Here is a 56,532-nt window from a genome sequence, read left to right as displayed (position 1 = left end):
GGTTCCTGGTCGCGGTCCCCCTGGGCGGCCTGTACGCCGACCGCCACTCGCGCCGGGCCGTGGTCCTGTGGTCCGGGCTGGCGGCGGCCGTCGCCAGCCCGGTCCTCGCCGCCGGGCTGGGCGGCGGCTCGGTCGCCCTGATGACCGCTGCCGCCGCCGTCGTGGGTGTCGGCCAGGGCGCCTGCCGCCCCGCCTTCCAGGCGCTCACCGCCGAGGTGGTGCCCGCCGAGGACCGCCAACAGGCCAACGCGGCGCTGACCTTCTCGGTGCGTGGGGTGACCTTCCTGGCCCCCGGCCTGACCGCCCTGCTGGCCACGGTGACCGGCCCCCAGGTGCTCCTGCTGGTCACGGCGGCCCTCTGGCTGGCCGCGGCCCTGCTGCCCCGAGGCGGAGACGCCACCCCCGTCGAGCGCCCCGCGCGGGCGCCCTTCCACGTGGAGTTCGCCGAGGGGCTCACCGAGGCGCGCCGCCACACCTGGTTCCTCGCCGGGCTGGGCGCCCTGACCGTGGTGATCGCCCTGGGCTACTCCGCGACCAACGTCCTGCTCCCCCTGGCCAGCCGCGACCACTACGGGACCGAGGCCGTGCTGGCCGGCGCGCTGACGGCGTACACGGCCGGGGCCCTGGTCGGAGCGGTGCTGGTCTCCCGCTGGAAGCCGCGCGCCCAGGGCTGGTGGGCCCTGTTCGGGCTGGGTCTGTACGCCCTCGCGCCGCTGAGCCTGGTGTTCCCCGTCGGCGGACTCTGGGTGTTCGCCGCCTACGCCGTCGTGGGCCTCGGCGTGGAGCTGTTCAACGTCCCGTGGTTCACCGCCGCCCAGCGCGAAGTGGCCCCGGACAAGCTGGCCCGGGTGTCGTCGCTGGACTTCCTGTTCGCCTACGGGTTCGCCCCGGTCGGGCTGGCGCTGATCGCCCCCGCCGCCCAGGTCTTCGGTGCGCAGACCGTGCTGCTCGGCTGCGCCGCCCTGTGCGTCCTGGCCCCGGCCCTGGCGGCCCTGGCCCCGGGCTCCCGCGACTTCCGCACCCGCCGCCCCTGACCCCGCGCCCGAGACGGGGTGGGTCCCCGGGGCCCCGGGGCACCGGGGCCACTTCGGGGCCGTCCTCACCGTGACCGGGGGCGCCGGTCACGGTGGGGGTCAGACGGTGGGGTCCAGACGCGCCACCTCGTCGGAGACGCTCTGGGGGCTCACGATCTCCAGGCTGACACCGACCTCCTGTATGGCCCGCGCGGACGACTCGGCCAGACGGTCGTCGGTGATCACCGTCGAGAAGCTCTCCAACGCGGCGACCTTGAAGGTGCCGAACGCGCCGTACTTGTCGGCCCCGGCGACCAGCACCGACGACGACGCGGCCGCCATCGCGGCGCGCTTGACGGCGACCTTGGACCGCGAGGGCGTGGTCGAACCGCGCCCGATGTCCCACGAACTGGTCGACATGAAGGCGACGTCGATGTTGAACTCCGCCACGGTCGCGGCGGCCATGTCGCCCACCGCCGAGCGGTTCTCACGGTCGATCTGCCCACCGACGAAGTACAGGGACAGGTCGGGGTGGTCGGACAGCGAGGCCGCCGTGGTGAGGTCGTTGGTGATGACCGTGAGTCCGGTGACTCCCCACAGCGACGGCACCAGGTGACCCAGGGTCGTCCCGGCGTCCAGGTAGACGGTGTGACCGTCCTCGACCAGGGCGGCCGCCGCCTGGGCCATGGCGCGCTTCTCGTCCAGGTCCAGACGGGACTTGTCCAGGTAGGAGGGCTCGGTGCGGACCTGGGAGGCGAGTTCCACGCCGCCGGGGACCGATCGGACCCGCCCCTCCTCCTCCAGGTTCATGATGTCGCGGCGGACCGTCATGTGCGAGACACCGAGGATGTCGCAGAGCTCCTTCACGCTCAGCACACCCGTGCCGCGCAGTTCTCTCAGGAGCAGTTCGCGCCGTTGCGCCGGGATCATCGTCCTCCTTCGAGTGCGTTCACAGGACCATGGTAGCGAGTGTTACCAGATGATACGAGGCGTGATAATTGTTGACTCGCATGTTCCTCTCCTGTTAAACAGGGCGTGTTGCCGTTACGGATGAGGACAGCGTGTCCACCGTGACGTGAGAGAAGGAGAACCATGCAAGCCACCAGCACCACGGGTCCGCCCCCGCCGACCGTGCGCTACGCGATCACCGGAGCACGGGGCGGCTTCGCCCGCACACTGCTCGCCCAGACGCCGCGCATGGAACGCCTGCGTCCCTCGGTCCTGTGCGACCTGGACACCGAGGGGACCGTCGCCCTGTGCGTCGAACTCGGGTACCCGGCCGCCGCGTTGAGGGCGTGTTCCACCCCCGGCGACCTGGCCGCGCTGTCCGGTGACGAGATCGCCGTGATCGACGACGCCGCCCTGCTCGAACACGCCGACTACGACGTGCTCGTCGAGGCCACCGGCAGCCCCGCGGCGGGCACCGACGCCGCGCGGCTGGCCATCGGGACCGGTCGCCACGTGGTGATGGTCTCCAAGGAGGTCGACTCCGTCTCCGGCGTCGCCCTGGCCGCCCTGGCCGCCGAGCGGGGCGTGGTCTACACGCCCGGCATCGGGGACCAGCCCGCCAACCTCATCGAGTGGTACGAGCGCACGCGCCTGCTCGGGCTCGACGTCGTCGCCATCGGCAAGTCCGGTGAGTACGACCTCGTCTTCGACCCCGCCACCGGCCGCGTGCGCCAGCTCGACCAGGAGGTCCACGCTCCCGAGATGGCCTCCCTGCTCACCCTGGGCGAGGACGTGCCCGCCACGCTCGCCTCCCGGGCCCTGGCCGTCTCCGACATCACGCGTTCGGCCGCCGCCGACTACTGCGAGATGGGCGTGGTCGCCAACTTCACCGGCCTGGTACCCGACGTGGAGTCCCTGCACTACCCCGTCGCGCGCACGGCCGAGCTGGCCGACGTCTACGCACTCGCGGAGGACGGCGGCATCCTGACCCGTTCGGGCGTCGTGGACGTCTTCAGCGTGCTGCGCCTGCCGGACGAGGCCTCCTTCGCCGGCGGCGTCTTCGCCGTCGTCCGCACCGGTGACGACGTCTCCTGGTCACTCCTCGCGCAGAAGGGCCACGTGGTCTCGCGTTCGGGACGCTACGCCTGCCTGTACCTGCCGTACCACCTCATGGGTGTGGAGACACCGCTGAGCGTGCTGGCCGCCGCCGACCACCACCGGGCCGCGGGCTCGCGTCCGCCCGCCCCGCACGCAGTCCTGGCCGGACGGGCCCGCACCGCGCTTCCCGCCGGGACCAGGCTCGACATGGGCGGCCACCACCACGACGTGACCGGTGTGGCGCCCGTCCTGCTGGACTCCGCCGACGCCCCCGCCGACGTCGCGCCCCTCTACCTGGCGGCGCACACCACCCTGGCCCGCGACGTGGCCGCCGGGGAGCTGCTGCTCCTGGGCGACCTGGCCGAACCCGAGGACACGCTCCTCGACACCTGGAACCAGGCGCGCACACGCTCGCCCCTGAACACCGGAGAGCAGTGACATGTCGGACGTCCTCACACTGTTGGCGTTCCTTGGCGCCATCGCCGTGCTCGTGCTCTTCATCGCACGGTTCAAGGTCCACCCCGTGGCCACGCTGTTCATCGTCGTCGTGGCACTCGGGCTCGTCCTGGGCATGGGCGGCACCGGAACCGTCGAGCTGGTCAAGGAGGGTTTCGGGAGCACACTGGCCAACGTCGGCCTCCTGATCATCTTCGGCTGCGTCCTGGGCAAGATGCTCGAACTGAGCGGCGCGGCCATGAAGATCACCGAGACGGCCCTGCGGCTGTTCTCCGAGAACAAGGTGCCCTGGGCGATCGCCCTGGCCTCCACCGTCCTCGGCATCCCGCTCATCGCGGACACCGCCGTCGTCATGCTCATCCCCATCGTCTCCGCCCTGGCCTACCGCACGGGCATCTCGATGATGAAGCTCGGCCCGATCCTCTACATCGGCGCCTACGTCATGACCTCGGTCATCCCGCCCGGTCCGGGCCCGCTCGCGTCCGCCTCGCTCCTGGACGTCAGCATGGGCGAGGCCATCATCTACGGACTGGCCGTGGGCGTCCCCGGCATCCTGGCCGCCACGATCTACCTGTCGCGGACCAAGACGCACGTGCCGCCCAAGCCCGAGTTCGTCGAGCACCTGGCCAACGCCGGGGGTGGTTCCTCCGGGGCCTCCGGGTCGGCCGGCGCCTCCTCAGACGCCGTCACCGGCGGGGACGAGGCGCCCCGGGTCGGGCTCTTCGGCTCCCTGCTCCCGATCCTGGCGCCCATCGTCTTCATCGTGGTCGCGTCCCTGACCGCCCCGATCCTGCCCGAGGGTTCGTGGTTCACCGCGACCGTGCTGTTCGTCGGTGAGCCGACGATGGCGCTGTTCCTCGCCTGCCTCCTCGCCCTGCCCCTCTTCCGGGGGCGCTGGCGGGACAAGGCCACCCTCAACGACCTGTTCGAGTCCGGACTGCGCATCGCGGCCATGCCCCTCGCGCTGACCGGTGTCGGCGGCGCGCTGGCCACCATCATCCGGGAGACCGGAGTGGCCGAGAACGTCGCGGGAACGATCGAGAGCACCGGGCTGTCCCCGGTCATCATCCCGTTCCTCATCGCCGCCGCCGTGTGCACCATCACCGGCTCCAACATCCTGGGCGTCATGACCTCGGCCGCGATCATGCAGCCGCTCCTGCCCGCCCTCGACCTCTCGCCGCTGGTGGTGTACCTGGCCTGCGCGACCGGCGCGCAGATCATGAAGCACGCGAACTCCTCCGGCTTCTGGGTCACCACGACGCTGTCGAACATGACCGTCGGGCAGGGCATCCGCTCCATCGGGGTGGCCTCGGTCATCTCCGGTATCACCGGGTTCGCCGTCCTGAACGTCATGATCGCGACCGGTCTCGTCTAGGGGGTGTTCCGTGGGGTCCCCCTCCACGGAACACCCCTCCACGCCGTCGCCCCTCCCCCCGTCCGTCCACCACCATCGATCCACAGGAGAACCCATGGCGACCCTCGGCGCGATCGCCGACGATCTCACCGGAGCCACCGACCTCGCCATCACGCTCACGTCCGCGGGCTTCCGCACCACCGTCGTCCTGGGAGCGGACGCGGACGGCGAGCGGCACACGCTCGACGCCGCGAACGGTGCCGACGCCGTGGTCGTGGCCCTGAAGTCGCGCACGATGCCCGTCGACGAGGCGGTCGCGGTGTCGCTGGACGCGCTGGCGTGGCTGCGCCGGGCCGGGTGTGAACGGTTCTACGTCAAGTACTGCTCCACCTTCGACTCCACTCCGGAGGGCAACATCGGCCCGGTCTCCGAGGCGGTCCTGGAGGCCCTGGACGAGGAGGTCACGGTGATCGCCCCGGCCTTCCCCGCGAACGGGCGCACCGTCTACCGGGGCCACCTGTTCGTCGGCGACGAGCCGCTGGACGAGTCGCCCATGCGCCACCACCCGCTCACCCCCATGACCGACTCGAACCTGCTCCGGCTGCTCGAACCACAGGTCAGCCGGGGCGCGGACGACACGGCCCTGGTGCCGTGGCCGGTGGTGTCCCAGGGCGCCGACGCGGTGCGCGACGCCATCGGCGCCGCCCGGGAGGCCGGAGCTCGGTTCGTGGTCGTGGACGCCCTGCGTGACGCCGACCTCCGGACCCTGGCCGCCGCGACGGACGACCTGCGTCTGCTGACCGGCGGCAGCGCGCTCGCCCAGGGGCTCTGCGGCCCCCGGTCCGACGAGCGCTCGGAGTTCACCCTGCCCGGCGGTCCGCGCGTGGTGCTGTCGGGCAGCGCCTCCCGGGCCACTCAGGGACAGGTGCGGCACGCTCTCTCGTCGGGCTCCGGTCTCCGGATCCGCGCCGCAGCGCTCCGGGAGGACTTCGAGGCCGTGGTGTCGAGCGCCGTCACGGAGGCGCGGGCCAGCGAGGCGGCCCCGTTCGTCGTCTACGCGACCGCGTCGCCGGAGGACGTCGTGGACACGGCGGACGCGCCGGTGATCGAGCGGGCCCTGGCCGAGATCGCGGAACGTCTGATTGCCGCGGGGACACGTGCGCTCCTGGTGGCGGGTGGTGAGACCAGCGGAGCGGTGGTGCGTCGGCTCGGTGTCGGCTCGCTCACCCTGGGCCCGGAGGTCGATCCCGGAGTGGCCTGGATGCTCGGTCACCGCGACGGTGAGGACATCCACCTGATGCTCAAATCCGGGAACTTCGGCGCCGAGGACCTGTTCGTGCGGGCGTGGGAGGAGGGCGCGTGAACGAGCAGACACGACGCGCCGCCGAGGAGCTGTGCGCGACGGGACGCCGCGCCGTGGACCTGGGACTGAGCCCGGGATCCTCGGGCAACGTCTCGGTCAGGGTCGGGGGCACCGTCCTGATGAGCCCGACCGGGGTCTCCCTGGGGGATCTCGAACCCGAGGGCCTGTCGGTGCTGGACGACGCGGGGACGCACACCGGCGGTCCCGCCCCGTCGAAGGAGTTCCCGCTCCACCTGGAGATGTACCGCAGGTCCGGGTCGGCGCGCGCCGTCGTCCACCTGCACTCGCCGCACTCCACGGCGGCCTCCTGCCTGCCCGCGTGGTCGGCCACGTCGGCGCTGCCGCCCGTCACGCCCTACCTCGTCATGCGTGTGGGCCAGGCTCCCCTGGTCCCCTACGCGGCGCCCGGCAGCCACCGGCTGGCCGAGAACCTCGCGAAGCTGCCGGGGAGGTTCGACGCGGCGCTGCTCGCCAACCACGGCTCCCTGGTGGCGGGCGCGGACCCGGGGACCGCCCTGGCCGGAGCGATCGAGCTGGAGGAGGCCGCGCGCGTCGTCGTCGCCCTCCGGGGGAGCACCTTCTCGGTGCTCTCCCCCGAGGAGGTCCGGGAGCTCACCGACCGGTACGGGACCACCTGGGACGTGTGACCTCCCTGCCCGGTCCGCGTCCTCCGGACGGGAACGACAGCGGTCGGCGGGGAGCGGGCGTCCCGCTCCCCGCCGCCGGGACCGGCCGCGCGACTCAGCCCGTCGCGTCGGCATGGCGCCGCCCGGTCGCCAGGAGATCCAGGTAGCCCTCGATCTCCCAGGCCGAGCGGCCGACGAAGAGTCCGCCCACGCCGGGGACCCGCAGCAGGTCGGCCGCGTTGCCGGTGGTGACCGATCCGCCGTACAGGACGGCCCTGACGCGGTCGCCCCACTCCGCGGCGAGGGCCCCGTGCACGGCGGCGACCTCCTCCGGACGCGGCTCCCGGCCGTGCTCCCCGATCGCCCAGATCGGCTCGTAGGCGACCAGCACTTCCTCGAGGCCGCCGGGACCGGAGGGGAGGCCACCGAGGGCGGACTCCACCTGCCCGAGCACGTGGTCCACGGAGCCGCCCCGCGCGAGGACCTCCGCGCTCTCGCCACAGCACACCAGCGGGGTCAGCCCGTGGCGTAGGGCGGCGCGGACCTTGCGGCGCACGGTCGCGTCCGTCTCGCCGAAGTGCGCGCGCCGCTCCGAGTGGCCGATCTCCACGATCCGGGCCCCGGCGTCGGCCGCCTGCGGCACCGACAGCTCTCCGGTCCAGGCGCCCTCGTCCTCCCAGTGGGCGTTCTGGACACCGGTCAGGACGGGACCCGCCCCGAGGACGGCCGACACCTCGGCCAGGGCCGTCGCCGGGGGAATGACGAAGGCGGTGACCCCCGGCACGCCCGCGCCGACCTCCGCGAGCAGGCGTCGCGCGTAGGCGACGGCCTGCACCCGGGTCTTGGTCATCTTGAAACTGGTGCCGATCCAGAGCTCGGGCCGACTCACCGGCCCGAGGCTCCGCTCCCGGACGGCCCCGCGCCCGGCTCGTAGGAGGACAGCGCCGCCACCTTCCCGGCGGAGGGCGAGGACGTGTCGAAGCTGTAGGTCAGCCACTCGCGCACCAGTCTGCGACCCAGTTCGATCCCGACCACCCGCTGGCCGAGGCAGAGCACCTGGGCGTCGTTGGACAGGACCGACCGTTCGACCGAGAACGAGTCGTGGGCGGTGACGGCGCGCACCCCGGGCACCTTGTTGGCGGCGATGGCCACGCCGAGGCCGGTGCCGCACACGAGCACGGCCCGGTCGACCCGGCCCTCGGCGACCAGGCGTGCCGCCTCGACCGCCACGTGCGGGTAGTCGGTGTCCTGGTCGGAGGCGACCCCGACGTCGATCACCTCCGCCACTCCGGTGTGGGATGTGAGGTCCGCCTTGAAGACCTCCTTGTAGTCGAAGCCCGCGATGTCGGAGCCGACGGCGACGCGCATCAGCATCAGTGGTTCTCCTCTTGGAGGTCGGGTGTGTGTCGGGGGTGTGTGTCCCGCTGGAAGAGGGGGGTCAGCGCGGTGACGATCAGCGAGAAGGAGACCGCCCCGGCGTCGGGGGTGCCGAGGCTGTTGTCTCCGTGTGCCCGGGCCCGTCCCAGCCGGGCCGGGATCGAGGCCGTGGCGTCGGCCGCGCGGCGCGCGGCGGCGGCTCCCTCGGCCCAGGCCGCGTCCGGGCCCGCGTCACCGAGGGCCGAAGCCCACCGGTCCACGAAGGGCAGGGCCGCGTCGACGAGCGTCTTGTCGCCGGGGCTGGCCCCGCCGAGGCGCACCACGGCGTCGACCGCGGCCCTGGCACCCGTCACGGCGCGTTCGGGTCCGACCCTCCCGTTGTCTCCGAGCGCCGAGCCCAACGCGGTCAGTGCCGCTCCCCAGAGAGCGCCCGACGTGCCGCCCGCGCTCTCCGACCACGCGGCACCCGCGCGCGTCAGGACGGTGCGCGCTCCGGCACCGAGCACGACGGCCCGCTCCGCGGCCCCGACCGCGGCCTCCGCCCCGCGCCGCATACCGATGCCGTGGTCACCGTCCCCGGCGACGGCGTCGATAGCGCCGAGTTCGCGCTCGTGGGTCGCGACGGTGTCACGCACGGTTCCCAGCGCCTGGGCGATCAGCGCCCCGAGCGCCCGTGAGGGTGCGTCCCCTGGGGTGACCGGCGGGGTCCGCCGGGCCGCGGCGAGGTCGTCGGTGCGTGCAGGGCGGGGCGGGAGGTGGCCGCGCCGGAAGGCGGGTGTCACGGCGGGGGCCCTCCAGAGCCGCTCCAGTTCGGGGTCGAGGAAGGTGAGGGTCAGGGAGAGCCCCGCCATGCCCAGACTGGTGATCTGTTCGTCCACGACCGGGGCGACGACGGTGAGGCCCTCGGCGGCGAGCCGTTCGCTCACCCTGCGGTGGACGACGTACAGCTCCTCGTACTTGGTGGCGCCGAGTCCGTTGAGGATCAGGGCCACACGCTCGGAGCCGCCCACGGCCCCGGCGGCCGCGCCGCGTTCGGCCAGCACACCGTCCACCAACAGGTCGGCGACCTCGTCCGCGGTCGGCAGGGGGCGCTGCTCGATGCCGGGCTCACCGTGGATGCCCAGTCCCACCCCCATCCGGCCGGCGTCCACCGTGAACAGGGGCCGGTCCGCGCCCGGGAGCGTGCAGCCGTCGAAGGCCAGACCCAGGGACCGGGTGGCGGCGTTGGCCCTGGCCCCGGCGCGGTGGACCTCCGCGATACCGAGCCCCGCCTCCGCCGCCGCGCCCAGGATCTTCAGGACCGTGAGGTCACCGGCGATGCCTCTGCGCAGGGCGGTCTCGTCCGCGGGCCCGGAGGCGACGTCGTCGGTGACCGCGAGGACGCGGACGTCCATCCCCTCGGCCCTCAACTGCTCGGCCGCCTGCCCGAAGTGAAGCACGTCGCCCGCGTAGTTCCCGAAGCCGAGGACCACGCCGCCGCCGTTCTCCGCCGCGCGCGCGACGGAACAGATCTGGGAGGCGGAGGGCGAGGAGAAGATGTTGCCGCAGGCGGCCCCGTGCGCGAACCCGGGGCCGACCCAGCCCGCGAACGCCGGGTAGTGGCCGGTGCCGCCGCCGAGGACCGTGGCGACCTGCCCGTGCGGGGTGGCGGAGGCCCGCACCGCTCCCCCGTGGATGACGCGGACCTCGTCCGGGTGCGCCGCGCCGAATCCCGCGAGCGCCTCGGCCGCGAAGTCCGCCGGGTCGTTGACCAGGAGCGTCATGCCCGAGCCTCCTCTCCGGCCTGGGCCGCCACGGGGAGTTTGACGGCGAGGAGGCGGCGCACGTACTCACGGTTGCGCGCCGAGACCCCCAGCCCGTCGCCCCCGTAGTGCTCGGTGCAGACCGGACCGTCGAACCCGGCTCCCAACACGAGCTCGAACGCCCTCCGGTAGTCGATGACACCGCCCTCCAGCGGGGCGGGCACGGTGAAGTAGGCACCGGTCGCGGGGTCGAAGTCGCGGTGGTAGTTCTTCACGTGCCAGTAGTTGACGTACGGCAGGACCGGGACCAGCAGTTCCTCCCAGTGCGGCATGGGACGGTGCAGACGGACCAGGTTGCCGATGTCGGGGTTGATCCCCACGTTGGGGAGTCCGATGTCGCGGACCATGCGGACCGCGCTCTCCGGGGTGCCGAGGTAGGTGTCCTCGTACATCTCCAAGGACAGGCGCAGCCCGTGTCGGGCCGCGCGTTCACCGGCGATGCGCAGGCGCTCGACCGCCAGCGACCAGGTGCGCTCGTCGTCCACCGGGTCCGCGCCGCCGGGCTCGTGCCAGAACCAGAGGGCCCGCCGCTGTGCCAGGGTCAGGGGCCGGTGCAGTCCGGCGCACACGACGGTGGTGCCCAACTCGGCGGCGGCGTCGACGGTGCGCAGCAGGTAGTCGAGGTTGTCCTGGGCGACGGCCGGGTCGGGGTCGATCACGCTGCGGCGTGTCACGGAGATCGCGGAGACGCCGAGGTCGTGGGCCCCGAGGGTGCGGGCCAGTTCGCTCAGGCGCTCATGGGAGAGGTCCCCCGGACGCAGCCAGCGGTCGGTGAGGTCCACGTGGGCGAACCCCTCGGCGGCCACCTCGTTCAGTACGGCGGACCACGTCGCCGCCGGTGCGTCCTGCACCGGCGTGCCGTCCGGTGCGGTGTCGGGGAACTGGAGGAGCGCGGCACCGATCGGCCAGTCCTGCGCGGTATGGGGCATCGTCGTCTCCGGGGGTCGGTCCTGGGGGCCGTGCGAGCCCGGCGCGGGTCGAGTGGGATGACCCGACGGGCTTGGAATCATAGACCCTATAGGATCTTTCCGATGCCGAACAGAGTTGACCGACGAGTCACGCAGCCGTCGGGCTAGGATCTGGTGGAGATGAACAAAAGAGAGACCACCTCCACCGGGGGTTCAACCACGAAGGGCGCCGTGGTCGCCCGCCGCGCCCTTCGGGACGGCGTGTACGACGCGATCCTGGAGAAGCTGCTCGACGGCTCCGCACCCCCGGGGAGCTCCCTCGGCATCGACTCCCTCGCCCGCGAGATGGCCGTCTCCCCCACACCAGTGCGCGAGGCCCTGGTCCAGCTGGAGCACACCGGCCTGGTGTCGCGCGTGGCGCTCAAGGGCTACCGGGTCGCCCCGCCCATGACGCCCGAACAGCTGGAGGAGCTCTTCGACATGCGCACGATCCTCGAGGTCGCGGCGGTCGAGCGCGCCGCCGGGCACTCCGACGACCTGCTGCCGGAGCTGCGTGTGGCCCACGCCCAACACGTCCTCGCGGCCCACAGGGTGCGTGAGGTGCGCGGAGCGGGCGAGACCCCTCCCGACTTCGCCGACCTGCGCGACTACTTCGCCGCCGACTGGGAGTTCCACCTGACGATCATCAGGGCGGCGGGGAACCGTTTCCTGACACAGTCGGCCGAATCCCTGAGCGCGCACGTCCACCGGCTCCGACAGACCGTCCAGCACGGGACGATGGACATGGACCAGGCGATCGCGGAGCACACCGCGATCCTCGCCGCCTTCGAGACCGGCGACCCCGAGGCCCTTCGCGCCTCCATGCGCTCCCATCTGGAGGCGGTGGCGCGCCGGGCCTCGGCGGAGGGCTGACTCCGCACAGCTCAGCGCGGCGGTGGGCCCCCTCCGACTCCGGAGGGGGCCCACCGCCGTCCCGTGTTCGTTCGATTTTGTTTCGCCCCCTTGTCATTCCTGTGTCAGACACCTAGCTTGGTCCGATATCCAATAGGATCTTTGATGTCGTGCTGGTTGCGCGTCAGAGAGCTCCTCCACCCCCCGGACGCAAGAGGGCCTGACATGAAGCCATCACCGCGCATGGCACTGGCAGCGCCAAGCGCCTGCATCCTGCTCGCGGGATGCACGGTGTTGAACGCCAGCCCCGCTCCCCCCGACGACTGGACCCCCCGGGGTTCGGTCTCCGCACTCGTCGCCTTCGCCCCCGGCGGCGGCAGTGACCGCTCCGCCCGCGTCGTGGCCGAGGCACTCAACGACCTCGACGCCGGGTTCAACGTCAACGTGGAGAACAGGGAGGGGGGCTCCGGCGCGGTCGGCTGGGCCACCTTCATGTCCGAGCAGGGCAACGGCAACGCGCTGCTCGTGGCCGAGAGCGCCCTCAACACCCTGCCCCTCGTCTACGACGTGCCCTTCACCTACCGCGACTTCACCCCTCTGGTCATGTTCGCCCAGGACTCACGGATGGTCGTCGCCTCCAGTGACGCCCCCTACGAGACCTGCGCCGAACTGATCGAGGCCAGCCAGGACCAGACGGTCAAGACCGGGTCGAGCGGCCGAACCGGCGCCGACTCCCTGGTCACGGCGGAGTTTGCGCGCAGCGGCGGACAGTTCTCCGTCGTGCCCTACGGATCCACCGGCGAAGTCCTCACCGGACTGCTCGGCGGCCAGATCGAGGTGGCTCCGGCCAGCGCCGCCTCCGCCAAGCCCTACGTGGAGAGCGGCGACTTCAAGGCGCTGTGCACGCTCAGCGAGGAGCGGTACGACGACCCCGTGCTGGGCGACGTGCCCACCGCCGTCGAACAGGGCCTGGACGCCGAGGTCACCATCTGGCGCGGTGTCCTGGCCCCCGACGGGATCGCCCCGGTCCAGCGGGACTACTGGATCGACTCGATCCTCGAGGCCATGGAGTCCGACACCTACCACGACTACATCAGGGACGACCTCCTCATCCCGGCCGTCCTCGCCGGTGAGGAGTTCGAGGAGTACCTGGCGGAACACGACGAGCAGATGGCGGAGGTGTTCCAGTGAGCGGCGACGCCACACCCCTCCCCGCGAGTGCGGGGACCGGCGGCGCGACCAGGGCCCGGCCCTCGGTCCTCGCCGCGCACGCCGCGCTGTCGGTCCTCGGCGCGCTCTTCCTCCTCGGCTCGTTCGCCTACCCCTTCACCGCTGAGGACGGGACCGTCGGTCCGGGGGCGCTGCCCCGCGTGGCCGGTCTGGCCCTGGCCGTCATCGGGGTCGTGCTCCTGTACCGGGAGGCGCGCACCGGGACGGTCCTGCGGGGCGACGGCCACGTGGAGGAGGACTCCGGGCACTCCGCCGAGGAACTGCGGGCGATCCGCCGCAAGCTGGCCGTCGTCTCGGCGGCCCTGGTCTGCACCGGTGCGCTCATCCCCTTCCTGGGCATCCTGCCCGCACTGGCCGTCCTGACCCTGTTCCTGACCATCGGCGTCGAACGCCTGCGCTGGCCCGTCGCGCTCACCGCGTCCGTCGGCGTCCTGGTCGTGTGCTATCTGCTGTTCGTCGTACTCCTGAGGGTCCCCCTTCCCCTCGGCGTCTTCGATCCGACCCTGTGGAGCGCCCCGTGATCGACAACCTCGTCGTCGGTTTCAGCGCCGCGCTCACTCCGGAGAACCTCTTCTGGTGCTTCGTGGGCGTCCTTCTCGGCACGGTCATCGGCATCCTGCCCGGCCTCGGGTCAGCCACGGGCGTGGCCATCCTGATCCCGGTCACCCTCACCTTCGACCCGCTCACCGCGCTCATCATGCTCGCGGGCATCTACCACGGCTCGCAGTTCGGAGCCACGACCACCGCCATCCTGGTCGCCACACCCGGCGAGGCGTCCTCAGTGGTCTCGACCTTCGACGGCTACCGCATGGCGCGCGCCGGACGGGCGGGACCCGCCCTGGCCATCTCCGCGATCGGTTCGTTCACGGCGGCGTTCGTCGCGCTGATCGCCCTGACCACGCTGGCACCGATCTTCGCCGACATCGCCCTCGGCTTCGGCCCGCCCGAGATCCTCGCCGTGATGGCCCTCGGTCTCTGCACGATCGTGGTCTTCTCCGGGGGCAACCTCCTGATGGGCGCCGCCCTGGGCCTGGTCGGGGTCCTGATCTCCAGCGTGGGGGTCGACGTCGGCTCGGGGACACCCCGGTACACCTTCGACCAGGTGGGCCTGTTCGGCGGTCTGCCCTACGTCGAGGTGATGATCGGGCTCTTCGCCATCGGGGAGCTCCTCAACCAGCTCCACCGGGGCATGGCCACCCCCATCCGCGCGCGTTTCCGCGACCTGCTCCTCACCCGGGAGGACCTCCGCCGCTCGGCCCCGGCGACGGCACGCGGCACCCTCGTCGGGTTCGTCCTCGGCTGCCTGCCCGGAGCGGGGACCACCCTCGCCTCCTTCATGGCCTACGGAGTCGAGAAGCGGTTCTCCCGGAACCGCGCCCAGCTCGGAACGGGAGCGATCGAGGGTGTGGTCGCCCCCGACGCGGCCACCAGCTCGGGGTCCAACGCCAACTTCATCCCGACGCTGGTCCTGGGGGTCCCCGGTGGCGCCACCACCGCCGTCCTCCTCGGCGCCTTCCTGGTGTACGGCATCCAACCCGGGCCGCTGCTCTTCGAGAACCAGCCCACGCTCGTCTGGGGCCTGCTGGCCTCGTTCTTCATCGGCAACGCCATCCTGCTCCTGCTGAACCTGCCGCTGGCACCGGTCTTCGCCCAGCTCCTGCGGATCAGGTACTCGATCCTCTACCCGCTGATCATCGTCACGAGCCTGGTCGGCGCCTACTCGATCAAGAACAGCATGCTGAGCGTGTGGATCGTCATCGTGTTCGGCTTCGTGGGCTACGCGATGAAGCGGCTCAACCTCCCCGTGGCGCCCCTCGTGCTCGGCCTGGTCATCGGCCCTCTCTTCGAGACCGCGCTGGTGCAGACCTCGGCGCTGGGCGAGGGCTCGGTCCTGCCCCTGCTCGCCTCCAGCGGCACCGCGCTCGCCATCCTCGGGGTGGCCCTGCTGCTGATCGTCGGCCCGGCGGCCGTGAGGGCGCTCCGGTCCGCGCGCCGGGGAGACGGCGGTGCCAACGGCCACGACGACACCGACACCACCGGGATCACCGAGGCGGAGACCTCGGGCTCCACCGACGGCCACGCCGCGAACGACGGCGCCGACACCGCTCACCAGCCCCCACCGCCAGAAAGGCAGTCATGACCACTTCTTCGCAGCCCCGCCCCCGCGTCGCGATCACCCTGGGGGACCCGGCGGGGGTCGGACCCGAACTGATCGCGAAGCTGCTCTCCCGCCCCGAGAACACCGGGGCCGCCGACATCGTGCTCGTCTCCGACCCTGAGGAGCTGCGGTCGGCGGGCGAGGACGCCGGGGTCGCGATCGAGTACGGCGACGCCGGAAGCGGGCTTCCGGTCCTGTACGACAACGGGGCCGCCCGCCCCGCCGGGAGCGAGGGCGGCTTCGAGCGCCGCGCGGCGACCGAGGCGGGTGGCAGATGGGCACTGGCCAACCTCGCCGTCGCCCTCGACATGGCCAAGGACGGCCGGGTGGACGCCATCCTCTTCGCGCCGCTCAACAAGTCGTCCCTGCACCTGGCCGGGATGACGGAGAACGACGAGCTGCGCTGGTTCGAGGAGGTGCTGGGAGTCGAATCCTTCACCTCCGAGCTCAACGTCCTGCCCGGCCTGTGGACCGCGCGCGTGACCTCACACGTGTCCATCGCGGACGTGCACTCGGGCATCACACGCGACAACGTGGTGGAGGCCGGTCTCCTGCTCGACCAGGTACTGCGCGGCTCCGGGCTGGACTCCCCGAGGATCGGCGTGTGCGCGCTCAACCCGCACGCCGGGGAGAGCGGCAGGTTCGGCCGCCACGAGATCGACGTCATCGGTCCCGCCGTCGCCGATCTCGCGGGTCAGGGGCTGGACGTCAAGGGTCCGTTCCCCTCGGACACCATCTTCCTGCGCGCCAGGAGCGGTGAGTTCGACGGTGTCCTGACCATGTACCACGACCAGGGCCAGATCGCCATGAAGCTGATGGGCTTCGACGGAGGGGTCACCATCGCGGGCGGGCTCCCGGTCCCGATCTGCACGCCCGCCCACGGCACCGCCTTCGACGTGGTCGGGCGGGGCGTGGCCAACACCGGGTCGGTGCAGAACGCGTTCGACCTGGCCGTGAGCATCGGCGGTCGGCGGTCCGTCGACGCCTGACCCCGGCTGCCGGTGCCCCGGAGGTGAACCTCCCCGGGGCACCGGCCCGAGGGGACTCGGCGCGCCCCCTCGGGTCCCGTCGTGTCAGGGCTGGACGAGGACCTTGAGGACCTCGCGCTGGTCCATCAGCCGGTAGGCCTCCGAGACGCCGTCGAGGTCGGAGGCGTGGTCGAAGACCAGGCCCGGGTGGACGTTCCCCTCCAGGACGTCGGGGAGCAGTTCCTCGATGTAGGCGCGCGCGGGGGCGGGGCCGCCGGTGAGGGTGACGTTCGCGGCGAACATCGCCGAGATCCCGATCGGTCCCCGCTCGTACTGGGGCAGGCCCACGCGGCTGACGGTGCCGCCGACGCGGGCCACGCCCAGAGCCGTCTCGTAGGCGTCCAGCTGGCCGACGGCCTCGATCACCGTGTGGGTGCCCTCGCCCCGGGTCAGTTCCCGGACCCGCTCCACGCCCTCCTCACCGCGCTCCGCGACCACCTCGACGGCCCCGAACTCCCGGCCCAGGTCGGTGCGGTCCTTGTGGCGGCCCATGAGGATGATCTCCTCGGCGCCCCTCCTCCTGGCGGCGAGCACGGACAGCAGGCCCACAGCACCGTCCCCGACGACGGTGACCGAGGTGCCGGGTCCGACCCCGGCGGTCACGGCGGCGTGGTGACCGGTGGGGTAGACGTCGGCCAGGGTCAGGAGCGAGGGCAGCAGAGCGGACTCCTCCCGCACGGGCAGCCGGACCAGCGTGCCCTGGGCCTGGGGGACGCGGACCACCTCGGCCTGGGCGCCGCTGAGCAGCCCCCCGTTCGCGCAGGAGGTGTGGAGTCCCTCCCGGCACAGTCCGCAGGTGTGGTCGGCGTAGGAGAACGGGGACACCACGAGGTCTCCGGGCCGGACCCAGGTGACCTCGGGTCCGGTCTCCTCCACGACGCCGACGAACTCGTGCCCGGCACGGACCCCCTCCTCGGAGGCGGGCATGCCCCGGTAGGCGTGCAGGTCGCTGCCGCACACGCACGTGCGCACCACGCGCACCAGGGCGTCAGCGGGATCGACGAGCTCCGGATCGGGCACGTTCTCCACCCGTACGTCACCGGCGCCGTACATCAGGGCCGCTCGCATCGGTTGCCTCCTTCGGGGTCCGGCCCGGCTGCCCGTGACCGAAAGTGATCCATTGGTTACGACTGGCAAGATAGCGTGTCGGGCCACGCCCCGTGGCGGGTTCCACGGGGTCCGGAAGCCCCCTCCGTCGGGTCGTCTGGAGTCCGTCGTCACCCCGTGGCACGATGAGTCCCGTGACCAGTGGATCCGCCTCCGACAGGCACCTGAGTGACCTCACGCGTCTGCGGCGCGTCCGCGACCGGATCGACCGGGAGTACGCGCTGCCCCTGAACGTCGAACAGCTCGCCAGGGACGCCCACATGTCGGCGGGGCACCTCAGTCGCGAGTTCAGGCGGGCCTACGGCGAATCGCCGTACTCGTACCTCATGACCCGGCGCATCGAGCGCGCCATGGCGCTGCTGCGCCGTGGCGACCTCAGCGTCACCGACGTGTGCTTCGAGGTCGGCTGCTCCTCCCTGGGCACCTTCAGCACCCGTTTCACCGAGCTGGTCGGGGTGCCGCCCAGCACCTACCGCCGACAGGCCGTGGGCGAGGCGGAGGGCATGCCCTCGTGCGTGGTCCGACAGGTCACCAGACCGATCAGGAATCAAGAAGCGCGGCGTCCCGGCCAGTCGTAGTGTGACCAGCATGGACATCAAGATCAACGCCAGTTTCCTGCCGCACACCGACCCGGAGGCCTCGCTGGCCTTCTACCGGGACGTCCTCGGGTTCGAGGTCCGCCTCGACGTCGGGTACGAGGGGATGCGCTGGATCACGGTGGGGCCGGTGGGGCAGCCCGACACCTCCGTGGTCCTGGAGCCCCCGGTGGCCGATCCCGGGGTCACCGACGAGGAGCGCCGGGTCATCACCGAGATGATGGCCAAGGGGACCTACGCCTTCCTGAACCTGGCCACCCCGGACCTGGACTCCACCTTCGAGGAGATGGTGGCGAAGGGCGCCGAGGTCGTCCAGGAACCCACCGAACAGCCCTACGGCGTCCGTGACTGCGCCTTCCGCGACCCGGCCGGCAACCTGGTCCGGATCAAGGAGGACCGTTGACCGTCGGGGAGCCGACCGCGCCACATCCGGCGGACGTCCACGAACTGATCCGGGTGCACGGGGCCCGGGAGAACAACCTCCGGGACGTCGGCATCGAGATCCCCAAACGCCGTCTGACGGTGTTCACCGGAGTCTCCGGGTCGGGCAAGAGCTCGCTCGTGTTCAGCACGATCGCCGCCGAGTCGCAGCGGATGATCAACGAGACCTACAGCAGCTTCGCGCAGGGGTTCATGCCGTCCATGCCCCGCCCTGACGTGGACGTGCTCGACGGGCTGACCACCGCGATCATCGTCGACCAGGAGCGTCTGGGCGCCGACCCGCGCTCCACGGTGGGCACCGCCACCGACGCCAACGCGATGCTGCGCATCCTCTTCAGCCGCCTGGGACAGCCGCACGTCGGCTCCCCGCAGGCGTTCTCCTTCAACGTCGCCTCGGTCCGGGCCAGTGGCGCCATCACGGTGGAGCGCGGCGACCAGAAGACGGTGCGGCAGACCTTCACCCGTACCGGCGGCATGTGCGTCAACTGCGAGGGCCGGGGCAAGGTCACCGACTTCGACCTGCGTGAGCTCTACGACGACTCCAAGTCGCTGTCGGAGGGGGCGTTCACCATCCCCGGCTGGAAGTCGGACGACTGGTGGACCGTGCGGACCTACAAGGCGTCGGGCTTCTTCGATCCCGACAAGCCGATCCGCGAGTACACCGAGCAGGAGATGCGGGACTTCCTCCACCACGAGCCGGTCAAGGTGAAGGTCGAGAAGTCGAACCTGACCTTCGAGGGTCTGATCCCCAAACTCCGCAAGTCGTTCCTGTCCAAGGACAAGGAGGCGATGCAGCCGCACATCCGGGCGTTCGTGGAGCGCGCGGTGACCTTCACCGACTGTCCCGTCTGCGGCGGGACGCGGCTCAGCGAGGCGGCCCGGTCGTCGCGGATCGGCGGGGTGAACATCGCCGAGGTGTGCGCGATGCAGATCAGCGACCTCGCCGCGTGGGTGCGGGACCTGGACGAGCCGTCCGCCGCTCCCCTGCTGGAGGCGCTGCGCCGCACCCTGGACTCGTTCGTGGAGATCGGGCTGGGCTACCTCTCGCTCGACCGGGCGGCCGGGACGCTGTCGGGCGGTGAGGCCCAGCGTACGAAGATGATCCGCCACCTGGGGTCCTCGCTCACCGACACCACGTACGTCTTCGACGAGCCCACCGCCGGGCTGCACCCGCACGACGTGGAGCGGATGAACCGGCTGCTGCTGCGGCTGCGCGACAAGGGCAACACGGTGCTGGTGGTGGAACACGAACCGGACACCATCGCGATCGCGGACCACGTCGTGGACCTGGGTCCGGGCGCCGGTGCGGAGGGCGGCACCGTGTGCTTCGAGGGCACGGTCGAGGGGTTGCGGAGCAGCGGCACCACCACCGGGCGCCACCTCGACGACCGGGCCGCCCTCAAGGAGGAGGTGCGCGTCCCCACCGGCCGCTTCGAGGTCCGCGGCGCGGACACGCACAACCTGCGCGACGTGGACGTGGACATCCCGCTGGGGGTGCTCACGGTGGTCACCGGGGTAGCCGGGTCGGGCAAGAGCTCCCTCGTGCGGGGGTCGCTGGTCGAGGGGGCCTCGGCCGCGGAGGCGGGGGTGGTGGCAGTCGACCAGAGCCCCATCCGTGGCTCGCGGCGCAGCAACCCGGCGACCTACACCGGGCTGCTCGAACCGGTCCGCAAGGCGTTCGCCAAGGCCAACGGGGTCAAGCCCGCGCTGTTCAGCGCGAACTCCGAGGGTGCCTGCCCGGTCTGCAAGGGTGTCGGCGTCGTCTACACCGACCTCGGGTTTATGGCCAGCATCGCCTCCACCTGCGAGGAGTGCGACGGCAGGCGGTTCGACCCCTCGGTGCTGGAGTACCGCCTGGGCGGACGCGACATCAGCGAGGTACTCGCGATGTCGGTGACCGAGGCGGCCGGGTTCTTCGGGGAGGGCGAGGCACGGACCCCCGCCGCGCGGAGGGTCCTGGACCGGCTGGCCGACGTGGGACTGGGCTACCTGCGCCTGGGGCAGCCGCTCACCACGCTGTCCGGCGGTGAGCGGCAGCGGCTCAAGCTGGCCGTCCACATGGCCGAGGAGGGCGGCGTGTACGTCCTGGACGAGCCGACCACCGGCCTGCACCTGGCCGACGTCGACCACCTGCTGCGCCTGCTGGACCGGCTGGTGGACTCCGGGAAGTCGGTGATCGTGATCGAGCACCACCAGTCGGTGATGGCGCACGCCGACTGGATCATCGACCTCGGCCCGGGGGCGGGACAGGACGGTGGCCGGGTGGTCTTCGAGGGCACCCCGGCGCAGATCGTCGCGGACCGCTCCACGCTCACCGGTCAGCACCTGGCGGACTTCGTCGGGGGATGACGGCGGGGTCAGGGACCGGCGGCGCGCCGGTCCCCGACCTCACCCGGTGACCTCCAGGACGCCCATCATGCCCAGGTCCTCGTGGTTGAGGATGTGGCAGTGGTAGACGGTCCGGCCCGCGCCGTGCCGGAAGGGCACGAGCAGGCGCACGGTCGACCCGGCCGGGACGTTCACGGTGTCCCGCCAGGCGTCGTGGTTGTCAGCACCAGGGTGGAGACGAGGGCCGTCCCCGTGGTGGGTCCGGTCCCGCCGGGTGCGTCGGCGCGGGTCTCGGGGGTCGTTGTCATGGCGTCGCCTCTCAGGGTCGGGGGTCGTTCGCGGGGTTGCGGACCGCTGCGGGGCGAGGCGACGGTGTCGAAAACAGCCATTGTGTGAGCACTCACTCACAGGCGTGGGTCGAATAAGTGCCCGCCTCTCAGCGGGCACGAACGAGGAGGGGGCGACTCGGGCGGACGTCAGGGGACGGACCGCTCCCGCCGCGTCACCCCGTGGATCGGGGGTGGTGGGTCATGCCGTTGGCCAGGGTGCGCGCCCACGGGGCGTCCACCTCGTCCAGGTCGAGGGCGGTGATCAGGTGGCACATCAGGCCCATGGCGAAGAAGTACTGGACCTGGTCGCGGGTACCCCCCGAGAGCGAGTGCGCCAGAGTGACCGCCGAGGCGTAGCCCTTCCTGAACGCCTCGCGGATCTCGGGGACGTCGGTGGCGCTCTGGGCGTGCACCTGGAGCATGAGCAGGTCCCGGTCGGCGATCAGCGCCGCGTAGGCGTCGCCCATCCCCTCCAGGACCTGGGCGGCCGAACCCCCGAGGGAGCCCTCCGCCCCTTCCTGCAGGGCCTGTTCCACGCGCTCGAAGCACAGTTCCAGCGTCGCCGTGAACAGCCCCAGCTTGCTCCCGAACAGTCGGAAGACGTAGGCCTGGGAGATCCCGGCGGCGTCAGCGATGTCGGTCACCGGGGTCGCGTGGTACCCGCTCTTCGCGAAGGCGGACACCGCGTGCCTCAGAATCAGGGCACGGCGCGCCTCCGCCGTCGAACGCCCTCCGTCTTTCGGACTCATGAGTGTGAGTACACACTCACAATCCAGTTCTGTCAACCCCACAGTCGGCCGCCGCCCTCCGACGGTGCGGGGCCGCTCAGTCCACCGACACGGCCCGGTGGTGTCGGCCGATGGGGAGCATCAACGGCTTCCCCGACGTGGGGTCGGTGATGATCTGGCTCTCCATGCCGAACACCACCCGCACCGTCTCCGGGGTGAGCACCCGCTCCGGTGGACCCGCCGCGTGCAGCCCGCCCCCGGCGAGCGCGATCAGGTGGTCGGCGTAGCGCGCAGCCAGGTTGAGGTCGTGCAGGACCAGCACGACCGTGGTCCCGCGCGACGCGTTGAGGTCGGTGAGCAGGTCCAGGACCTCCACCTGGTGACTGACGTCCAGGAACGTGGTCGGTTCGTCCAACAGGAGCAGGTCCGTGCGCTGGGCCAGCGCCATGGCGATCCACACCCTCTGGCGCTGCCCGCCGGAGAGCTCGTCCACGGGCCGGTCCGCGAGCTCCACCGTCCCGGTCGCCTCCAGGGCCTCCGCGACCGCTTCGTCGTCCTCGTTGCTCCAGCGGGTGAACAACCGCTGGTGGGGGTGGCGTCCACGACCCACGAGGTCGCTCACCGTGATGCCCTCCGGGGCCACCGGTGACTGCGGGAGCAGGCCCAGGGTCCGCGCGACCTCCTTCGGCTGCGTGCGGTGGACCTCCCGGCCGTCCAGCAGGACCCGGCCGGAGCGCGGCGCCAGCAGCCGCGACATCGAGCGCAGCAGGGTGGACTTGCCGCAGGCGTTGGCGCCGACGATCGCGGTGATCCGTCCCGGCGGCACGGCCAGGTCCAGGGAGTCGATGACGTCGCGGTCCTTGTACCCGAGCGTCAGGTCCTCGACGAGGAGCGAGTGGTCCGTGGTCACAGGGAGCCTCCCACGCGGTTGCTGCGGATGATGAGGTAGACGAGGTAGGGGGCGCCGAGCACCCCGGTGACGACCCCGACGGGGAACCGGGTCCCGAAGGCGAACTGACCGCAGAAGTCGGCGACCAGGACGAGGAGGGCGCCCACCAGGGCGGAGGGCACCAGCAGGGAGCCGTCCGAGCCCACCAGGCGGGCGGCGATCGGCCCGGACAGGAAGGCCACGAAGGCGATCGGCCCGGACGCGGCGGTGGCGAAGGCGATGAGCCCGACCGCCCCGACCACCGCCAGGAGCCGGGTGCGGTCCACCCGGACGCCCAGCGCCGAGGCGGTGTCGTCGCCCAGTTGGAGGGCCGAGAGGTTTCCGGACTGGCCCAGGAGCAGCGGCGTGATGAGCGCCAGCGCGACGACGACCGGCACGGTCGCTCCCCACCCGGCGCCGTTGAGGCTCCCGGTGAGCCAGCGCATCGCCTCCTGGTGGTCCCAGGTGGCCGCGCGGTCCAGGATGTGGGAGGTGATGCTGTGGAGCATGGCCGCGACGCCGATGCCGATGAGGATGAGCCGGGTGCCCGAGACCCCGTCCTTGTACGACAGCAGGTAGATCACCAGCGCCACCCCGAGCCCGGCGACGATCGCGAAGACCGACACCCCGGCCCCGTCCAGGGAGAGCACCACGATCGCGAAGGTCGCCGCCGCGCTCGCCCCGGCACTGATACCGATGATGTCCGGGCTGGCCAGGGGGTTGCGCAGCATGGTCTGGAAGGTCACTCCGGCCAGCCCGAAGCAGGCCCCGGCGGCGATCGCGAGCACGGCGCGGGGCAGGCGGAGCCGTCCGACCGTGAAGGAGGCTCCGGGGACGTCCTGGCCGAGGATCACCCGGGCGACGTCACCGGGCGGGTAGAAGGTCTGTCCCACCATGAGGGTGACGGAGAAGCCGACCACGAGCAGGAGGGCGAGGACGACGATCACGGTGTGCCGTCGCCGCGCCCGGCGCGCGCGACCGCGCGTGACGGTCTCGACGGTGGAGATGCTCACAGGGAACGAACCTTCTGACGTCGGACGATGTAGATGAAGAAGGGGGCGCCCACCAGCGCGGTCACGATCCCCACATCGATCTGTCCGGGGCGGGCCACCACGCGGCCGACCACGTCGGCGGCGGTCAGCAGCGCGGCGCCGGTCAGGGCCGAGAACGGCAGCAGCCAGCGGTGGTCGACGCCCACGAGCAGGCGGCACACGTGCGGGATCACGAGGCCGACGAACCCGATCGGGCCGGTGACGGCGGTGCTGGCGCCGCACAGCACGACGGAGCCGACCGAGGCGGTGACCCGCGAGATCGCGACGCGCTCGCCCAGTCCGGCGGCGAGGTCGTCGCCCAGCGCCAGGAGGTTGAGGCCCCGGGCGGAGAGCAGGCACACGACGAACCCGACCACCAGGAAGGGCAGTACGTGGGAGATGGACGCGAACGTGCCGCCGCCCACACCGCCGATCTGCCAGGAGCGGACCCCGTCGGCGATGTCGTTGCGGGGCAGCACGACGGCGCTGATGAACGAGGACAGCGCGGCGGAGGTGGCCGCACCGGCCAGCGCCAGCTTCAGCGGGCTCGCGCCTCCCCGACCCAGGGATCCGATGACGTGCACGAACAGGGCCGTGACGGCCGCGCCGACGATACCGGCCCAGATGAAGCCGGTGGCCGTGGCCAGGCCGAGGTGGGCCATGCCGATGACGACAGCCAGCGAGGCACCCATGTTCACGCCCAGGATGCCGGGGTCGGCCAGCGGGTTGCGGGTCACGCCCTGCATGACCGCGCCCGAGACCCCGAGCGCCGCGCCCACGAGCACGGCGAGCAGGGTCCGTGGGATGCGCTTGGCCACGGCCGCCTCGTCGAAGCCCTCGGCCGATCCGCCGAAGGCCGCCACGATGTCGGCCCACTGGACGTCGCGGGATCCGACCGAGACGGAGAGGAACATCAGGACCAGCAGGACGGCGAGGACCAGGAGCAGCCAGAGGGGCCTGCCCCGGCGCGGGGACCGCACGGCGGCGGCCCCCGCCTCAGGGGATGCAGTTCGGGTGGTCACTGCGCTCCGTCAGCGGCCTCGGCCAGGAGCGACAGGTAGTCGTCGAGGATCCACGAGATCGACAGCGGGGTCGGGTTCGCGGCGGTGCCGAGCGGGCTGTCACCGGGCAGGTTCACCACGGCCGCGTTCTCGACGGCGGGCATCTGCGACAGCAGCGGGTCGCCCTCCAGCGCCTCGACCAGCTCCTCGCCGCCGTAGGTGACGATGATCTCGACGTCGTCGAAGGCGTCGGCCTGCTCGGCGCTGTGGGTGAGGGAGAACTGGTCGGTCTCGGCGGAGGCGGTGGCGACGCTCTCGGGGGTGACCATGCCGATGTCCTCGAAGAACAGCGCCCGGGTGTCGTGGGTCGTGTAGAAGCTGACCTCGCTGAGGTCGGTGGTGTCCACGTGCGTCATGAACATCGCCGCCGCGCCCTCGATCTGCGGGTACTCGGCGACCGCGGCGTCGATCTCGGCTTCCAGGTCGGCGATGAGCTCGGCGCCCTCGTCGGCCCTGCCGATGGCGGCGCTGTTGAGCTCGATGGTGTCGCGCCAGGAGGTGCCCCAGGCCGTCTCCGGGTAGGCGACGACGGGGGCGATCTCGCTGAGGGTGTCGTAGTCCTCCTGCGTGAGGCCGGAGTACGCGGCGAGGATGACGTCGGGCCGGGTGTCGGCGACGGCCTCGAAGTCGATGCCGTCGGTCTCGTCGAAGAGGACGGGCGTCTCGGCGTCCAGCTCCTCGAGCTTCTCCTCGACCCACGGGAGCACGCCGTTGTCGTCGTCGTCACCGAAGGTGGCGGCGGCCATGCCGACCGGGACGACGCCCAGGGCGAGCGGGACCTCGTGGTTGGCCCAGTTGACCGTGGCGACCCGTTCCGGCTCGGAGTCGATGGTGGTCGTTCCGAGGGCGTGCTCGACGGTGACGGGGGTCCAGTCGCCGGAGGCGCCGTCGCCCTCCCCGGAGGGTGAGGAGGAGCACGCGGCGAGGGTGAGGGGGATGAGTGCGGCGGTGGCGATCGCGGCCAGCCGTGGGGCGCGGGTCATGGTGTCCTTCCGGTGGTGACCAACCCCGGAAACCGGGAGTTAGGTTTGCCTAACCGAATTTAGGGTGCACTCAGTTGGTTCGCAATCGCTCGAAAGGGACACCGAACCTCGCGGAACGGACATTCCGCCGTCACTGGACCCGGAACCGCCCGGGGCTCATGCCCGTCACCCTCCGGAAGACCGCGCCGAACGCGCTCGCGGAGTGGTAGCCGACCCGCTCGGCCACCTCCTCGATCTCCTCCCCCACCGACAGCAGCGTGATCGCGTGCTGCACCCGCGCGGCCGTCGACCACTGACTGAACCCGAGCCCGGTCTGCGCGCGGAAGGCCCGCGTGATGGTGCGGGTGCTGACACCGAGCCGCGCGGCCCACGCGGCCAGGGTCGTGTCGTCCGCCGGGTCCGCGCGCACGGCGGCGACGATCGGCTCCAGCAGCGCGGACTCGGGGATCCTCAGCAGCAACTCGACCGGCGCCGGGGCCAGCAGGTCGAGCACCACGGCCTCGGTCCTGGCACGCGACTCCCGGTCCAGGCCGTCGGTGTTGAGCCGTTCGAGCAACAGGCGCAGGAGCGGGGTGACCTCCACCGCGACGGTGGTGTCCGCGATGGCCGGGACCGCGTGCACACTGAACTGGGCCGCGTGGTGCCAGGTCCCCGCCGGGGTCCATCCGGAGTGGGGCGTCCCGGCCGGAATCCACAGGCCGACCGACGGGGTGATGGTCCACACCCGTGCGCCGGTCGTGGCGGTGGAGGCGCCGCGCAGGTTCCAGAGCAGCTCGTGCGTGGGGTGCGAGTGCTCCTCCCAGTAGGTGTCGCGCGCGATCACCTCGTCGGTGCCGTGAACCACGTAGGGGACGTCGATCTCGCCCGCGCCGTACGAGGGAAGCCTGCGGTTCTCCACCGCCCCCGATCGCTCGCGCACCGCCCTGCCTTGTCTGACCACGTCACACAGGCTATGCCGGGCGACCCCGAGAAGGCCAAACCAAGGGGAGCCTGCCCTTACCCGCGAGTGACGAGCACCACGGGATCCGCGCCCGGGCGGTCCCGTCTCCAGATCCCCTGGTCCACTCCTCCACCGTTCCCCGACCCGGCGTCCACCGGCCCGTCGGGACCGCCCCGGGCACCGAGCGGACCCGGACCCGCGACCGACACGGGACTCACCGGTCGGGATCGGGGACGACCACGCGGCCCGACTCCAGGGACAGGACGTGGTCCGCGCCCCGCGCCTCCTCGGCGAAGTGGGTGGCGTGCACCACGGTGACGCCCTCGGCGGCGACCTCGGCGACCAGCTCCCGAACACGGTTCACGGAGTGGTGGTCCAGCCCCGCCGAGGGTTCGTCCAGCAGCAGCAGGTTCGCTTCCTGAGCCAGCCCCTGGGCGATGAGGGCGCGTTGGCGCTGCCCCCCGGAGAGCTCCCCCAGCCTGCGGTCGGCCAGGTCCGCGACCCCGGCCTGTTCCATACGTCGGTCGACCACCCGGCGGTCGTTCCGGGTGAGCGGGCGCCACCACCCCCGGTGCGCCCAGCGGCCCATGGCCACGGTGGCGCGCACGGTGAGGGGCAGGGTTTCCGGGACCGCGCTGCGCTGCACGACGAACGCCGGGCGACCGCCGCGCGCCGGGACCACCCTTCCGCCCCGAGGGGTGATCGTGCCCGCCAGGACCCCGAGCAGGGTGGACTTGCCCGCGCCGTTGGCTCCGACCAGGGCGGTGACGGCCCCTTCGGGGATCTCGGCGGTGACGCCCCGCAGGACGTCCGTGCCGTCGTAGCCCGCGTACACGTGGTCGACCCTCATCCTCGCGACCTCCGTTCCTGGTGTGTCGGGTTGGTCTGATCCGACCCGATGTGAAAACGAAAACGATTATCGTTGTAGAGTCTCCCACTATGGAAGCACTGATCGAACCCTTCGGGGTCACGTTCGTCCAGCGTGCGCTCTGGGCGGGGCTCCTCGTCTCGGCCGTCTGCGCGATCGCCGGCACCTGGGTGGTCCTGCGGGGCATGGCCTTCCTCGGGGACGCGATGTCGCACGGCATGCTGCCCGGGGTGGCACTGGCCGCGCTGTTCGGACAGAGCCTGTTCCTGGGCGCCGCCCTGGCGGCCGGGGCCATGGCCGCCGGGGTCACCGCGCTGAGCCGCTCACCCCGGCTGTCGCAGGACACGAGCATCGGCCTGTTGTTCGTGGGGATGCTCTCGGTCGGCGTGATCCTGGTCTCGCACTCGGCGTCCTTCGCGGTCGACCTCACCGCGTTCCTCTTCGGCGACGTCCTGGGCGTGCGTGAGCGGGACCTGCTCCACCTGGGGCTCTCCCTCGCCGCCGCCCTGGTGGTCGCGGTGGTCGGGCACCGGGCGTTCGTCGCCCTGGCCTTCGACCACCGCAAGGCGCACACCCTGGGCCTGGCGCCGCGCGTCGCGCACGCCGCTCTGCTGGGCCTGGTCACGCTCGCCGTGGTCGCGTCGTTCCACGTGGTCGGCACCCTGCTGGTGTTCGGTCTGCTCATCGCCCCGCCCGCCACGGCTCTGCTCTGGGCCAGGAGCATCCCGGGCATCATGCTCACCGCCGCGCTGCTGGGCGGCGCCGCCACCTACGTCGGACTGCTCGTCTCCTGGCACTGGGAGACGGCGGCCGGGGCCAGCATCGCGGCCACGGCGGTGGCCTTCTTCTTCGTCTCGGCCCTGGCCTCCGGCGCGCGCTCGCGCGGATTCGCCCGACGACGCCCCCCGACCGGCGAACCCCCCGCCGACCACGCGCCCCCGCCCACCACCCTGGAAGGAACGCTGACACCGTGACCCGCCGACACCACACCGCCGCCCTGGGAGCGGCCGCCCTGATCATCCTGCTGGCTGGCTGCTCCGGCGGCGACTCCGCCGCGGAACCCGAGCCCGTGGAGGAGGAGACGCCCCACGGTTACGTCGAGGGGGCCGAGGAGGCCGCCGAGCCCCAGCTCCGGCTGGTCGTGGCCGACACCGACACCGGCCGGGTGCGACTCCTGGACCTGCTCACCGAGGAGGTCACGGAGCTGGGCGAGGTCCCCGGGGTGGACGGCGTCCAAGGCGACGGCCGCTTCGCGTACCTGAGTTCATCCGATGAAGGGACCACCGAGGTCTTCGACAGCGGCGTGTGGACCGTGGACCACGGAGACCACAACCACTACTACCGGACCGGCTCCGGGCACGTCGGTTCCCTGGACCTCCCCGGCCCCGCGCACGTGGTCACCGACACCGCTCTGACCTCCCTCACCACGCAGGGGACGTCACTGCTGCTGGAACGCACGGAACTGGAGGAGGGGTCGGTCACCACCGCCGGGCCCTCCCTCGACGAGGGGACCTCGGCCCACCCCTACCAGGGGGCCCTGGTCACCGTGGACGCCGAGGGGACGGTCGGTGTGCTCGACCGCGACGGCACCCCCCTCGCCTCGCCCGACGCGACCTGCACCGACCCCGACGGTGCCGCCGTCACCCGCAGGGGCCTGGTGGTCGGTTGCGCGGAGGGGACCCTCCACGTCACCGAGGAGGACGGCGAACTGGAGGCCGCGACCCTCCCCCACCCCGGTGAGGAACGCGCCGGCCCCCTCCACCACCGCTCCGGGTCCGCCGTCCTGGCCGCGCTCCCCGACGACGACACCCTGTGGGTCCTGGATCTGGCCGTCCCCGAGTGGCGCGCCCACGACCAGCCCGGCACCGTGGCCGCGACGGCGACCGGTGAGGAGGGGCCGATCCTGGCCCTGGCCGACGACGGAACCCTGCGCGCGCTCGACCCGGAGACCGGCGAGGAGGAGGCGGCCACCCCCCTGCTGGACGCGGTGGACCCCGAGCACCCGCCCACACTCGTGGCCGACACCTCCCGCGCCTACGTCAGCGATCCCGGGGCCGGGGTCGTCCACGAGATCGACTACGCCGACGACCTCCGTGTGGCCCGCACCCTCGAACCGGGGATCGCGCCGCACCTGATGATCCAGACCGGACGGTGACCGCCATGCTGCCCCGACTCCCCCTCGCCGTGCTCGCGGCCTCATCGCTCACCCTCACCCTGGTCTCCTGTTCCTCGGAGGGAGACGGCACCGGGGTCGTGGTGACCACCAACATCCTCGGTGACGTCACCGCGCGGATCGTCGGTGACCAGGCTCCGGTGACCGTGCTGATGCCGCCCGACACCGACCCGCACTCCTTCGCGATCTCCGCCCGTGAGGCCGCGACCCTGGAGAACGCCGACCTGGTCGTGCACAACGGCCTCGGCCTGGAGGAGGGGGTCGCCCGCAACGTGGCCGCCGCCGAGGAGGCCGGGGTACCCGCCCTGGAGGTCGGTGCGGGCGTCGACCCGCTGCCCTACACCTCGGACGAGAGCGAGGGCGAACCCGATCCGCACTTCTGGACCGACCCGGGCCGGGTCGGGCTGGCCGTCGACCTGATCGCGGAGCGCGTGATCGAGGAGGTCGACGGGGTCGACGCGGACACCGTGCGCGCCAACGCCGAGTCGTACGCGGCCGAGGTGGACGAGCTCGACGCGTGGATGGGCGAGGAGTTCGCCGCCCTGCCCGCCGGGAACCGCAGGCTCGTCACCAACCACCACGTCTTCGGCTACCTCGCGGACCGCTACGACTTCGAGGTCGTCGGAGCGGTGATCCCCAGTGGGACCACCCTGGCCTCGCCCAGCACCTCCGACCTCAAGGACCTCTCCGACGCCGTGGCGGAGGCGGGCGTCTCCGCCGTCTTCGCGGACTCCTCCCAGCCCGACCGCCTGGCCACCGTGATGGCCGAGGAGGCCGGGGTGGAGATCGAGGTGGTCCCGCTCTTCACCGAGTCCCTGAGTCAGGAGGGCGGCGGCGCCGAGACCTACCTGGAGATGATGCGCGCCAACACCGAGGCGATCACCGCGGGACTCCGCGACGACTGAGTCCCGCCCTTCGGACCACCCCCCAGCCACCCCCCGACCCCGCACCACCCATCCCTGAGAGAGAAGAAGCATGCGTTCGCACCGCACCACCCGAGCGGCGGCCCTGCCCGCCCTGCTCTCCGCCGGTCTCCTCCTGACGGCCTGTGGAACCGGAACCGACGACGGCGCCGCGAGTGCCGACGAGGAGGGGACCCCGGCCGAGACCGTGGCCACGGAACCCCTCGTCACCACCTACGACGGAGGCCTGTACGTCCTCGACGGGGAGTCCCTCGACGTGGTGGCCGACATCGAGATGGAGGGCTTCAACCGGGTCAACCCCGCCGGGGACGACCGCCACGTGTTCGTCTCCACCTCCGAGGGCTTCCAGGTCCTCGACGCGGCCGGGGCGGAGCTCACCGACACCCTCTTCGAAGCCGACACCCCCGGTCACGTGGTGCGCCACGGCGGCCGGACCGTCCTGTTCGCGGACGGCACCGGGGAGGTCACCGCCTTCGACACCGACGCGCTGGGCTCGGGTCTGCCCGAGGAGACCGACGTCCGCACCACCGAGGAGGCCCACCACGGGGTGGCGGTCGAGCTGGAGAACGGCGAGATGCTGCTCACCCTCGGAGACGAGGAGGAGCGTGTCGGCGCTCTGGTCCTGGACGCCGACGGGGAGGAGATCGCCCGCAGCGAGGACTGCCCGGGCGTGCACGGTGAGAGCGCGGCCCAGGGCGGGGCCGTGGCGATCGGATGCCAGGACGGCGCGCTGATCTACCAGGACGGCGCGTTCACCAAGGTCGAGAGCCCGGACGACTACGGACGGATCGGCAACCAGGCCGGTTCGGACGCGTCGCCGGTCATCCTGGGCGACTACAAGACCGACCCGGACGCCGAACTGGAACGCCCCGAGCGCGTCGCCCTGGTCGACACCGCCACGGGCGACCTGGAACTGGTCGACCTGCCCTCCAGCTACACCTTCCGTTCCCTGGGCCGGGGCCCGGCTGGTGAGGCCCTGGTGCTGGGCACCGACGGGGCACTGCACGAGATCGACCCCGACTCGGGCGAGCTCACCCGGAGCATCGAGCTGATGGACACGTGGGAGGAGCCGGTGGAGTGGCAGGACCCCCGACCCGCGCTCTTCGTGCGCGGGGGCACCGCCTACGTGAGCGACCCGTCCACCAACCAGGTGCACGCGGTGGACCTGGCCTCCGGTGAGGTCACCGGCTCGGTGACGCTGGACGAGGCCCCCAACGAGCTGAGCGGCGTCGCCCACTAGGGCCGCTCGGCGGACGGACTCCCACGGCCCGGGTGCCCCAGGCGCGAACGCGCCGGTGCCCGGGCCGTTCCCGTATCCCCGCTCCCGCGTCCGGGACGGCGCGCTGGGGCCCGACCGGAACCGGCCGGGGTCTCAGCGCGCCGCAGGCCCCGTGGAGTCGCGGATCACCAGGTGGGTGGGGAGGACCACCCGCTGCGGGGCCGGGTGCGCCGTGGAGAGCGACCCCTTCCTCAGCAGGAGTTCCACCGCCACCCGGCCCGCCTCGTCCTCCGGACCCGCGAGGGTGGTCAGGGCGGGAACACACAGGTCGGCACCGAAGATGTCGTCGTAGCCGACCACGCTGACCCGCCCGGGGACCGCCACTCCGCGTTCGGACAGGCGGCGCAGGACACCGATGGCCAGGAGGTCGTTGTGCGCCACCAGCGCGGTCGCCCCGGAGACCAGGGCGGCGTCGGCGGCGGCTCCGCCCCCGCTGACCCTGGGCGGGAACGGGCCGAGTCGGCCGACGGAGAGCCCGCGCCGCTCCGCCGCGGCCCTGAGCGCCTTCCAGCGTTCGTTGGCGAGCCAGGACTGGTGCGGTCCGGAGAGGTAGACGATCGACCGGTGGCCCAGCGAGGCCAGGTGCTCGACGATCTGCCAGCTCCCCGGGCCGGTGTCGACCACGACGCCGGGGAGGCCGTCGACCTCGCGGTTGACCAGCGCCAGGTTGTGGCTCTGGGCGATCCCCACGGTCGTCTCGTCGCTCATGCGGCTGGCCGCCAGGACGAAGCCGTCCACCGAGTGGTCCAGCCGTTCGATCTGGTTGCGTTCGTTGGCCGCCGACTCCTCGGTGTTGCCGAGGATGAAGGTGACGCCCGCCTCGCTGGCCCGCCGTTCCGCACCCCGGATCGTGCCGAAGAAGTGCGGGTTGGTGATGTCGGGGACCAGCATGGCGATGGTCGCCTTGTGCCCGGACTGGAGGGCCGTGGCCAGGGGGTTCGGCCGGTACCCGAGCCGTTCGGCGACCCGGAGGACGTGTTCGCGCGTGGTCGCGTTCACCCGGCGGGGGTTGCCGAAGGTCCGGGAGACCGTGGAGGCCGCCACGCCCGCCTCGGTCGCGACGTCGTAGATGGTCGTGCGCCTCGGAGTGTTCATCTCGCCCCCTTCCTACCGGTTCGCGACAACTTTTGGCAATCGCTTGCCACGACCGTGAACGGATACCTAGAGTTCACGAAAATGTGACACCCGCCACGCCCACGGCCGCTGATCAGCGCGAAGCCGTGTCCTCCCGACTGGAGCCGACTGGGATGACCCAACCCCCCGAACCGAACGACACCGGGCCGCCGGGTCCCGCGCGGACGGTGGTCCGCTGCCTGGAGAGGGCCGAGCTCGTCGTCGGCGCCCTGCTGCTCACCCTCATCCTCGTCCTCATGCTCGTCCAGGCGACCCAGCGCCACCTGCCGGTCTCGGGCTGGGTCTGGACCGGCGAACTGGCCCGGTTCGGCCTGGTGTGGCTGACCTTCTCCCTGGCCGGCTACCTGGTGGGCCGGGACGAGCACATCACCCTGAAACTCGTCGACCACGTGGCCCGCGGCCGGGTCCTGCGCGGGGTGTGGGTCCTGGCCAACCTCGTCGTCGCGGCGATCGCCGTCGGCTTCGTGTTCGAGGCCGCCGCGCTCGTCTTCACCGGTCCCCCACAGACCACACCCGCCCTGAACATCCCCCTGTCCTGGACCTACGTCATCCCCATGGTCGGGCTGTCCCTGGCCGCGCTGCGCGCCCTGGCCAACACCCTGGTTCCCGCTCCCCCGGCGATGGAGAGCGTTCCCGAGGAGCGTGCCGAATGAGCGCCGCACTGATCGTCACCGGCATCCTCGTCCTCCTGCTGCTGCGGGTCCCCGTGGCCTTCGCGATCCTCGGGCCGACCCTGCTCTACATGATCGTCACGGACCAGTCGACGGGGCTGAGCCTGCGCACCGCGGCCCAGGAGGTCAACAGCTTCCCACTGCTCGCGGTCCCGCTGTTCGTCCTGCTGGGGGTGGTCGCCAACCACACGGGGATCGCGGACCGCATCTTCGCCTTCGCCCAGGTGCTGTTCGGCCGCGTGCGCGCCAGTCTGGGCTACGTGAACATCGGCGTCAGCGTCGGCTTCTCGTGGATCAGCGGCACGGCCTTGGCCGACGTCGCGGGCATGGGCAAGATGCTCGTCCCGGCCATGACCAGCCGGGGGTACCCCCGGCGCTTCGCCCTGGGGCTGACCGCCTCCTCCAGCCTCATCAGCCCGGTGATGCCGCCGAGCATCCCCGCGATCGTCTACGCCTCGGTGGCCGCGGTCTCCACCGCCGCCCTGTTCGCCGCTGCCGTGGTCCCGGCCCTGCTCATCGCGGGTGGCCTCGCGCTGTACGTCTTCGTCTGGAGCCGCAGGCAGCCCCAGCTCGCCGGACGGCGCTCGGCGCCGGGCGAGTTGCGGACCGCCGCCCTGCGCGTGATCGGTCCTCTCGGGGCGCCGGTGCTCCTGCTCGGTGGCATCCTCAGCGGCCTCTTCACACCGACCGAGGCCGCCGCCGTCGGCGTCGCCTACGTCCTCGTCCTCGGGTTCTGCTACCGGCGCCTGACCCCGCGCTCCGTGTGGAGCATCGCCGTCGAGACCGCCACCACGGCGGCGTCGATCACCCTCATCCTCGCCGCGTCGGGGCTGTTGGGCTGGGTCCTGGCCCGGGAACGGGTCCCGCAGGAGATCGCCTCGTTCCTGTTGGGCTTCACGGACAGCCCCGTGGTGTTCCTGCTGCTGGTGAACGTGGCGCTGATCCTCATCGGCACCATCCTGGAGCCGATCGCCGCCCTGGTCATCACCGTGCCCGTCCTGCTGCCGATCGCCGTGCAGTTCGGCGTCGACCCGGTCCACTTCGGGGTGATCGCCATCGTGAACCTGATGATCGGCCTGCTCACCCCGCCCATCGGCGGTGTGCTCTTCGTCCTGGGATCAGCCACCCGCACCCCCATGCACGAGGTGTTCCGAGGAACGGCGCCGTTCCTGATCCCCCTCCTGGCGGTGCTCGGCCTGCTCACCGTGGCCCCCGAACTCGTCCTCTTCCTCCCCGGCCGACTCGGCCTGTAGCGACCGTCCACCGGACCTCGCCGCCCACGACCCCCGACCCCACCCACTCCCCGCGCCCCACCGAAAGGTCCCACCATGAACACCGGTCTCCGCGTCGCCGCGCTCCTGCCTGCGGCGGCGCTCGTCCTCACCGCCTGCGGTGCGGGCGACGACACCGACGGGCCCGTCCTCACCTTCTCCAACAGCTACACGGAGGAGCACCCGCACACCCGCTGCGGCATCGACCTGGTGGCCGCGCACGTGGCCGAGGCCGACGCGGGCTTCCGCGTGGACACCTTCCCCGGCAGCCAGCTGGGCGACAACACCGAGACCTTCGCGTCCGTGATGTCCGGCGACATCGACATGGACGTGCAGGGATCGGCGGCTCTGGGCTCCGCCCACCCGCCGATCGGGGTCTTCGACGCCGCGTACGCCTTCGACGACGCCGACCACATGTTCTCCTTCTTCGACTCGGAGGCCGCCGAGGCCACCAAGCAGGGCTTCGAGGAGGCCACCGGGGCGAAGATCCTCGATGTCTGGTACTTCGGGGACCGGCACTTCACCGCCAACCAGCCGATCCGCACCCCCGCCGACCTCTCCGGCCTGCGGATGCGGTTCCCCGACTCCCCCATCTACCTCGCCAACGCGGAGGCGATGGGGGCCAGCCCCACGACGGTCGCCTTCGAGGAGGTCTACATGGCCCTCCAGCAGGGAACCGTCGACGGCCAGGAGAACCCGATCGCGACCGTCGACGCCGACAACTACTCCGAGGTGCAGTCCCACGTCAGCCTCTCCGGGCACCAGATCGGCTCCCAGATGATCGTGGTCTCCGGGCAGACCTGGGAAGGGCTCTCCGCGACGCAGCGGGAGGTGCTCCAGGAGGCGGTCAGCCAGGTCCGGGAGGAGAACCGTGCCTGCATCGAGGAGGCGGAGGCGGAGGTCCTCTCCGAGTGGGAGGCCAGCGGCGCCATGGAGGTCGTCGACGACGTGGACGTGGAGGCCTTCCGGGCCCAGGTCCACGAGCACTTCCTGTCCACGCTCCAGGGCGAGGAGCTGGAGCTCTACGAGGCCTTCCGGGAGTCGGCCTGAGCGCGGGGGCCGTCGGTCACCGGCACCCTCGGCCCCGTCCCACTCCACCTCCGCACCGGCCCACACCGGCGCGGCGTGAGCACCCTGAGAACGGAAACGGAGCCTGAAGGACATGCGGCGATCCATCGCCACGGTCTCCCTCAGCGGAACCCTGGAAGAGAAACTGAGCGCGGCCGCCAAGGTCGGCTTCGACGGCGTGGAGATCTTCGAGAACGACCTCCTCGCCTCACCCCTGACCCCGCGCGAGATCCGCGCCCTGGCCGGGGAGCTCGGCCTGACCATCGACCTCTACCAGCCCTTCCGGGACTTCGAGGGCGTGGACGGCACCCGGCTCGCGGCCAACCTGCGGCGCGCCGAGGCCAAGTTCGCGCTCATGGTCGAACTCGGGGTGGACACCCTGCTGGTCTGCTCCAACGCGACCGCCACGGCTATCGACGACGACGCGCTGGCCGCCGCCCAGCTGCGCGCCCTGGCCGAGACGGCCGAGCCCTACGGCGTGCGCGTCGCCTACGAAGCGCTGGCCTGGGGACGGCACGTCTCGACCTACGAGCACTCGTGGCGGATCGTGGAAGCGGCCGACCACCCCGCGCTGGGCCTGTGCCTGGACAGCTTCCACATCCTCTCCAGGGGGGATGACCCCTCGGGCATCCGGGACATCCCCTCGGACCGCATCCTCTTCCTCCAGCTCGCCGACGCTCCGCGCATGGACATGGACGTGCTCCAGTGGAGCCGCCACCACCGCTGCTTCCCCGGGCAGGGGGGTTTCGACCTGGTGGCCTTCACCGGCCACGTGATCGCCGCGGGCTACCGGGGCCCCCTGTCGCTGGAGGTGTTCAACGACGTCTTCCGCGCCTCCGACCCGGAGCGGACGGCGGCCGACGCCCTGCGTTCGCTGTCCGCCCTGGAGGACGCCGTGGCCCGGGCACGGGGGTCCGTCGACCCCCGTCAGTCCTCGGTCCCGCACCGGGACGCCGTCCACCTGACCCGGCTCCCGGACCTCGTGCCGCCCGAGGACCTCGCGTTCGTCGAGGTCGCGGCAGCCGAACCGGCCGCCGGGCGCACCCGCTCGGTGCTGTCCGCTCTGGGGTTCGCGCACACCCGCGACCACCGCTCCAAACCCGTCGAGCTGTGGGAGCACGGGCGCACCCGGATCCTGCTGAACTCCGCCGACCCGAGGCTCGGGCACACCTGGACCGGCGACGCCGCCGTGACGGCCCTGGGCATCGAGGTCACCGATCCGGCCCGGGTCGCGGCCAGGGCCGAGGCGCTCTCGGCTCCGGAGCTGTCCCGTCGCCGGGACCCGTCGGAGGCACGCATACCGGCCGTCGCCGCGCCCGACGGGACCGCCGTCTTCCTGTGCCCGCCGGGGTCGTCCGGCGGGGTGGACTGGACGGAGGACTTCTCCGCACCCGCGGTGGGCCACCGGAGCGACGGGGCGTCGACCCCGGTCACCGGCATCGACCACGTCGGACTGCACCAGCCCTTCGACCACTTCGACGAGGCCTCCCTCTTCTACCGGGCCCTGTTCGGGCTCTCCCCGTCGGAGAACACCGACCTGTCCTCGCCCGACGGACTGGTCCGGAGCCGCGTCCTGACCCGGCCACACACGGGGTCGGGGTCGGGGCTCCGCGTCGCGCTCAACGTGTCCGTGCTGGGGCGCGGCCCCCAGGCCGACGCCACCGGCGGGTCCCAGCACGTCGCCCTGGCCTGTGACGACATCGTCGCGGTCGCCGGTGCCATGGTCGCCGCCGGGGAGCCTCCGATCCGGGTCCCCGACAACCACTACGACGACCTCGCCGCCAGAACGGATCTGTCCCCGGAACGGCTCGCGCTCATGCGCGATCTGGGCATCCTCTACGACACCGACGGCACGGGAGGCTTCTGGCACCTCTACACACCCCTGCTGGGCGGCCGGTTGTTCTTCGAGGTCGTGCAGCGGGTGGACGGCTACGAGGGGTACGGGGCGTCCAACACCGCGGTGCGGATGGCGGCGCACCGCGCGAAGCACCGCGCGGAGCAGTGGACGTGAGGGGCCCGACCAGCGACGACGGGGCCGTGCGCACTCCGGCCCACCCTCCCGGCGCCCCCTCCTTCCTGGTGGGGCTGATCGGTTCGGGGATCGGTCCCTCCCTGACCCCGGCCATGCACGAGACGGAGGCGGCCGAGCTCGGGCGCCGCCTGGTCTACCGTCGCATCGACCTCGACACCTGGGGGCTGTCGGCGTCGTCGGTCGGTGAGCTCGTGCGCTCCGCCCCCCGTTACGGGTTCGACGGACTGAACATCACCCACCCGTGCAAACAGCTCGTCCTGCCCCACCTGGACGAGCTCACCCCCGACGCCGCCGCGCTGGGCGCGGTGAACACGGTGGTGTTCGACGGCGGGCGCGCGGTGGGGCACAACACGGACTGGTCGGCCTTCGCCCGCTCCCTGGAACGGGGGCTGCCCACCGTGCCGAGGGAGCAGGTGGTGTTGCTGGGCGCGGGAGGGGCCGGTGCGGCGGTGGCCCACGCCCTCATGACCTCCGGCACGCGGGACCTCACGGTGGTGGACACCGACCGGGACCGGGCCGAGGGACTCACCCGGGACCTGCGGGGCCGGTTCGCGGGCGCCCGGTGCAGTGCGGCCCCTCCCTCGGCGGTGGACACGCTCCTCTCCCGGGCGGACGGGCTGGTGAACGCCACCCCGGCCGGGATGGCCCACCACCCGGCCCCTCCCGTGGCCCCGGAGCTCCTGCGCCCGCACCTGTGGGTGGCCGACGTCGTCTACCGGCCGTTGCGCACCGAGCTCCTCGCCGGAGCCGAGCGGATCGGGTGCGCCACCCTGGACGGCGGTGGCATGGCGGTGTTCCAGGCCGCCCAGGCGTTGGAGCTGATCACGGGACTGGTTCCCGACCACGGCCGGATGGCGGCGCACTTCGCCGCCGTCGCGCGGGACTGAACCCGGGGCGGTGGACCCGTCCCGGTCGAGGATGCGGGCTTCCCGAGGCGGGACACCCCCGGAAGCGGGGGTGCCCCGACGTCGCGCCCGGACGCGACGCCCTCCGGACTCAGAGCTGGACGTCCTCCCCGAACCAGGGCTCGACGATGCGGTCGTAGGTGCCGTCGTTGAGCGCCATGTTCAGCCACTGGTCCACGTAGTGCTTGAACACGTCGTCACCCCGGGGCAGCATGAACGCCTTCTCGAAGAAGTCGAAGGGCTCCTCGGGGTTGACGGCGCACAGCTCCTCGTACTCGTTGGCCACCCACAGCACCTCGGAGGCGTCGGTGGTCATCACATCGGCCCGGCCCGCGACGATCTCGTCGAAGATCGTGTTGTTGTCGTGCGTGACGAGGTCGCCGTCCGGGTAGTGCTCCTCGGCGAACACCTGGTTGGTGCCGCCGCTGGGCATGATGGAACGCACCCCGGGCTGGTTGATCTGCTCGATGGTGCGGTAGTCGTCCACGTTCTCGCACAGGGTGATCGGGGTCTTGCCGTCCTCCATGAGCGGGGCGGAGAAGTACACCCGCTGGGCGCGTTCGGTGTTGACCGAGATGCCGCCGACCGCGACGTCGCACCCGGCGAGGAAGTCCTCCATGAGGTCGTCCCAGGTGGTCCGGGTCCACTCGATCTCCACGCCGAGGTCGTCGGCCAGGTCACGGGCCATGTCGACGTCGATGCCGGTGAACTCGTCCGGATCGGAGTCGAGGAAGGTGAAGGGCCGGTAGTCACCGGTCGTGCACACCTGAAGCGAGCCCCGGTCCAGGATCTCGTCGAGCCTGCTCCCCTCCGTGGCGGTGGCCTCGGGGTGGGCCGCGCCCTCGGAGTCCGTCCCCGAGCAACCGGCGACGAGGAGCACGGCCAACGAGGCGGCGGAGGTGGCGAGGACGAGACGCGGCTTGGCTTGCGCTGCTGGCACGTGCGGACTCCCGGCTGCTGTCGAGTGATCCGGGTCATACTAACCACGGCCCACGGCACCCGTCGCCGCCGGGTCCCGGGTACGGGAACGGCCCCGCCGGGCGTGGCGGGGCCGTTCGTCGGAGCGGTCGTTACCGGGACGAACCGGCCGGGGCACCGGCCTCCCGGGGGTCACCGTCCTCCGTGCCGGGCGCGGAGCCCGCGCCCTCAGCGTTCGCCTCCCCCGTGACGGGTCCGGCCGGGGCGAGCCGGTCGCCCTCGATGTCCACGTTGGGGAGCAGGCGGTCCAGCCACTTCGGCAGCCACCAGGTGGCCCGGCCGAACAGCGCCATGATCGCCGGGCCGAGCGTCATCCGGACCAGGAAGGCGTCGATGAGGATGCCCACGGCGAGGACGAACGCGATCGGCTTCAACATCTCCACGTGGCCGAAGACGAACGACGCGAAGACACTGATCATGATGGCCGCGGCGGCGGTGACCACGCGCGCCCCCTGGGTGAAGCCGGTGGAGATCGCCGCCATCGGCTCGGCGCCGTGGACGTGGTCCTCCCGCATGCGGGAGACCAGGAACACCTCGTAGTCCATGGCCAGGCCGAAGAGGATGCCGATCATCAGGGTCGGCATGAACGCCAGGAGCGGACCGGGTTCCACACCGAACAGCCCGGCGCCGTAACCCCACTGGAAGACCACCACGGTCAGCCCCAGGGAGGCACCCGCGCTGAGCACGAACCCCAGCGCCGCCTTGACCGGCACCAGGATCGAGCGGAACACGATCGTCATGAGGACCAGGGCCAGGCCGATCACCACGGCGGCGAACACCGGCAGCGCGTCCGCGAGGCGTTCGGAGACGTCGATGGCCATGGCGGCGGCACCGGCCACCACGATCTTGGCGCCGATCTCGTCCTCGATCTCGCCCTGGAGGCCGCGCACGTCGTGCAGCACGTCCTCGGTGGCGGTGTCCGAGGGCCCGGTCTCGGGGATGACCACGATGATCGCCGTGTCCCGCACGTCGCTGAGCTGGGGCGGGAACACCTCCGCGACCCCGTCGACGTCCTCCATGCGCTCGGCCACCTCGTCGGCGGCGGCGGGCATGTCCGGCAGCCCGGTCAGGTCGGCCACCACCGCGAGCTGCGCGGTGTGTCCGGGACCGAACTCCTCGCTGATGATCTCGAAGGCCTGACGCTGCGTGGTGTCCGTCGAGCTGGTCTCGTCGCTGGGCAGGCCCAGGTGCATGTTGCCCAGGGGGAGCAGGAGCGCACCGAGGACGGCGGTCACACCGACGATCGCGATGACCGGGCGCTTGATGACCATGCCGATCCACCGCGCGCTCATGGTGCGGTCGGAGACCATCGCCCTCTCGGCCCGGCGGCCCAGCACCGGGAGTCGACCGGCGGTGACCCGGTGGCCGATGAACCCGAGCAGAGCGGGGAGCAGCGTGATCGCGATGAGCACCGCCACCGCGACCGTGACCATCGCGGCCACGCCCATGAGGGTCAGGAACGGGATCTGGACCACCGAAAGCCCGAGCAGAGCGATGACGACCGTGATCCCCGCGAAGACCACGGCGCTGCCGGCGGTGCCGATCGCGCGGGCGGCCGACTCCGCCGGATCCCAGCCCTGCGCCACCTGCTTGCGGTGGCGGGAGAGCACGAACAGCGAGTAGTCGATACCCACGGCGATCCCCAGCATGAGCGCCAGGATCGGAGCCGTGCTGGTGAGTTCGATCAGGCTGGACGCGGCGTAGAGCAGAAGCATCCCCACACCCACGCCGATCAGGGCGAGCAGGATCGGCAGACCGGCGGTGACCAGGGCTCCGAAGTTGATGATGAGGACGACGAGGGCGGCGACGAGGCCGACGACCTCGCTCGGGCCCATGATGGCGGGCACCTGCTGGGTGATGGAGGGACCGCTGAACTCGACGTCCATCCCTGCGGCGCGTGCCTCGTCACCCGTGTCGAGGATGGCCTCGACCGTCTCGGACGGGACCTCGCCGTTACGGAACTCCAGCTGGACCTGGATCATCACGCTGTCACGGTCGTCGGAGAGCTGCGGGACCTGGTCGAGGACCTCGTCGTCGTCGAAGTCGGGGGCCTGCTCGGCGACGGCGGCGAGCGCCTGAGCCTCGGCCTCGACCATCAGGTCCTCGACGGCCTGATCGCGATCGGGGGTCTCCGGCGGCACCATCGCCTCGACCTGTTCACGAGCGGTCTCCAGGGCCTGTTCCTCGCCCTCCGCGATCCCGTCGTCGTACTGCTGGCGGGCGTCCTCCAGGATGCCGTGCGGGCTGAAGACCTCGTCAACCCCGGGGATCTCCGCCAGCTCGTCGGCGGTGGCCCGCACGGCGTCGGCGTACTGCGCCTCCTCGATGACGTCGGAGCCGTCGGGGGCGCGCAGCACGGCGGTGACGGACTCACCCGTGGTGGAGAACCGCGCCTCCATCAGGTCGGTGGCCTGTTCCGACTCGGTGCCGGGGATGCTGAGCGCGTCGTTGAGCGGGGCGCGGAACATCAGCGCCGCACCGCCCGCGAGCACCAGGACCAGCAGCCACGAGAACACGACCAGCCATCGTCGTCGGTAGGCGAACCCACCCAGACGATAGAGCAGCCCAGCCATACTCATTCCTCTCAACCCCGACTTACGCTTGCCTTCCAGCTCATACGACGCCGATGAGGCGAACTGCCGAGGATCATGAGAGTTCGATGAGAACGCGGCGCCGCCGGTGAGATCGTCGTCACGTCCACCTGCCAGGGTGCCCGCGTCGGAGTCCGGCGGTGACGGGAACCGCAGGGTGACCCGGGTTCCCCCGGCGGCGGTGGAGGTGAACTCCGCCTCGCCCCCGTGGGCCCGCATGACGGCCCGGACGATGGGGAGACCGAGGCCGCTGCCGGGTCGCCCGGACGCCGCGGAGGCCCGGTAGAAGCGCTCGAACACGAAGGCCGCGTTCTCCTCGGCCACACCGGGGCCCTCGTCGGAGACCTCCAGGACCACGCGGCCGTCGCGCCGGTGCAGCCGGACGGTCGCCGGGCTGCTGGCCGGGGTGTGCACGCGCACGTTGGCCAGCAGGTTGGAGACGGCCTGGCGCAGTTCCTGTTCGTCCCCGACCACCAGCCCGTCGGCGGTGACCTCGGTCCGCCAGTCGCGTTCGGGCTGGGCGGCGCGGGCGTCGGAGACGCTGTCCGCCACGATCCGGCGGAGGGCGACCACCTCGTGTCGGGGCGCGGGGCGTTCGTCCAGGCGGGCCAGGTACAGGAGGTTGTCCACGATGGCGGCCATCCGCTCGGACTCCTGCTGGGAGCGGGTGATGACGTCCGGGCGCCGGGCGACGTCGACCACCCCCTGGGCCACGAGTTGCAGGTAGCCGCGGATCGAGGTGAGCGGGGTGCGCAGTTCGTGGGAGGCGTCCGAGACGAAGCGGCGCAGCCGTTCCTCGGACTGCTCGTGCGCGTGCAGGGCGCCGCGCAGGCGGGCCAGCATGCGGTTGATGGACAGGGTCAGGCGGCTGACCTCGTCGGCGGCGCCCGGCGCGGGTTCGGGGACTCGGCGTTCCAGGTCGCCCCGGGCGATGGCCTCCGCCGTCTCCACGACGTCGTCCAGGGGGCGCAGGCCCCGGCGGATGACGGCGGTCCCGGCGACCAGCGCGATCCCGAGCATCGCCAGGCCGCCCAGGACCTGGATGGCGATCAGCCGGTGGACGGTGGCCGTGACCGGGCGCAGGGGCTCTCCGAGGAGGACCACGGTGTCCTGCTCGGGCAGCTCCAGCACCTTGACCCGGTACTCGGCGCCCTCGTGCTCGACCGTGAACACGCCCTCCGGCGCGCCGTCGGTGTCGATGTCGCGGACCAGGGTGGGCCCCGACCCCTGGAGCCGGTGCACCTTGGGGTGGCTGTCCCCCGGGACCCGCGTGACGAACTCCGCGACGAACTCACTGGGGGCGCGGATCTGCTCGACCAGCTGGTCGGGGCTCTTGGCGAAGATCTCGTCCTGGTTGGCCCGCACGAACGAGGCGCTGGTCTCGATGCGTTCGTCCAGCCGGTCGACCAGGTAGGTGCCGAGGAACATGGAGCTGGCCACCGTCACCACGCTCAGGGCGAGGAACATCAGGACGGCGTTGACCACCACCATCCGTCCGCGCAGGGTGCGCCAGGGGGCCCTCATTCGGGGTCGCCCTCGCGCAGCGCGTAGCCGAACCCCCGCTGGGTCACGATGAGGTTGGGACCGTGAACGCCGAGCTTGCGGCGCAGGTAGCCGACGTAGGTGTCGACGATGTTGGACGCGCCCGCGTAGCCGTCGCTCCAGACCTCGTCGATGATCTGCGGGCGGGACAGCACGCGCCCGCTGTTGAGCATGAGGTACCGGAGGAGGTCGAACTCGGTGCGCGAGAGCGGCACCGGGTTCCCGGCCCGCCGCACCACGCAGGCGCGCTCGTCCAGTTCCACGTCGGCGAAGCGCAGGATCCCGTCCGCCGCTTCCGGCCCGTTGCCCGGTCGCGTCCTGCGCAGGACCGCGCGCACCCGGGCCACCAGCTCGTCGGTGTTGAACGGTTTGGTGACGTAGTCGTCGCCGCCGTAGGTGAGCCCCGCGATCCGCTCGCTGTGGGCGTCCTTGGCGGTGAGGAAGACGATGCCGAGGTCGGGCCGCGAACGCCGGAGCGCGCGGCACACGTCGAACCCGTCGCCGTCCGGGAGCATGACGTCCAGGACGACCAGGTCGGGCCCGAACGCGTGCGCGGCGGTGTGGGCCTCGGCGGCCGTGGCGGCGGTGCGCACGTCGAATCCGTGGAACTCCAGCACGGTCGCGACCACGTCGAGGATGTTCGGTTCGTCGTCGACGACGAGGATCTTGGCTTGCATGGTCCGTCCATCACAGCCGACAGGGATGAGAGAGCGATGAGAGCCCAGGTCACAGAGGTGTGTTGGCCCCGGTCCCCGGGCCCGATGGTAACCCCGCCGCTCCACCCGGACGGCCGCCCGCACGGCCGCCCGGCCCCCGCGACGGGCTCAGACCAGCGCGGCCAGGAGGGGGATCTGCTCGGGGTCGGTCAGCGCGGATCCGACCGCCACCATCCGTGCCCCGGCGTCGAGGTACCGGCGGGCGTTGTGGGCGTCCATGCCGCCGGTCGCCACGATCCGCACGTCCGGGAAGGGTCCGGACATCGCCCGGAACCACCCCGTGCCGAGCGACGAGGCGGGGAAGGCCTTCACCCAGTGGCCGCCCGCCCTCAGCACCCCCTGGATGTCGGTGGGCGTGGCCACACCGGGCAGGTGGGGCATACCGGCGGCCTCCGACAGGGCCATGACCTCGGCGTCGAAGCCCGGCGCGACGGTGAACGCGGCGCCCGCCTCGGACACCGCACGGACCTGTTCGGGGGTGATCACCGTGCCCGCGCCGACCGGGTGTCCGCGCTCCGCCCCGGCCCTGACCGTGGCGTGCAACGCCTCCAGCCCCTCGGGGTCGCGCGCGGGCACCTCGATGGCGGTCACCCCCAGGTCCCAGGCGCGCTCGGCCAGTTCCACCGTGGTGCGCACCGGCATGCCCCTCAGGATGGCGAGCACGCTGTGTTCCGCGAACAGGCCGTCCAGACCCTCGTCACTCACTGCTGACTCCTCTCGTCGCGGCCCCGGCCGCGCGTTCGTTCCAGTGCTCGTCGGCCACCGCCAGGAGCTCGTCCACCTGGTCCGGCGGAGGCGGGTCGGCCAGGTCCCCCGTCACCCGCAGGACGCGTCCGGCGCACAGGTGCCCGAGACGCAGGCGTTCCCGGCCGCCCAGTCCGCGCAGGTCCCCCGCCAGGTATCCGGCGGCGAAGGCGTCCCCCGCCCCGACCGGCTCGACGACCTCCACGGTGGGCGCGGGCACGTACACCCGCGTGCCACCGTGGAACTCGCTGGCGCCGTGTTCGGCGTCCTTGACCACGAGGCGCTCGACGTCGGGCAGGAGCGCCCGGACGTCGCGGTCGGTGGAGGTGCCCCACAGCTCCTCGGCCTCGTCCCTGCCGACGAAGACGATGTCGGCGAGCCGGGCCAGCGCGAGCAGACGCGGAGCCGCCTCCTCCGGCCCCCACAGTCGGGGCCGGTGGTTCACGTCGAAGCTCACCGTCAGGCCGGGTGCCTCCAGGAGTCCCTGGGTCAGGGCGTCGCAACCCGGGGACAGCGCGGGGGTGATCCCGGACAGGTGGACCCTGCCGGCGGCCCGTACCCGTGGATCCCCGACCAGCTCCGGGCCGAGCCCGGAGGCCGCGGACCTGGTCCTGTAGTAGTGCACGGTGCTTCCCTCGGGCGAGGGATCCTTGGCGAACACGCCCGTGGGACGGTCCCGGTCGACACGGACCCCGGACACGTCCACCCCGCTCTCGCGGAGGGTGCGCGTGACCAGACGGCCGAAGGGGTCGTCCCCCACGGCACTGAGCCAGGCGGCCCGGTGTCCGAGCGCGGCGAGCCCGGAGGCGACGTTGGACTCGGCTCCAGCGACCCCCATCGTCAGGAGCGGCGCCTGGTCCAGCGGTGTCGGGTCGGCCGCGGTGAGCAGCAGCATCGTCTCACCGACGCAGACGATCTCGGCGCTCACACCGCACCCCCGAACTGGTGAACCAGCGGTCCCCCGACCTCCACGGGAACCGAGAACACGGCACCGTCACCGGGGCCCGGCCGGTCGAGGCCGACCGTCGCGGAGGTGACGAACAACCGTGGCACCGGGCCACGGGTGACGCACACGCTCGTGGGCTGGACGGCGGGGACCGTGACCACGCGCTCCAGGGTTCCGTCGGGATCGTAGCGGTGCACCCGACCGGCGCCCCAGACAGCGACCCACAGGTGCCCCTCGTCGTCGACCTGCATACCGTCGGGGCTGCCCTGTGTGACACGGGCGAAGACCGACCGGGCCCCGGGTTCTCCGCTCGGGGACACGTCGTGGACGTCGATACGCCCGTCGGCGCTGTCCGCCAGGTACATGCGGGAACCGTCCTCGGTGAAGGCCGGGCCGTTGGGAACGGTGTAGCCCTCGAGGACGCGGGAGAATCCGCCGTCGGGGTCGGCGCGGTAGACGGAACCGGCACCCCTGGTGCCGTCGTAGGCCATCGATCCGGCCCAGAACCTGCCCGCGGGGTCGCAGCATCCGTCGTTCATCCGCATCGGCACCGCCGCGTGGTCCTCCGGCCTGGCCAGCCACACCACTCCGCCGTCCTTGGAGACGACGGCGACTCCGGTCCCGACCGCCGCCACGTAGGACCCCGGACGGCCCGACACGGGGGCGACCGCCCCCAGGGGCGTGTCCAGGGACAGGACGACCTCGGCCGGACCGGGCGAGCCCGGGTCCAGGCGCAGGAGCCTGCCGGTGAGGATGTCCACCATGAGCAGGTGCCGACCGTGTCGGCGCAGCCCCTCCCCCAGTTCGAAGCGTTCGGCGCTCCATGGTTCGCTCGTCACGCGCGTCATCTCCTCCCTCCTCTCCTTCACCACTCCGCGAACGACCCGTCCTCATGGCTCCACACGGGCGACCGCCAGCGGTGGCCCCCGCGGTCCGCGCGGCGCACGGCGTCCTCGTCCACCCGCACTCCCAGCCCCGGGGCGTCGGTCCGGTGGATGTGCCCGTCGGGAAAGGCGAAGACCTCGGCGTCCAGGACGTAGTCCAGCAGCTCCGCGTCCTGGTTGTAGTGGATGCCGATGCTCTGTTCCTGGATGAGGAAGTTGGGGGTGGCGAAGGCGACCTGGAGGCTGGCGGCCAGGGCCAGCGGGCCGAGCGGGCAGTGCGGGGCGAGCAGGACGTCGTAGGTCTCGGCCAGGGAGGCGATCCTGCGGACCTCGGAGATCCCTCCCGCGTGGGAGAGGTCGGGCTGGGCCACCGCGATGCCCGCCTGGAGGGCGGGCAGGAAGTCGGTCCGGCTGAACAGGCGCTCGCCGGTGGCGATGGGCACGGGACTGCTCCGCACGACGTCCTGGAGCAGGTGACCGTACTCGGGGAGGACGGGTTCCTCCACGAACATGGGCCGCAGCGGCTCCAACAGGGGCAGGACCCTGCGGGCGGTGGCCGCGTTGAAGCGACCGTGGAAGTCCACCGCCACGTCCCGGTCCGGGCCGAGCACCTCGCGCACGCTCGCCAGACGGTCCACGATGCCGTCGATCTCGCGCACGGTCGCGGAGCGCCCCATCACTCCGGAGCCGTTCATCTTCACCGCGGTGAGACCGGTCTCCACGCGCGCGCTGACCCTGTCGACCAGTTCGGCCGGGTCGTCGCCGCCGACCCAGCCGTAGACCCTGACCTTGTCGCGGACCGGACCGCCGAGGAGGCGGTGCACGGGCACGCCCAGGCTCTTGCCCGCGATGTCCCACAGGGCCTGGTCGAGCCCGGCCACCGCGCTGGACAGCACGGGACCACCACGGTAGAAGCCGCCCTTGGTCAGTCGCTGCCAGTGGTGCTCGATCGGGGCGGGGTCCTGTCCCAGGAGGAGTTCGGACAGCTCCTCCACCGCCGCCCGCACGGTCTCCGCACGCCCCTCGACGACCGGCTCGCCCCATCCGACGATCCCCTCGTCGGTCTCCACCCGGCACATCAGCCACCGGGGCGGAACCAGGAAGGTCTCAATACGGGTGATTCTCACTCGGGCTTCTCCCAACGGTCTTCGGACGCGTCGTGCTCGGTGACGCGGAGCAGGTCCTGCCTGGCCTGTGCCAGCAGGGAGCGCATGGCGGCCTCGGCCGCGAGGGGGTCCCCGGCGGCGATGGCCTCGGTGACCGCCTCGTGGCTGGGCACCGGGTCGTCGTGGTCGCCTCCGTGGACCAGGCGGTCGCGTTCGGAGAGCCCGGCGGAGAAGAAGACGTCGGTACGGGTGAACAGCTCGTTGTGGGTGGCCGCCAACAGGGCGCGGTGCCAGCGCAGGTCGGCTCGGACGGCGTCCTCGGCCTGCCCGTCCACGGTGTCGGCGATCTCTTCGAGCGCGGCCCGCAGCTCGGTGACGTCGTCGTCCTCACGCCGCCGCGCCGCGAGCAGGGCGGCGGCGGGTTCGAGCGCGTCGCGCAGCTCGGCCAGGTCACGGAAGAAGACGTCACCGGCCCCGGCCGCCACCTGCCACCGGACCACGTCCGGGTCGAGCAGGTTCCAGTCGCCGCGCGGGCGCACGAAGGTGCCCTTCTTCTGGCGTGAGCCCACCAGCCCCTTGGCCGCGAGCACCTTGATCGCCTCGCGCAGGGCCGTCAGGCTCAGGTCGAGTTCCTCGCTGAGTTCGGCCAGATCGATGGTCTGGCCCTCCGCGAACTCCCCGGCCAGAACCCGTTCCCCGAGCAGTCGCACCGTCTGGCCGTGCACGCCGCGCCCCGAATAGGCGGCCATCATGTCCTCCGTTCCAGGCGCCCGGTCACGACGACGCCTTGTAGATACTCCACCCTCCGTCGACCGGAAGACTCGCCCCCGTGACGTAGGAGGCCTCGGAGGAGGCGAGGAAGGAGATGACGGAGGCGACCTCGTCGGGGTCACCGAAACGCCCGGCGGCGGTCTGGGCGACGCTGGCTCGGCGGTCCTCCTCGCCCACGTCCTCCCATGCGGCGGTGAGGACGGGGCCGGGGAGCACGCAGTTGACCCGCACGCGCGGGCCGTACTCGACGGCGAGCTGGCGGGTCAGCGCGGTCAGCCCGCCCTTGCTGGTGGCGTAGGCCGGTCGGCCCGGAAGCCCGAACCAGGCATGGACCGAGGACGCGATGACGACACTGCCTCCGACGGCGGTCAGGTCGTCCAGACAGGCGCGCACCCCCAGGAAGGCGCCGGTGAGGTTGACGGCGATCTGGCGTTCCCAGGAGGCGAGCGTCGTCTCGTGGGCGGGCGCCTGCTCGAAGGTGTAGGCGTTGGAGACCAGGATCCCCACGGGACCGAAGGTGGTGCGGGCCCGTTCCACCACCCGCTCCCACGAGCCCTCGTCGCTCACGTCCGCCGTGACCGCCAGGGCGCTTCCCCCCGCAGCGCGGATGCGTTCGGCGGCCTCCGCGACTCGGGGTGACAGGTCGGTGAGCACCACCGACGCGCCCTGCGCCGCCAGGCGTCGGGCGGTGGCCTCACCGATCCCCTGGGCCGCTCCGGTGACCACGGCCGTGGTTCCCTCGTGCCTGGTGTTCGTCATGTCTCTTCCATCGGATGGTGGGTGCGCCCCGGACTCTCCGGAGGCGCCGGTCGGCGTCCCGTTCACGACCGCGCCGCGAACACGACGTCGGGGTCGGGGTCGGTACGTGGGTCGGCCTCCGGGACCGAAACGGTGAACCGGGTCGGTTCACCCGGAACGGTCCGTGCGAGGGTGCGCCCGGATCGGCGGTGGACCAGGGCGCCGTGCCGTGTGGACGTGAACGAGCCGACCAACCGCGCCGTGCCGGTCCCGTGACCCTCCCAGCGGGGTCGCTCGCTCCAGAATCCGTCAGCCGTCACCTCCGAGACCGGTTCCCGGCCCGAACCGAAGCCGAAGTCGACCGCCAGGCTCACGCGTTGCCCGGGCGCCAGTTCGGTGAGGGGCCCGAGTGCCTCGACCTCGATCACGCGGTCCACCGGGCACAGCCCGCCGAGGTGCTCCAGTGGACGGCTCAGCGGAGTCTCCAACCAGACCTCGGCCACGGACCCGGCGTCCGGGTAGTCGGCCCCCTCGGTGACGTCGAAGCGCTGGGTGAGGGTGCCCGCGGCCCCCACGTTGGCCAGCCATCCGGACGCGGTGGGGAAGCCGACCTTGCCGACCACCTCCTGTGACGGCACCCGCAGTACGGAGGGCACGTGCTCCACGACTCGCGGGCGGCCGTTGCCCGAGACGAGGGGCACCGTGTGCGGGCCCTCGCCCCTGACCCCCACGAAGACACCGTCGGTGGCCCCGTCCGAGGACCGGGCCCCGTCGATCTGGGTCACGTTCCACAGCGCCCACCGGCGGTCCGTCGTGGAGGCGTTGACCGCCTCCAGGTCCAGCCGGTAGCCGGCGGCCCCGGGTTCCATGGTGAGTCGGCGGGACAGACGCAGACCGGTCCTCGGATCGTCCTCGCTGGTGAGGGTGAGCACGACGGACCCGCCCGGGCCGTCCTCCACCCGAACGCGGTAGGCGCCCGAGTCCAGGACGGGATCGGGGGGACCCGCCCACTGTCCGGGCCCGTCCCACCCCTGCGGCGCGGGCCAGGTCTTGTCCCCGCCGACGTTGTTCCACGCGCTCATCGGCCCGTCCACCGGCCCGAGCGAGACGCCCTCCACCGGACGCAGGTCCTCGCCCAGCAGGCGGTCGTTCCGGTACAGGTGTTCCTGGTCGCGGTGGCGCACGGACAGCACCCGGCCGCCCAGACCGGGCGCCGCGACGACCCGCACCACCCCGTTGTCGAGGTGGATCAGTTCGTGTGTCCCCGAGCCCTCGCGCCGCACGCGGACGAGGGCACTCACCCCTGCTCCCGGTTCACCAGGCACACCTTGCCCCGGCTCTCCCCCGCGGCCAGGCGGTACGCGGTGTCGGCGTCGGCGAGGTCGAAGCGGTCGGAGACCACGCGCTCGGGCGAGACCCCCCACCGGACCAGGTTCACCGACAGTTCGGCCATGGCGGGCAGCGAGGTCACCCAGGAGGCGTACAGGGTGAGCTGCTTGTGCAGGAGGGTGTCGGAGACCTCGGTCTCCAGGGTGCCTCCCTCACCGACCAGCGAGACCCTGCCCCACTCCGCCGCGTGTTCCAGCGCCAGCGAGCGTCCCGCGCGCGACCCCGAGCAGTCGATGACCGTCGCCGCGCCCCGGCCGGAGGTGACCCGGCCGATCTCCTCGGCCGCCTCCTCCGGGGAGGCCAGGGCGTCGAACACGTCCAGGGTGGAGGCCCAGTCCCGGCGCCTGGCGTTGGGTTCGACCCCGATGACGCGGGCCGCGCCCATGCCGCGGCCGATCACGCCCGCCGCCAGACCGACCGGGCCCAGACCCACGACCAGCAGGTCTCCCTCTCCGTTGACACCGATCCGTCGCAGCCCCTCGTACGCCGTGCCGAAGCCGCAGGCGATGAGCGCGCCGTCCACGAAGGAGAGCTCGTCCGGCAGGGGGACGCAGGTGGCCTCCTCCGCCAGCAGGTACTCGGCGTGGCCGCCGTCGCGCTGCCAGCCGTAGGAGGCCCGTCCCGGGTCGGTGCAGCTGATCATGTAACCGCGTCGGCAGTTGTCACACAGACCGCATCCCGCGATGTGGTAGACGATGACCCGGTCACCCGGCCCGAACCTGCGGCAGCCGGGTCCCGCCTGCACGACCGTGCCGGAGGGCTCGTGTCCGGCGACGACCCCGCGGTAGGCGGGGCCGTCGATCCCCCGGTGCGTCCTGTGCTCGTGGTAGATGAACCCGATGTCGCTGCCGCAGATCCCGGAGGCACCCACTCTCAGGAGGACCTGGCCCGGACCCGGTTCGGGCACGGGGAGCGTGTCCACGACCGCGGTGGAGTCGCCGGGAAGCCTCACCCCGCGCATGGTGGTGGGCGGTTGTGCGCCGAGGGCGGTGGCGTTCATGGTGGAGTCCCCCTGTTCGGGCTAGGCGAGCCGGTTGGCGGCGCTGCGCCTGCTGATGATGACGTTGATGAGGACGGCCCCCACGATGATGAGGCCGCGGACCACGTCCTGGAAGAAGGAGTTGACGCCGAGCAGCACGAGGCCGTTGGCGATGACGGTGATGAAGACGACCCCGAGGAGGGTGCCGACCAGAGATCCGCGCCCGCCGGCGAGCGCCGTCCCACCGATCACCACGGCGGCGATGACGTCGAACTCCAGCCCTGCGGCGGCACCGCCGTTCCCCGATCCCAGCCGGGCGGCGAGCAGCACGCCGGTGATGGCGGACAGCAGGCCGGTGGTGGCGAACAGCAGGACGCGTACCCGGGCCACGTTGATGCCCGCGAGCTGCGCGGCGGCGGCGTTGCCGCCGGTGGCGTAGACGGAGCGCCCGTAGGCGGTGTACCTGGCGACGTACGCGAAGACCGCGAAGAGGACGAACATGACGATCGCGGCCGTGGGCACGCCCAGGACGGAGCCGCCGAGCACGTCGAGCAGCGCGCTCTCGGGAAGGGGCACGGGCAGCGCGTCGGTCATGTAGAGCGCCATACCGCCGAGCACGCTCCACAGGCCCAGTGTGGTGATGAAGGAGGGCACGTTGAACCGGGCCCTGAGCCACCCGGCGAGACCGCCCCAGAGCACGCCCATGGCCAGGGTGAGCAGGATGGCGCCGATCACGCCGAGGTTCCACTCCGTCGCACCCGTGGCGACGATGACCGAGGCGAAGGCCACGGCCGGGCCGATGCTGATGTCGATCTCCCCGGCGATGATCACCAGGGTGACGCCCCACGCGGCGATGCCGATGGTCGCCGCGTTGCGCAGGAGTCCGAGCTGGTTCTCCGGGCTCAGGAAGCCGGAGGCCGAGAGGCCGAGACCGACGTAGAGCAGGAGGATCGCGGCCAGGAGGCCGATCTCGTTGAGACGGTGGCCGTAGCGGCCGATGAGGTCCCCGCGGGCGTGGACCGCCTCGCCGGTGATCTTGGTGGTGGTCATTCCTACCTCGCCGTTCACGCCGCCATCGCGGCGGCCATGATGTTGTCCAGGGTGATGTCGTCGCCGGAGAACTCGCCCTCGAGGCGTCCTCCGCGCAGGGCCAGGACGCGGTCGCACACCAGCGGCAGCTCCTCCAGCTCGCTGGAGACGAACAGGACCGCCGCGCCCTGCTGGGCGAGTTCGCGCACGATGCCGTAGATCTGGGCCTTGGCCTCCACGTCCACGCCTCGGGTGGGTTCGTCGAGGAGCAGGATGCGGCTCCCCGCGTGCAGCCACCGGCCGATGACGGCCTTCTGCTGGTTGCCGCCGCTCAGGTTGACGATCGGGGTGTCGGGCGCGGCCGTCTTGATGGACAGGCGCTCGATGAGCGCGCGGCCCAGGGACGACACACGGGAGGGGAGCACGGTCCCCGCTCTGGAGGCCCCGCCGAACCAGCTCATGACCATGTTCTCCGAGACGCCCAGGAGAGGGACCACGCCCTCTCCCTTGCGGTCCTCGGGAGTGATCCCCACACCCAGCCGACGCATCGCGTGCGGTGTCGGACGGACCACCTCGGTGCCCTCGACCTCGATCACGCCCCGGGCCGGGGTGAATCCGGCCAGGGCGCGGAGGAGTTCGGTGCGGCCCGACCCCATCAACCCGCCGAGCCCGAGGACCTCCCCCTGACGCAGGTCGAACGAGACGTCCTCGATCTTCGGCGGGACCGACAGGTCGCGGACCGACAGCAACGGAGGACCCTTGACGGCCGTGACGCGCGCCACCGGGGCCTGCGCCCGCTCGTCCCCGTTCCCGTCCCCGAGCATCAGGGAGACGATGCGGTCGGTGGTGGCACCCCGGACGGGCACCGTCTCCACGACCGCGCCGTCCCGCATGACGGTGACGGAGTCGGCGACGCGGCGGATCTCCTCCAGCCGGTGGCTGACGTAGATGACCCCGACCCCGTGTGAGGCCACACGGGTGACGGCCTCCAGGACGGCCTCGGCCTCAGCCGCGGCCAGGGCGCTGGTCGGCTCGTCCAGGATCAGCAGGCGGGGCCGCGTCAGGAAGGCACGCGCGATCTCGACGAGCTGTTGCTGGGCCAGGGGAAGTTCCCCGACCCGGGTCTCGGAGGCGATGTCGACGCCGAGTTCGCCGAAGATCTCCTTCGCGCCCGCTCGCATCGCGGCGTAGTCGATGCGCCCGCGGCCCGTCGGCCAGGTGCCGAGGTAGAGGTTCTCGGCGGCCGAGAGCTCCGGCACCAGGCTGAGCTCCTGGTAGACGGTCCCGACTCCGAGTTCGGCGGCACGCCGGACGCCCCCGCCGTCGAACGGGACGCCGCCGAGTTCGATCCGGCCCTCGTCGGGCGTCTCGACACCGGCCAGCAGACGGATCAGGGTGGACTTGCCCGCGCCGTTCCGCCCGAGGAGCGCCCGGACCTCTCCGGCGCGGATCTCGAAGTCAGCGTGGTCGAGCGCGGTGACTCCGGGGTAGCTCTTGGTGGCGCCTCGGACGCGGGCCACGACTTCGGCGTCGGGAGCCGCGGCGTCGGCGGTGGTCTCGCTCATGGGTGCTCCACAGGTGGGACGGCGGAAGTTGGCGCGAAGGGGCGGGCGGTCACGGGATGCCGTCCGGGTGCGTCTCCAGCCACTCTTCTCCGTGCTCGGGGGTGGTGTAGAGGTCGATGGGTGCCGGGGTGACGAACTCCTCGGGCTCCTCCCCCGCGATGACGCGCTCGACGGTCTCTCCCGCGAGCAGTCCGACCGCGGTGCCGGAGATGTCGACGTTGGCCTTGAGGACGCGGTGGTCGGCCAGGGCGCGGGCCGCGTCCGTGGACATGTCGCTGCCGAAGACCACGACGTCCCCGGTGCGGCCCCGGTTGCCGACGGCTCTGACCGCGCCCATCGTGGCGCCGCCCGCCTCGCCGTAGAAGGCGTCCAGGTCGGGGTGGGCGGTCAGGAGCCGTTCGCCCACGTCGACGGCCTCGTCGATGGTGGCCCCCTCCTGGTTGGCCACGATCCGGGCTTCGGGCAGGCGGGCGAAGAGCGCTTCCTCGAACCCCTCGCGGCGCTGGACGCAGACCTCGACGAACTCGCAGTTCAGAACGGCGATCCGCGGGTCGTCCACACCCTCACCCTCGAAGTGGTCCGCGGCGGCGTCGCCGAGCTGGCGGCCGAACTCGTGGGGGTCGCCGAGGATGTAGGCGGTCACGTACTCGCGAGCGGCCTCGTCCTCGATGCAGGTGTTGTAGCAGACGACAGGCACCCCGCTCTCGTGTGCCAGACGCAGGGCGGGGATCGAGGCGGTGGCCGAGACCGGGGACAGGACCAGGACGTCGACGCCCGCCGAGGCCGCCACGTCGACGAAGGTGCTCTCCTCGGAGGCGTCGCCGCGAGCGTTGAGTTCCAGCAACTGGAGTTCGCGTCCGGAGTCCTCGGCGTGGCTCTGCATGCCCTGCCGGACTCCCGCGTAGAACCCCTGGGCGTCCATGTAGACGACGCCGACACGGCCGTCCTCTCCCAGCCGCGCGCCGCATCCGGCGAGAACCAGCACACACAGGGCGGCGGCGAGGGAGACGAGCGCTCGGCTCCTCGGGGGTGGTGGTCGCCTGACCATGGCCTACTCCTTGGCGTTGGGCACACGCGTTTGACCTGCGTGAACAGCCACTTCGACTGGAGTCGAGAATGCCAGAGTGATCCAGGTAACGTCAAGAATAAATACTAATTAATTATTTTTGAGGGCAGTGAGTCGCCACGGAACCCCGAAGCCGTACCGGACGGGCGCCTGACAGGCGGACCCGGGGGCGGGAGGGAACGACGGGTCGCGGGCGATCTCCGCGCGCGACCGCACCCGCAGTCGACCCCGTCGGACCCCCGACGCCCGACGCCCGACTTCCGTCGCGCAGACCCCAGAGATGGGAGCGTTCCCAATTTCCCCCCGAGACCCCCTTGTGACACCACGGAGCGCGACCGTACAGTCGCTTAACACTCGTTCAGCAGAGTGCGCCGGCCCCTCGGACCCGCGCGAGACCCGCTGGCCCGCGCGTACCGAGGCCCGGACCCGCCCCCCGACCC

General features: G+C 72.0%; 51 protein-coding genes (1 of these 51 only partly in view). 22 read left to right on the top strand and 29 right to left on the bottom strand.

The genetic code is table 11. From position 1 onward, the window contains the following. Nucleotides 1-1,034 carry the 3' portion of an MFS transporter gene (locus ACRWK8_RS11475; protein WP_431870138.1) on the top strand. It extends 202 nt beyond the left edge of the window, so the window shows 1,034 of its 1,236 coding nt (coding positions 203-1,236); its start codon lies off the left edge, out of view; it ends in the stop codon at nt 1,032-1,034. A 99-nt stretch (nt 1,035-1,133) separates the two neighbouring features. Here the strand turns inward: ACRWK8_RS11475 and ACRWK8_RS11470 are convergent, their stop codons facing one another. Then, a complete protein-coding gene (locus ACRWK8_RS11470; RefSeq protein WP_378746088.1) occupies nt 1,134-1,943 on the bottom strand; it encodes a DeoR/GlpR family DNA-binding transcription regulator in 810 nt (269 codons plus the stop codon). A gap of 162 nt (nt 1,944-2,105) precedes the next feature. Here ACRWK8_RS11470 and ACRWK8_RS11465 point away from each other — a divergent pair, with 162 nt between their 5' ends. The 4 genes from ACRWK8_RS11465 to ACRWK8_RS11450 all read left to right on the top strand — a co-directional run bounded on the left by ACRWK8_RS11465 (nt 2,106) and on the right by ACRWK8_RS11450 (nt 6,879). Then, on the top strand, nt 2,106-3,497 hold the full coding sequence (locus tag ACRWK8_RS11465; protein ID WP_431870136.1) for a homoserine dehydrogenase: 1,392 nt from the start codon (nt 2,106-2,108) through the stop codon (nt 3,495-3,497). A gap of 1 nt (nt 3,498) precedes the next feature. Beyond that, entirely contained in the window at nt 3,499-4,890 is a 1,392-nt protein-coding gene (locus ACRWK8_RS11460; protein ID WP_378746102.1) for a GntP family permease, read from the top strand. Between the two features lie 94 nt (nt 4,891-4,984). Next, a complete protein-coding gene (gene otnK, locus ACRWK8_RS11455; protein ID WP_431870133.1) occupies nt 4,985-6,232 on the top strand; it encodes a 3-oxo-tetronate kinase in 1,248 nt (415 codons plus the stop codon). Next, the gene (locus tag ACRWK8_RS11450) at nt 6,229-6,879 is read left to right on the top strand and encodes a class II aldolase/adducin family protein (RefSeq protein WP_431870131.1); all 651 of its coding nucleotides are present in this window, start codon (nt 6,229-6,231) and stop codon (nt 6,877-6,879) included. Before otnK ends, ACRWK8_RS11450 begins: the two co-directional genes overlap by 4 nt. Before the next feature lie 94 nt (nt 6,880-6,973). Here ACRWK8_RS11450 and ACRWK8_RS11445 read toward each other — a convergent pair whose 3' ends face one another. The 4 genes from ACRWK8_RS11445 to ACRWK8_RS11430 are packed head-to-tail and all read right to left on the bottom strand — an operon-like array spanning nt 6,974 to nt 10,966. Further along, on the bottom strand, nt 6,974-7,747 hold the full coding sequence (locus tag ACRWK8_RS11445; RefSeq protein WP_378748476.1) for a triose-phosphate isomerase: 774 nt from the start codon (nt 7,745-7,747) through the stop codon (nt 6,974-6,976). Further along, nucleotides 7,744-8,232, bottom strand: a complete 489-nt coding sequence (locus ACRWK8_RS11440) for a ribose-5-phosphate isomerase (RefSeq protein ID WP_431870129.1) — start codon at nt 8,230-8,232, stop codon at nt 7,744-7,746. Before ACRWK8_RS11440 ends, ACRWK8_RS11445 begins: the two co-directional genes overlap by 4 nt. Further along, nucleotides 8,232-9,998: a dihydroxyacetone kinase family protein gene (locus ACRWK8_RS11435; protein WP_431870127.1), complete on the bottom strand. Its 1,767-nt coding sequence runs from the start codon at nt 9,996-9,998 to the stop codon at nt 8,232-8,234. Before ACRWK8_RS11435 ends, ACRWK8_RS11440 begins: the two co-directional genes overlap by 1 nt. Beyond that, on the bottom strand, nt 9,995-10,966 hold the full coding sequence (locus tag ACRWK8_RS11430) for a sugar phosphate isomerase/epimerase family protein (RefSeq protein ID WP_378748492.1): 972 nt from the start codon (nt 10,964-10,966) through the stop codon (nt 9,995-9,997). Before ACRWK8_RS11430 ends, ACRWK8_RS11435 begins: the two co-directional genes overlap by 4 nt. Before the next feature lie 159 nt (nt 10,967-11,125). Here ACRWK8_RS11430 and ACRWK8_RS11425 point away from each other — a divergent pair, with 159 nt between their 5' ends. From ACRWK8_RS11425 to ACRWK8_RS11405, 5 genes are all read left to right on the top strand, one after another. Further along, nucleotides 11,126-11,857, top strand: a complete 732-nt coding sequence (locus ACRWK8_RS11425; protein WP_378748496.1) for a GntR family transcriptional regulator — start codon at nt 11,126-11,128, stop codon at nt 11,855-11,857. 270 nt (nt 11,858-12,127) lie between these two features. Continuing rightward, on the top strand, nt 12,128-13,027 hold the full coding sequence (locus ACRWK8_RS11420; RefSeq protein ID WP_431870124.1) for a tripartite tricarboxylate transporter substrate binding protein: 900 nt from the start codon (nt 12,128-12,130) through the stop codon (nt 13,025-13,027). After that, the gene (locus tag ACRWK8_RS11415) at nt 13,024-13,587 is read left to right on the top strand and encodes a tripartite tricarboxylate transporter TctB family protein (protein WP_378739980.1); all 564 of its coding nucleotides are present in this window, start codon (nt 13,024-13,026) and stop codon (nt 13,585-13,587) included. The genes ACRWK8_RS11420 and ACRWK8_RS11415 overlap by 4 nt, the downstream gene beginning before the upstream one ends. Next, nucleotides 13,584-15,206, top strand: coding sequence for a tripartite tricarboxylate transporter permease (locus ACRWK8_RS11410; protein WP_378739978.1), 1,623 nt, complete (start codon nt 13,584-13,586; stop codon nt 15,204-15,206). Before ACRWK8_RS11415 ends, ACRWK8_RS11410 begins: the two co-directional genes overlap by 4 nt. Next, nucleotides 15,203-16,213: a 4-hydroxythreonine-4-phosphate dehydrogenase PdxA gene (locus ACRWK8_RS11405; RefSeq protein WP_431870121.1), complete on the top strand. Its 1,011-nt coding sequence runs from the start codon at nt 15,203-15,205 to the stop codon at nt 16,211-16,213. The genes ACRWK8_RS11410 and ACRWK8_RS11405 overlap by 4 nt, the downstream gene beginning before the upstream one ends. A gap of 84 nt (nt 16,214-16,297) precedes the next feature. Here the strand turns inward: ACRWK8_RS11405 and ACRWK8_RS11400 are convergent, their stop codons facing one another. After that, the gene (locus ACRWK8_RS11400; protein WP_378739974.1) at nt 16,298-17,320 is read right to left on the bottom strand and encodes an alcohol dehydrogenase catalytic domain-containing protein; all 1,023 of its coding nucleotides are present in this window, start codon (nt 17,318-17,320) and stop codon (nt 16,298-16,300) included. Nucleotides 17,321-17,484: 164 nt separating this feature from the next. Here ACRWK8_RS11400 and ACRWK8_RS11395 point away from each other — a divergent pair, with 164 nt between their 5' ends. Genes ACRWK8_RS11395 through ACRWK8_RS11385 form a run of 3 tightly spaced genes read left to right on the top strand, consistent with a single transcriptional unit; the run spans nt 17,485 to nt 20,745 of the window. Next, on the top strand, nt 17,485-17,937 hold the full coding sequence (locus ACRWK8_RS11395; RefSeq protein ID WP_378739972.1) for a helix-turn-helix transcriptional regulator: 453 nt from the start codon (nt 17,485-17,487) through the stop codon (nt 17,935-17,937). A gap of 10 nt (nt 17,938-17,947) precedes the next feature. Further along, nucleotides 17,948-18,358: a VOC family protein gene (locus tag ACRWK8_RS11390; RefSeq protein ID WP_378739970.1), complete on the top strand. Its 411-nt coding sequence runs from the start codon at nt 17,948-17,950 to the stop codon at nt 18,356-18,358. Then, a complete protein-coding gene (locus ACRWK8_RS11385; RefSeq protein WP_378739966.1) occupies nt 18,355-20,745 on the top strand; it encodes an ATP-binding cassette domain-containing protein in 2,391 nt (796 codons plus the stop codon). Before ACRWK8_RS11390 ends, ACRWK8_RS11385 begins: the two co-directional genes overlap by 4 nt. 39 nt (nt 20,746-20,784) lie before the next feature. Here ACRWK8_RS11385 and ACRWK8_RS11380 read toward each other — a convergent pair whose 3' ends face one another. The 8 genes from ACRWK8_RS11380 to aztA all read right to left on the bottom strand — a co-directional run bounded on the left by ACRWK8_RS11380 (nt 20,785) and on the right by aztA (nt 27,574). Beyond that, the gene (locus ACRWK8_RS11380; protein ID WP_431870118.1) at nt 20,785-21,132 is read right to left on the bottom strand and encodes a multicopper oxidase domain-containing protein; all 348 of its coding nucleotides are present in this window, start codon (nt 21,130-21,132) and stop codon (nt 20,785-20,787) included. 94 nt (nt 21,133-21,226) lie between these two features. Beyond that, on the bottom strand, nt 21,227-21,802 hold the full coding sequence (locus ACRWK8_RS11375) for a TetR/AcrR family transcriptional regulator (RefSeq protein WP_431870116.1): 576 nt from the start codon (nt 21,800-21,802) through the stop codon (nt 21,227-21,229). Nucleotides 21,803-21,878: 76 nt separating this feature from the next. Continuing rightward, a complete protein-coding gene (locus ACRWK8_RS11370) occupies nt 21,879-22,691 on the bottom strand; it encodes an ABC transporter ATP-binding protein (protein WP_431870114.1) in 813 nt (270 codons plus the stop codon). After that, nucleotides 22,688-23,722, bottom strand: a complete 1,035-nt coding sequence (locus ACRWK8_RS11365; RefSeq protein ID WP_378739954.1) for a FecCD family ABC transporter permease — start codon at nt 23,720-23,722, stop codon at nt 22,688-22,690. Before ACRWK8_RS11365 ends, ACRWK8_RS11370 begins: the two co-directional genes overlap by 4 nt. Further along, nucleotides 23,719-24,762, bottom strand: coding sequence for a FecCD family ABC transporter permease (locus tag ACRWK8_RS11360; protein ID WP_431870111.1), 1,044 nt, complete (start codon nt 24,760-24,762; stop codon nt 23,719-23,721). Before ACRWK8_RS11360 ends, ACRWK8_RS11365 begins: the two co-directional genes overlap by 4 nt. Next, entirely contained in the window at nt 24,759-25,784 is a 1,026-nt protein-coding gene (locus tag ACRWK8_RS11355; protein WP_431870109.1) for an iron-siderophore ABC transporter substrate-binding protein, read from the bottom strand. The genes ACRWK8_RS11360 and ACRWK8_RS11355 overlap by 4 nt, the downstream gene beginning before the upstream one ends. Before the next feature lie 130 nt (nt 25,785-25,914). Next, nucleotides 25,915-26,724, bottom strand: coding sequence for a helix-turn-helix domain-containing protein (locus ACRWK8_RS11350; protein ID WP_378739948.1), 810 nt, complete (start codon nt 26,722-26,724; stop codon nt 25,915-25,917). 214 nt (nt 26,725-26,938) lie between these two features. After that, the gene (gene aztA / locus ACRWK8_RS11345; RefSeq protein ID WP_431870107.1) at nt 26,939-27,574 is read right to left on the bottom strand and encodes a zinc ABC transporter ATP-binding protein AztA; all 636 of its coding nucleotides are present in this window, start codon (nt 27,572-27,574) and stop codon (nt 26,939-26,941) included. An 89-nt stretch (nt 27,575-27,663) separates the two neighbouring features. On the opposite strand from aztA, the gene aztB reads away from it, so the two are divergent. The 4 genes from aztB to aztD all read left to right on the top strand — a co-directional run bounded on the left by aztB (nt 27,664) and on the right by aztD (nt 31,928). Continuing rightward, entirely contained in the window at nt 27,664-28,566 is a 903-nt protein-coding gene (aztB, locus tag ACRWK8_RS11340; RefSeq protein ID WP_378739943.1) for a zinc ABC transporter permease AztB, read from the top strand. After that, nucleotides 28,563-29,747, top strand: coding sequence for a YncE family protein (locus ACRWK8_RS11335; RefSeq protein ID WP_431870104.1), 1,185 nt, complete (start codon nt 28,563-28,565; stop codon nt 29,745-29,747). Before aztB ends, ACRWK8_RS11335 begins: the two co-directional genes overlap by 4 nt. Nucleotides 29,748-29,752: 5 nt before the next feature. After that, nucleotides 29,753-30,670, top strand: coding sequence for a zinc ABC transporter substrate-binding protein AztC (gene aztC, locus ACRWK8_RS11330; protein ID WP_431870102.1), 918 nt, complete (start codon nt 29,753-29,755; stop codon nt 30,668-30,670). Between the two features lie 70 nt (nt 30,671-30,740). After that, nucleotides 30,741-31,928, top strand: a complete 1,188-nt coding sequence (gene aztD / locus ACRWK8_RS11325; protein WP_431870100.1) for a zinc metallochaperone AztD — start codon at nt 30,741-30,743, stop codon at nt 31,926-31,928. A 132-nt stretch (nt 31,929-32,060) separates the two neighbouring features. On the opposite strand, the gene ACRWK8_RS11320 is transcribed toward aztD, so the two are convergent. After that, nucleotides 32,061-33,062 (bottom strand): LacI family DNA-binding transcriptional regulator, encoded by a 1,002-nt coding sequence (locus tag ACRWK8_RS11320; RefSeq protein ID WP_378739935.1) that lies wholly within the window; start codon nt 33,060-33,062, stop codon nt 32,061-32,063. Between the two features lie 152 nt (nt 33,063-33,214). Between ACRWK8_RS11320 and ACRWK8_RS11315 the strand changes: the two genes are divergently transcribed. The 5 genes from ACRWK8_RS11315 to ACRWK8_RS11295 all read left to right on the top strand — a co-directional run bounded on the left by ACRWK8_RS11315 (nt 33,215) and on the right by ACRWK8_RS11295 (nt 39,030). Continuing rightward, complete coding sequence (locus ACRWK8_RS11315; RefSeq protein WP_352388438.1) at nt 33,215-33,754, top strand: TRAP transporter small permease; 540 nt, start codon at nt 33,215-33,217, stop codon at nt 33,752-33,754. After that, nucleotides 33,751-35,025 (top strand): TRAP transporter large permease, encoded by a 1,275-nt coding sequence (locus tag ACRWK8_RS11310; RefSeq protein ID WP_431870097.1) that lies wholly within the window; start codon nt 33,751-33,753, stop codon nt 35,023-35,025. The genes ACRWK8_RS11315 and ACRWK8_RS11310 overlap by 4 nt, the downstream gene beginning before the upstream one ends. A 75-nt stretch (nt 35,026-35,100) precedes the next feature. Further along, on the top strand, nt 35,101-36,093 hold the full coding sequence (locus ACRWK8_RS11305) for a DctP family TRAP transporter solute-binding subunit (protein ID WP_431870095.1): 993 nt from the start codon (nt 35,101-35,103) through the stop codon (nt 36,091-36,093). A gap of 112 nt (nt 36,094-36,205) precedes the next feature. Then, nucleotides 36,206-38,122 (top strand): sugar phosphate isomerase/epimerase and 4-hydroxyphenylpyruvate domain-containing protein, encoded by a 1,917-nt coding sequence (locus tag ACRWK8_RS11300; RefSeq protein WP_431870093.1) that lies wholly within the window; start codon nt 36,206-36,208, stop codon nt 38,120-38,122. Continuing rightward, nucleotides 38,119-39,030 carry a shikimate dehydrogenase gene (locus ACRWK8_RS11295; RefSeq protein WP_431870091.1) on the top strand — a complete coding sequence of 304 codons (912 nt, stop codon included), beginning with the start codon at nt 38,119-38,121 and terminating at the stop codon, nt 39,028-39,030. The genes ACRWK8_RS11300 and ACRWK8_RS11295 overlap by 4 nt, the downstream gene beginning before the upstream one ends. Before the next feature lie 109 nt (nt 39,031-39,139). Here ACRWK8_RS11295 and ACRWK8_RS11290 read toward each other — a convergent pair whose 3' ends face one another. From ACRWK8_RS11290 to ACRWK8_RS11225, 14 genes are all read right to left on the bottom strand, one after another. Next, nucleotides 39,140-39,988, bottom strand: a complete 849-nt coding sequence (locus tag ACRWK8_RS11290; RefSeq protein WP_378739924.1) for a transporter substrate-binding domain-containing protein — start codon at nt 39,986-39,988, stop codon at nt 39,140-39,142. A gap of 130 nt (nt 39,989-40,118) precedes the next feature. After that, nucleotides 40,119-44,141: an MMPL family transporter gene (locus tag ACRWK8_RS11285; protein WP_431870088.1), complete on the bottom strand. Its 4,023-nt coding sequence runs from the start codon at nt 44,139-44,141 to the stop codon at nt 40,119-40,121. Beyond that, nucleotides 44,138-44,836, bottom strand: a complete 699-nt coding sequence (locus tag ACRWK8_RS11280) for a response regulator transcription factor (protein WP_378739919.1) — start codon at nt 44,834-44,836, stop codon at nt 44,138-44,140. Before ACRWK8_RS11280 ends, ACRWK8_RS11285 begins: the two co-directional genes overlap by 4 nt. Nucleotides 44,837-44,983: 147 nt before the next feature. Further along, a complete protein-coding gene (locus ACRWK8_RS11275) occupies nt 44,984-45,580 on the bottom strand; it encodes a bifunctional 4-hydroxy-2-oxoglutarate aldolase/2-dehydro-3-deoxy-phosphogluconate aldolase (protein ID WP_378739916.1) in 597 nt (198 codons plus the stop codon). Further along, on the bottom strand, nt 45,573-46,547 hold the full coding sequence (locus ACRWK8_RS11270) for a sugar kinase (RefSeq protein WP_431870086.1): 975 nt from the start codon (nt 46,545-46,547) through the stop codon (nt 45,573-45,575). Before ACRWK8_RS11270 ends, ACRWK8_RS11275 begins: the two co-directional genes overlap by 8 nt. Continuing rightward, nucleotides 46,544-47,413 carry an SMP-30/gluconolactonase/LRE family protein gene (locus ACRWK8_RS11265; RefSeq protein WP_378739912.1) on the bottom strand — a complete coding sequence of 290 codons (870 nt, stop codon included), beginning with the start codon at nt 47,411-47,413 and terminating at the stop codon, nt 46,544-46,546. The genes ACRWK8_RS11270 and ACRWK8_RS11265 overlap by 4 nt, the downstream gene beginning before the upstream one ends. A 17-nt stretch (nt 47,414-47,430) precedes the next feature. After that, nucleotides 47,431-48,576, bottom strand: a complete 1,146-nt coding sequence (gene dgoD / locus ACRWK8_RS11260) for a galactonate dehydratase (protein ID WP_378739910.1) — start codon at nt 48,574-48,576, stop codon at nt 47,431-47,433. Further along, nucleotides 48,573-49,304, bottom strand: a complete 732-nt coding sequence (locus tag ACRWK8_RS11255) for a FadR/GntR family transcriptional regulator (protein ID WP_378740476.1) — start codon at nt 49,302-49,304, stop codon at nt 48,573-48,575. The genes dgoD and ACRWK8_RS11255 overlap by 4 nt, the downstream gene beginning before the upstream one ends. 25 nt (nt 49,305-49,329) lie before the next feature. Then, on the bottom strand, nt 49,330-50,085 hold the full coding sequence (locus ACRWK8_RS11250) for an SDR family NAD(P)-dependent oxidoreductase (RefSeq protein WP_431870083.1): 756 nt from the start codon (nt 50,083-50,085) through the stop codon (nt 49,330-49,332). 62 nt (nt 50,086-50,147) lie between these two features. Then, nucleotides 50,148-51,365 (bottom strand): DUF4380 domain-containing protein, encoded by a 1,218-nt coding sequence (locus tag ACRWK8_RS11245; protein ID WP_431870081.1) that lies wholly within the window; start codon nt 51,363-51,365, stop codon nt 50,148-50,150. Further along, entirely contained in the window at nt 51,362-52,453 is a 1,092-nt protein-coding gene (locus ACRWK8_RS11240; protein ID WP_431870079.1) for a zinc-dependent alcohol dehydrogenase family protein, read from the bottom strand. Before ACRWK8_RS11240 ends, ACRWK8_RS11245 begins: the two co-directional genes overlap by 4 nt. Nucleotides 52,454-52,474: 21 nt before the next feature. After that, on the bottom strand, nt 52,475-53,482 hold the full coding sequence (locus tag ACRWK8_RS11235; protein WP_431870077.1) for an ABC transporter permease: 1,008 nt from the start codon (nt 53,480-53,482) through the stop codon (nt 52,475-52,477). Between the two features lie 14 nt (nt 53,483-53,496). Continuing rightward, nucleotides 53,497-55,026: a sugar ABC transporter ATP-binding protein gene (locus ACRWK8_RS11230; RefSeq protein ID WP_431870075.1), complete on the bottom strand. Its 1,530-nt coding sequence runs from the start codon at nt 55,024-55,026 to the stop codon at nt 53,497-53,499. 49 nt (nt 55,027-55,075) lie between these two features. After that, nucleotides 55,076-56,074, bottom strand: a complete 999-nt coding sequence (locus tag ACRWK8_RS11225; RefSeq protein ID WP_378739898.1) for a substrate-binding domain-containing protein — start codon at nt 56,072-56,074, stop codon at nt 55,076-55,078. Nucleotides 56,075-56,532: the final 458 nt, after the last annotated feature.

The organism is Nocardiopsis eucommiae, assembly GCF_965344335.1.
GTDB classification, from domain to species: domain Bacteria; phylum Actinomycetota; class Actinomycetes; order Streptosporangiales; family Streptosporangiaceae; genus Nocardiopsis; species Nocardiopsis eucommiae.
This window is presented reverse-complemented; position numbering and strand designations above follow the sequence as displayed.

What these genes read in the sequence shown, in the direction of transcription:
- ACRWK8_RS11470 (WP_378746088.1), bottom strand. Translation starts at nt 1,943, where the DNA reads ATGATCCCGGCGCAACGGCGCGAACTGCTCCTGAGAGAACTGCGCGGC.
- ACRWK8_RS11465 (WP_431870136.1), top strand. Translation starts at nt 2,106, where the DNA reads ATGCAAGCCACCAGCACCACGGGTCCGCCCCCGCCGACCGTGCGCTAC.
- ACRWK8_RS11460 (WP_378746102.1), top strand. Translation starts at nt 3,499, where the DNA reads ATGTCGGACGTCCTCACACTGTTGGCGTTCCTTGGCGCCATCGCCGTG.
- otnK (WP_431870133.1), top strand. Translation starts at nt 4,985, where the DNA reads ATGGCGACCCTCGGCGCGATCGCCGACGATCTCACCGGAGCCACCGAC.
- ACRWK8_RS11440 (WP_431870129.1), bottom strand. Translation starts at nt 8,232, where the DNA reads ATGCTGATGCGCGTCGCCGTCGGCTCCGACATCGCGGGCTTCGACTAC.
- ACRWK8_RS11435 (WP_431870127.1), bottom strand. Translation starts at nt 9,998, where the DNA reads ATGACGCTCCTGGTCAACGACCCGGCGGACTTCGCGGCCGAGGCGCTC.
- ACRWK8_RS11430 (WP_378748492.1), bottom strand. Translation starts at nt 10,966, where the DNA reads ATGCCCCATACCGCGCAGGACTGGCCGATCGGTGCCGCGCTCCTCCAG.
- ACRWK8_RS11425 (WP_378748496.1), top strand. Translation starts at nt 11,126, where the DNA reads ATGAACAAAAGAGAGACCACCTCCACCGGGGGTTCAACCACGAAGGGC.
- ACRWK8_RS11405 (WP_431870121.1), top strand. Translation starts at nt 15,203, where the DNA reads ATGACCACTTCTTCGCAGCCCCGCCCCCGCGTCGCGATCACCCTGGGG.
- ACRWK8_RS11400 (WP_378739974.1), bottom strand. Translation starts at nt 17,320, where the DNA reads ATGCGAGCGGCCCTGATGTACGGCGCCGGTGACGTACGGGTGGAGAAC.
- ACRWK8_RS11395 (WP_378739972.1), top strand. Translation starts at nt 17,485, where the DNA reads ATGAGTCCCGTGACCAGTGGATCCGCCTCCGACAGGCACCTGAGTGAC.
- ACRWK8_RS11390 (WP_378739970.1), top strand. Translation starts at nt 17,948, where the DNA reads ATGGACATCAAGATCAACGCCAGTTTCCTGCCGCACACCGACCCGGAG.
- ACRWK8_RS11375 (WP_431870116.1), bottom strand. Translation starts at nt 21,802, where the DNA reads ATGAGTCCGAAAGACGGAGGGCGTTCGACGGCGGAGGCGCGCCGTGCC.
- ACRWK8_RS11355 (WP_431870109.1), bottom strand. Translation starts at nt 25,784, where the DNA reads ATGACCCGCGCCCCACGGCTGGCCGCGATCGCCACCGCCGCACTCATC.
- aztA (WP_431870107.1), bottom strand. Translation starts at nt 27,574, where the DNA reads ATGAGGGTCGACCACGTGTACGCGGGCTACGACGGCACGGACGTCCTG.
- aztB (WP_378739943.1), top strand. Translation starts at nt 27,664, where the DNA reads ATGGAAGCACTGATCGAACCCTTCGGGGTCACGTTCGTCCAGCGTGCG.
- aztC (WP_431870102.1), top strand. Translation starts at nt 29,753, where the DNA reads ATGCTGCCCCGACTCCCCCTCGCCGTGCTCGCGGCCTCATCGCTCACC.
- aztD (WP_431870100.1), top strand. Translation starts at nt 30,741, where the DNA reads ATGCGTTCGCACCGCACCACCCGAGCGGCGGCCCTGCCCGCCCTGCTC.
- ACRWK8_RS11320 (WP_378739935.1), bottom strand. Translation starts at nt 33,062, where the DNA reads ATGAACACTCCGAGGCGCACGACCATCTACGACGTCGCGACCGAGGCG.
- ACRWK8_RS11315 (WP_352388438.1), top strand. Translation starts at nt 33,215, where the DNA reads ATGACCCAACCCCCCGAACCGAACGACACCGGGCCGCCGGGTCCCGCG.
- ACRWK8_RS11310 (WP_431870097.1), top strand. Translation starts at nt 33,751, where the DNA reads ATGAGCGCCGCACTGATCGTCACCGGCATCCTCGTCCTCCTGCTGCTG.
- ACRWK8_RS11305 (WP_431870095.1), top strand. Translation starts at nt 35,101, where the DNA reads ATGAACACCGGTCTCCGCGTCGCCGCGCTCCTGCCTGCGGCGGCGCTC.
- ACRWK8_RS11300 (WP_431870093.1), top strand. Translation starts at nt 36,206, where the DNA reads ATGCGGCGATCCATCGCCACGGTCTCCCTCAGCGGAACCCTGGAAGAG.
- ACRWK8_RS11285 (WP_431870088.1), bottom strand. Translation starts at nt 44,141, where the DNA reads ATGAGGGCCCCCTGGCGCACCCTGCGCGGACGGATGGTGGTGGTCAAC.
- ACRWK8_RS11280 (WP_378739919.1), bottom strand. Translation starts at nt 44,836, where the DNA reads ATGCAAGCCAAGATCCTCGTCGTCGACGACGAACCGAACATCCTCGAC.
- ACRWK8_RS11265 (WP_378739912.1), bottom strand. Translation starts at nt 47,413, where the DNA reads ATGACGCGCGTGACGAGCGAACCATGGAGCGCCGAACGCTTCGAACTG.
- ACRWK8_RS11255 (WP_378740476.1), bottom strand. Translation starts at nt 49,304, where the DNA reads ATGGCCGCCTATTCGGGGCGCGGCGTGCACGGCCAGACGGTGCGACTG.
- ACRWK8_RS11250 (WP_431870083.1), bottom strand. Translation starts at nt 50,085, where the DNA reads ATGACGAACACCAGGCACGAGGGAACCACGGCCGTGGTCACCGGAGCG.
- ACRWK8_RS11240 (WP_431870079.1), bottom strand. Translation starts at nt 52,453, where the DNA reads ATGAACGCCACCGCCCTCGGCGCACAACCGCCCACCACCATGCGCGGG.
- ACRWK8_RS11235 (WP_431870077.1), bottom strand. Translation starts at nt 53,482, where the DNA reads ATGACCACCACCAAGATCACCGGCGAGGCGGTCCACGCCCGCGGGGAC.
- ACRWK8_RS11230 (WP_431870075.1), bottom strand. Translation starts at nt 55,026, where the DNA reads ATGAGCGAGACCACCGCCGACGCCGCGGCTCCCGACGCCGAAGTCGTG.
- ACRWK8_RS11225 (WP_378739898.1), bottom strand. Translation starts at nt 56,074, where the DNA reads ATGGTCAGGCGACCACCACCCCCGAGGAGCCGAGCGCTCGTCTCCCTC.